Source organism: uncultured Planktomarina sp., from assembly GCA_943788425.1.
Classification (GTDB): Bacteria; Pseudomonadota; Alphaproteobacteria; order Rhodobacterales; family Rhodobacteraceae; genus Planktomarina.
On the sequence record CALSQF010000001.1, the window covers coordinates 285,366 to 343,036 of the forward strand.

Annotated in this window: 48 protein-coding genes and 2 tRNA genes (2 of these 50 cut by a window edge); 32 read left to right on the plus strand and 18 right to left on the minus strand. The window is 54.0% G+C overall.

Annotated elements, in window-relative coordinates; genetic code table 11:
- The 5 genes from ABLW18_RS01420 to grxD form a co-directional block, all read left to right on the plus strand.
- On the plus strand, window positions 1-489 hold the 3' portion of the coding sequence (locus ABLW18_RS01420; protein WP_347823101.1) for a LysR family transcriptional regulator. Its footprint begins 420 nt before the window's first position; 489 of the gene's 909 nt are visible here — the last part of the coding sequence; its start codon lies off the left edge, out of view; it ends in the stop codon at window positions 487-489.
- Between the two features lie 297 nt (window positions 490-786).
- Complete coding sequence (gene purL, locus ABLW18_RS01425) at window positions 787-2,946, plus strand: phosphoribosylformylglycinamidine synthase subunit PurL (RefSeq protein WP_347823102.1); 2,160 nt, start codon at window positions 787-789, stop codon at window positions 2,944-2,946.
- Between the two features lie 53 nt (window positions 2,947-2,999).
- Window positions 3,000-3,242, plus strand: coding sequence for a BolA/IbaG family iron-sulfur metabolism protein (locus ABLW18_RS01430; protein WP_347823103.1), 243 nt, complete (start codon window positions 3,000-3,002; stop codon window positions 3,240-3,242).
- Window position 3,243: 1 nt separating this feature from the next.
- Window positions 3,244-3,504 (plus strand): hypothetical protein, encoded by a 261-nt coding sequence (locus ABLW18_RS01435; RefSeq protein ID WP_347823104.1) that lies wholly within the window; start codon window positions 3,244-3,246, stop codon window positions 3,502-3,504.
- On the plus strand, window positions 3,494-3,859 hold the full coding sequence (gene grxD / locus ABLW18_RS01440) for a Grx4 family monothiol glutaredoxin (RefSeq protein ID WP_347823105.1): 366 nt from the start codon (window positions 3,494-3,496) through the stop codon (window positions 3,857-3,859). Before ABLW18_RS01435 ends, grxD begins: the two co-directional genes overlap by 11 nt.
- 60 nt (window positions 3,860-3,919) lie before the next feature.
- On the opposite strand, the gene zapA is transcribed toward grxD, so the two are convergent.
- Complete coding sequence (zapA, locus tag ABLW18_RS01445; RefSeq protein WP_347823106.1) at window positions 3,920-4,324, minus strand: cell division protein ZapA; 405 nt, start codon at window positions 4,322-4,324, stop codon at window positions 3,920-3,922.
- Complete coding sequence (locus tag ABLW18_RS01450) at window positions 4,317-4,700, minus strand: hypothetical protein (protein WP_347823107.1); 384 nt, start codon at window positions 4,698-4,700, stop codon at window positions 4,317-4,319. The genes zapA and ABLW18_RS01450 overlap by 8 nt, the downstream gene beginning before the upstream one ends.
- Window positions 4,701-4,899: 199 nt before the next feature.
- On the opposite strand from ABLW18_RS01450, the gene tkt reads away from it, so the two are divergent.
- From tkt to gap (ABLW18_RS01470), 4 genes are all read left to right on the plus strand, one after another.
- Window positions 4,900-6,915, plus strand: coding sequence for a transketolase (gene tkt / locus ABLW18_RS01455; RefSeq protein WP_347823108.1), 2,016 nt, complete (start codon window positions 4,900-4,902; stop codon window positions 6,913-6,915).
- A 191-nt stretch (window positions 6,916-7,106) separates the two neighbouring features.
- The gene (gene gap, locus ABLW18_RS01460; RefSeq protein WP_347823109.1) at window positions 7,107-8,108 is read left to right on the plus strand and encodes a type I glyceraldehyde-3-phosphate dehydrogenase; all 1,002 of its coding nucleotides are present in this window, start codon (window positions 7,107-7,109) and stop codon (window positions 8,106-8,108) included.
- 15 nt (window positions 8,109-8,123) lie between these two features.
- Window positions 8,124-8,267: a hypothetical protein gene (locus tag ABLW18_RS01465; protein WP_347823110.1), complete on the plus strand. Its 144-nt coding sequence runs from the start codon at window positions 8,124-8,126 to the stop codon at window positions 8,265-8,267.
- A 66-nt stretch (window positions 8,268-8,333) separates the two neighbouring features.
- Complete coding sequence (gap, locus tag ABLW18_RS01470) at window positions 8,334-9,335, plus strand: type I glyceraldehyde-3-phosphate dehydrogenase (protein WP_347823111.1); 1,002 nt, start codon at window positions 8,334-8,336, stop codon at window positions 9,333-9,335.
- A gap of 20 nt (window positions 9,336-9,355) precedes the next feature.
- Here gap (ABLW18_RS01470) and coaD read toward each other — a convergent pair whose 3' ends face one another.
- Both coaD and ABLW18_RS01480 read right to left on the minus strand, forming a co-directional pair.
- Window positions 9,356-9,853 carry a pantetheine-phosphate adenylyltransferase gene (coaD, locus tag ABLW18_RS01475; RefSeq protein ID WP_347823112.1) on the minus strand — a complete coding sequence of 166 codons (498 nt, stop codon included), beginning with the start codon at window positions 9,851-9,853 and terminating at the stop codon, window positions 9,356-9,358.
- Window positions 9,854-9,937: 84 nt separating this feature from the next.
- A complete protein-coding gene (locus ABLW18_RS01480; RefSeq protein ID WP_347823113.1) occupies window positions 9,938-10,852 on the minus strand; it encodes a LysR family transcriptional regulator in 915 nt (304 codons plus the stop codon).
- 95 nt (window positions 10,853-10,947) lie between these two features.
- Here ABLW18_RS01480 and ABLW18_RS01485 point away from each other — a divergent pair, with 95 nt between their 5' ends.
- The 5 genes from ABLW18_RS01485 (at window position 10,948) to ABLW18_RS01505 (ending at window position 16,960) form a co-directional block, all read left to right on the plus strand.
- Window positions 10,948-12,447 carry a CoA-acylating methylmalonate-semialdehyde dehydrogenase gene (locus ABLW18_RS01485; RefSeq protein WP_347823114.1) on the plus strand — a complete coding sequence of 500 codons (1,500 nt, stop codon included), beginning with the start codon at window positions 10,948-10,950 and terminating at the stop codon, window positions 12,445-12,447.
- Window positions 12,448-12,580: 133 nt separating this feature from the next.
- Entirely contained in the window at window positions 12,581-13,717 is a 1,137-nt protein-coding gene (locus ABLW18_RS01490; RefSeq protein WP_347823115.1) for an acyl-CoA dehydrogenase family protein, read from the plus strand.
- A complete protein-coding gene (locus ABLW18_RS01495; RefSeq protein ID WP_347823116.1) occupies window positions 13,714-14,751 on the plus strand; it encodes an enoyl-CoA hydratase/isomerase family protein in 1,038 nt (345 codons plus the stop codon). The genes ABLW18_RS01490 and ABLW18_RS01495 overlap by 4 nt, the downstream gene beginning before the upstream one ends.
- 1 nt (window position 14,752) lies before the next feature.
- Window positions 14,753-15,625 (plus strand): 3-hydroxyisobutyrate dehydrogenase, encoded by an 873-nt coding sequence (gene mmsB, locus ABLW18_RS01500; RefSeq protein ID WP_347823117.1) that lies wholly within the window; start codon window positions 14,753-14,755, stop codon window positions 15,623-15,625.
- A 9-nt stretch (window positions 15,626-15,634) separates the two neighbouring features.
- The gene (locus ABLW18_RS01505) at window positions 15,635-16,960 is read left to right on the plus strand and encodes an MmgE/PrpD family protein (protein WP_347823118.1); all 1,326 of its coding nucleotides are present in this window, start codon (window positions 15,635-15,637) and stop codon (window positions 16,958-16,960) included.
- Here the strand turns inward: ABLW18_RS01505 and uvrA are convergent.
- The 6 genes from uvrA to ABLW18_RS01535 form a co-directional block, all read right to left on the minus strand.
- Window positions 16,957-19,809 carry an excinuclease ABC subunit UvrA gene (uvrA, locus tag ABLW18_RS01510; protein WP_347823119.1) on the minus strand — a complete coding sequence of 951 codons (2,853 nt, stop codon included), beginning with the start codon at window positions 19,807-19,809 and terminating at the stop codon, window positions 16,957-16,959. The two genes, ABLW18_RS01505 and uvrA, sit on opposite strands and share 4 nt — an antisense overlap.
- Window positions 19,810-19,980: 171 nt before the next feature.
- Window positions 19,981-21,375, minus strand: a complete 1,395-nt coding sequence (gene lpdA, locus ABLW18_RS01515; RefSeq protein WP_347823120.1) for a dihydrolipoyl dehydrogenase — start codon at window positions 21,373-21,375, stop codon at window positions 19,981-19,983.
- A 110-nt stretch (window positions 21,376-21,485) separates the two neighbouring features.
- Complete coding sequence (locus ABLW18_RS01520; RefSeq protein WP_347823121.1) at window positions 21,486-22,064, minus strand: DUF924 family protein; 579 nt, start codon at window positions 22,062-22,064, stop codon at window positions 21,486-21,488.
- A 74-nt stretch (window positions 22,065-22,138) separates the two neighbouring features.
- Window positions 22,139-23,395, minus strand: coding sequence for an MFS transporter (locus ABLW18_RS01525; RefSeq protein WP_347823122.1), 1,257 nt, complete (start codon window positions 23,393-23,395; stop codon window positions 22,139-22,141).
- 69 nt (window positions 23,396-23,464) lie between these two features.
- The gene (gene queA, locus ABLW18_RS01530; protein WP_347823123.1) at window positions 23,465-24,514 is read right to left on the minus strand and encodes a tRNA preQ1(34) S-adenosylmethionine ribosyltransferase-isomerase QueA; all 1,050 of its coding nucleotides are present in this window, start codon (window positions 24,512-24,514) and stop codon (window positions 23,465-23,467) included.
- 70 nt (window positions 24,515-24,584) lie between these two features.
- The gene (locus tag ABLW18_RS01535; RefSeq protein WP_347823124.1) at window positions 24,585-27,866 is read right to left on the minus strand and encodes an AsmA-like C-terminal region-containing protein; all 3,282 of its coding nucleotides are present in this window, start codon (window positions 27,864-27,866) and stop codon (window positions 24,585-24,587) included.
- Window positions 27,867-27,922: 56 nt separating this feature from the next.
- Between ABLW18_RS01535 and ABLW18_RS01540 the strand changes: the two genes are divergently transcribed.
- The 4 genes from ABLW18_RS01540 to ABLW18_RS01555 all read left to right on the plus strand — a co-directional run bounded on the left by ABLW18_RS01540 (window position 27,923) and on the right by ABLW18_RS01555 (window position 31,187).
- Window positions 27,923-28,417, plus strand: coding sequence for a peroxiredoxin (locus ABLW18_RS01540; RefSeq protein ID WP_347823125.1), 495 nt, complete (start codon window positions 27,923-27,925; stop codon window positions 28,415-28,417).
- On the plus strand, window positions 28,414-29,244 hold the full coding sequence (locus ABLW18_RS01545; protein ID WP_347823126.1) for a ferritin-like domain-containing protein: 831 nt from the start codon (window positions 28,414-28,416) through the stop codon (window positions 29,242-29,244). Before ABLW18_RS01540 ends, ABLW18_RS01545 begins: the two co-directional genes overlap by 4 nt.
- A gap of 142 nt (window positions 29,245-29,386) precedes the next feature.
- The gene (locus ABLW18_RS01550; protein WP_347823127.1) at window positions 29,387-30,709 is read left to right on the plus strand and encodes a M23 family metallopeptidase; all 1,323 of its coding nucleotides are present in this window, start codon (window positions 29,387-29,389) and stop codon (window positions 30,707-30,709) included.
- On the plus strand, window positions 30,699-31,187 hold the full coding sequence (locus ABLW18_RS01555; RefSeq protein WP_347823128.1) for a polymer-forming cytoskeletal protein: 489 nt from the start codon (window positions 30,699-30,701) through the stop codon (window positions 31,185-31,187). The genes ABLW18_RS01550 and ABLW18_RS01555 overlap by 11 nt, the downstream gene beginning before the upstream one ends.
- A 62-nt stretch (window positions 31,188-31,249) precedes the next feature.
- On the opposite strand, the gene prfB is transcribed toward ABLW18_RS01555, so the two are convergent.
- The 3 genes from prfB to ABLW18_RS01570 all read right to left on the minus strand — a co-directional run bounded on the left by prfB (window position 31,250) and on the right by ABLW18_RS01570 (window position 36,338).
- The gene (gene prfB, locus ABLW18_RS01560) at window positions 31,250-32,374 is read right to left on the minus strand and encodes a peptide chain release factor 2 (RefSeq protein WP_347823129.1); all 1,125 of its coding nucleotides are present in this window, start codon (window positions 32,372-32,374) and stop codon (window positions 31,250-31,252) included.
- An 84-nt stretch (window positions 32,375-32,458) separates the two neighbouring features.
- A complete protein-coding gene (locus ABLW18_RS01565) occupies window positions 32,459-34,996 on the minus strand; it encodes a PBP1A family penicillin-binding protein (RefSeq protein ID WP_347823241.1) in 2,538 nt (845 codons plus the stop codon).
- A 193-nt stretch (window positions 34,997-35,189) separates the two neighbouring features.
- On the minus strand, window positions 35,190-36,338 hold the full coding sequence (locus tag ABLW18_RS01570; protein WP_347823130.1) for an aminotransferase class I/II-fold pyridoxal phosphate-dependent enzyme: 1,149 nt from the start codon (window positions 36,336-36,338) through the stop codon (window positions 35,190-35,192).
- Between the two features lie 48 nt (window positions 36,339-36,386).
- Between ABLW18_RS01570 and ABLW18_RS01575 the strand changes: the two genes are divergently transcribed.
- Complete coding sequence (locus tag ABLW18_RS01575; RefSeq protein WP_347823131.1) at window positions 36,387-37,700, plus strand: M48 family metalloprotease; 1,314 nt, start codon at window positions 36,387-36,389, stop codon at window positions 37,698-37,700.
- On the opposite strand, the gene ispG is transcribed toward ABLW18_RS01575, so the two are convergent.
- Entirely contained in the window at window positions 37,697-38,830 is a 1,134-nt protein-coding gene (gene ispG, locus ABLW18_RS01580) for a flavodoxin-dependent (E)-4-hydroxy-3-methylbut-2-enyl-diphosphate synthase (protein ID WP_347823132.1), read from the minus strand. The genes ABLW18_RS01575 and ispG overlap by 4 nt on opposite strands.
- A 36-nt stretch (window positions 38,831-38,866) precedes the next feature.
- Window positions 38,867-40,099, minus strand: coding sequence for a RodZ domain-containing protein (locus ABLW18_RS01585; protein ID WP_347823133.1), 1,233 nt, complete (start codon window positions 40,097-40,099; stop codon window positions 38,867-38,869).
- A 284-nt stretch (window positions 40,100-40,383) separates the two neighbouring features.
- Between ABLW18_RS01585 and ABLW18_RS01590 the strand changes: the two genes are divergently transcribed.
- Window positions 40,384-41,766 carry a M20/M25/M40 family metallo-hydrolase gene (locus ABLW18_RS01590; RefSeq protein WP_347823134.1) on the plus strand — a complete coding sequence of 461 codons (1,383 nt, stop codon included), beginning with the start codon at window positions 40,384-40,386 and terminating at the stop codon, window positions 41,764-41,766.
- 49 nt (window positions 41,767-41,815) lie between these two features.
- Here ABLW18_RS01590 and ABLW18_RS01595 read toward each other — a convergent pair.
- The 3 genes from ABLW18_RS01595 to ABLW18_RS01605 all read right to left on the minus strand — a co-directional run bounded on the left by ABLW18_RS01595 (window position 41,816) and on the right by ABLW18_RS01605 (window position 42,611).
- Window positions 41,816-41,892: transfer RNA gene (locus ABLW18_RS01595), tRNA-Asp, on the minus strand.
- A gap of 24 nt (window positions 41,893-41,916) precedes the next feature.
- Window positions 41,917-41,993: transfer RNA gene (locus ABLW18_RS01600), tRNA-Asp, on the minus strand.
- A 150-nt stretch (window positions 41,994-42,143) separates the two neighbouring features.
- Entirely contained in the window at window positions 42,144-42,611 is a 468-nt protein-coding gene (locus ABLW18_RS01605; RefSeq protein WP_347823135.1) for an Lrp/AsnC family transcriptional regulator, read from the minus strand.
- A 131-nt stretch (window positions 42,612-42,742) separates the two neighbouring features.
- On the opposite strand from ABLW18_RS01605, the gene cysG reads away from it, so the two are divergent.
- From cysG to lpdA (ABLW18_RS01665), 12 genes are all read left to right on the plus strand, one after another.
- Window positions 42,743-44,137, plus strand: a complete 1,395-nt coding sequence (gene cysG, locus ABLW18_RS01610) for a siroheme synthase CysG (RefSeq protein ID WP_347823136.1) — start codon at window positions 42,743-42,745, stop codon at window positions 44,135-44,137.
- On the plus strand, window positions 44,128-44,424 hold the full coding sequence (locus ABLW18_RS01615) for a DUF2849 domain-containing protein (protein WP_347823137.1): 297 nt from the start codon (window positions 44,128-44,130) through the stop codon (window positions 44,422-44,424). The genes cysG and ABLW18_RS01615 overlap by 10 nt, the downstream gene beginning before the upstream one ends.
- A 1-nt stretch (window position 44,425) precedes the next feature.
- Window positions 44,426-46,090 (plus strand): nitrite/sulfite reductase, encoded by a 1,665-nt coding sequence (locus ABLW18_RS01620; protein ID WP_347823138.1) that lies wholly within the window; start codon window positions 44,426-44,428, stop codon window positions 46,088-46,090.
- A gap of 172 nt (window positions 46,091-46,262) precedes the next feature.
- Complete coding sequence (locus tag ABLW18_RS01625; protein ID WP_347823139.1) at window positions 46,263-46,673, plus strand: DUF934 domain-containing protein; 411 nt, start codon at window positions 46,263-46,265, stop codon at window positions 46,671-46,673.
- A gap of 39 nt (window positions 46,674-46,712) precedes the next feature.
- Window positions 46,713-47,546, plus strand: a complete 834-nt coding sequence (locus ABLW18_RS01630) for a ferredoxin--NADP reductase (RefSeq protein ID WP_347823140.1) — start codon at window positions 46,713-46,715, stop codon at window positions 47,544-47,546.
- Window positions 47,547-47,637: 91 nt separating this feature from the next.
- Window positions 47,638-48,183 (plus strand): translation initiation factor IF-3, encoded by a 546-nt coding sequence (gene infC / locus ABLW18_RS01635; protein ID WP_347816434.1) that lies wholly within the window; start codon window positions 47,638-47,640, stop codon window positions 48,181-48,183.
- 148 nt (window positions 48,184-48,331) lie between these two features.
- Entirely contained in the window at window positions 48,332-49,531 is a 1,200-nt protein-coding gene (locus ABLW18_RS01640; RefSeq protein ID WP_347823141.1) for an acyl-CoA dehydrogenase, read from the plus strand.
- A gap of 186 nt (window positions 49,532-49,717) precedes the next feature.
- Window positions 49,718-50,914 (plus strand): ADP-forming succinate--CoA ligase subunit beta, encoded by a 1,197-nt coding sequence (gene sucC, locus ABLW18_RS01645; RefSeq protein ID WP_347823142.1) that lies wholly within the window; start codon window positions 49,718-49,720, stop codon window positions 50,912-50,914.
- A 79-nt stretch (window positions 50,915-50,993) separates the two neighbouring features.
- Window positions 50,994-51,878, plus strand: a complete 885-nt coding sequence (sucD, locus tag ABLW18_RS01650) for a succinate--CoA ligase subunit alpha (RefSeq protein WP_347823143.1) — start codon at window positions 50,994-50,996, stop codon at window positions 51,876-51,878.
- Window positions 51,879-52,034: 156 nt separating this feature from the next.
- Window positions 52,035-54,992: a 2-oxoglutarate dehydrogenase E1 component gene (locus ABLW18_RS01655; RefSeq protein WP_347823144.1), complete on the plus strand. Its 2,958-nt coding sequence runs from the start codon at window positions 52,035-52,037 to the stop codon at window positions 54,990-54,992.
- 4 nt (window positions 54,993-54,996) lie between these two features.
- Entirely contained in the window at window positions 54,997-56,508 is a 1,512-nt protein-coding gene (gene odhB, locus ABLW18_RS01660; protein ID WP_347823145.1) for a 2-oxoglutarate dehydrogenase complex dihydrolipoyllysine-residue succinyltransferase, read from the plus strand.
- Window positions 56,509-56,662: 154 nt separating this feature from the next.
- Window positions 56,663-57,671 carry the 5' portion of a dihydrolipoyl dehydrogenase gene (gene lpdA / locus ABLW18_RS01665; RefSeq protein WP_347823146.1) on the plus strand. Its footprint extends 380 nt past the window's final position, so the window shows 1,009 of its 1,389 coding nt (coding positions 1-1,009); it begins with the start codon at window positions 56,663-56,665; its stop codon lies beyond the right edge, outside the window.

Consider the following 57,671-nt stretch of genomic DNA (forward strand, 5'->3'; position numbering starts at 1 on the left):
GCCATTCGCATGAAAGAGCCGAGCCAAGCAGATTTGATTCGAAAACGCCTGATGACGGTCGAAATGGGGCTTTACGCCAGTGAAGACTACCTCAAATCGCGCGGCACGCCGCAAGCTCTCGACGATATGGCCAATCATCGGTTGATTTGCCAAAATCCGAACGCGCCTCAAGTGGCGGTCAGTGCCGCATTGGTGCAGAATTTGATGGGGTATAGCCCAAAATCCACTTTGACCGTCAACAATTACTTCGGTGTCTTGCAAGGCGTGATCAACAACCTTGGGATAGGAATTTTGCCCAATTACGTCACCCATGATTTTCCAGATCTGGTGCGTGTTTTGCCTGAGCTTGAGAACACAGCAGTCCCCGTTTTTCTTGCTTATCCAGAAGAATTGCGCCACTCGCGCCGCATCGCGGCCTTTCGTGACTTTGTCCAAGATGAGATCATCGCCCGCCGTCGGGAAGAACGCGGCCTTGAAATACAAAAATAGCTATGCCCTGAGCGCATAGCGGCTTTGCGCTTACAGGCCTTGCAGGGATGCAATGGCGCTCCCAGATACACATTATGAGATCGGTGCACATCGGCGCGTCTCATCACCTCCCTGTTGGACTTTCGCCGGGCCATGTGCCCGGCTTTTTTTTGCTTGGCCCGCATGGCGGTTGCGCTGCCAATTTGCCAATTCAGCCATGCTTTTGCGCAAAAGCGGCATTTAATAGCTATTCCAACCTTCCCTCTGCTCGTTAATTTTCGTAACAGGGTGCAAATTTGCACCGTGGGGGATGACAACTTGCAAGATCCAGTGATAACGCCCGACCTCATAGCCGCCCATGGGCTGAGCCCAGACGAGTACGATGGTATTCTGGAAATCATAGGCCGGGATCCAAGCTTTACGGAAATGGGCATTTTCTCTGCCATGTGGAATGAGCATTGCTCCTACAAATCCTCAAAAAAATGGCTTCGCACTCTGCCCACGGAAGGACCACAGGTGATTTGCGGCCCGGGTGAGAATGCGGGTGTTGTTGATATTGGCGATGGGCAGGCTGTCATTTTCAAAATGGAAAGCCACAATCACCCAAGCTATATCGAACCCTACCAGGGTGCAGCCACCGGCGTTGGCGGTATTTTGCGTGATGTCTTTACAATGGGAGCGCGCCCAATTGCGGCGATGAACTCTTTATCCTTTGGCAGTCCCGATCATCCCAAAACCAAGTCCTTGGTCTCTGGTGTGGTGGCTGGTGTTGGCGGCTATGGCAATTGCTTCGGTGTACCGACCATCGGCGGCGAAGTGCGCTTTGATGCGGCATATAATGGCAATTGCCTGGTGAACGCCTTTGCCGCCGGGCTCGCAGATACGGATAAGATCTTTTATTCGGCTGCGTCTGGCGTCGGCATGCCTGTGGTTTATCTGGGGGCCAAAACCGGGCGCGACGGGGTCGGCGGCGCGACGATGGCCAGCGCTGAATTTGACGACACCATTGAAGACAAGCGCCCAACCGTGCAGGTTGGCGACCCCTTTACCGAAAAGCGCCTTATGGAAGCCACATTAGAGCTTATGGCAACTGGCGCTGTGATTTCCATCCAAGATATGGGTGCCGCGGGCCTGACCTGCTCTGCGGTCGAAATGGGTGACAAAGGCAATCTAGGTGTGCGGTTGGATCTTGAAAAAGTGCCAACGCGCGAGCTGAACATGACGGCCTATGAGATGATGCTATCTGAATCGCAAGAACGCATGCTCATGGTGCTTAAACCAGAGCTGGAAGAGCAAGCGAAGGCTGTCTTTGAAAAATGGGATCTGGATTTCGCCATCGTCGGCGAAACAATTGCGGAAGACCGCTTTTTGATCATGATGAACGGCGAAGTGAAAGCCGATCTGCCGCTCAAAGCCCTCTCCGGCAATGCGCCAGAATATGACCGCCCATGGGTTGAGATTCCGGCAGCTGACCCTCTGGGAGATGTGCCACAGATTGATCCGATTGACGGTCTAAAAATGCTTATATCCAGTGCGAATTACGCGTCCAAACAATGGGTATATGAACAATATGACAGCCAAGTTATGGCCGACAGTCTGCGGACGCCCGGCATGGGCTCGGGCATCGTGCGGGTTCATGGCACGCAAAAGGCTCTGGCCTTTACATCGGACGTGACGCCTCGCTATGTTGCGGCCAATCCGTTCGAAGGGGGCAAGCAAGCCGTGGCCGAGGCCTATCGCAACCTCTCAGCGGTCGGCGCCCTGCCCCTGGCCACCACCGACAATTTGAACTTTGGCAATCCTGAGAAACCAGAAATCATGGGGCAATTTGTCGGAGCGCTAAAGGGCATTGGCGCCGCTGTCGCCGCTCTTGATATGCCGATCGTCTCCGGCAATGTGTCCCTGTATAATGAGACCGACGGGTCCGGCATTCTGCCGACGCCAACCATCAGTGCCGTTGGCCTCATTGCGGATGCCGATGACGCCATTACAGGATTGGCCCGCGAAGGCCATATGGCGATCTTGATTGGTGAAACCATCGGTCATCTTGGGCAATCCGCCCTTTTGGCCGAGGTCTTTAACCGCGTGGAAGGTGATGCACCGCCTGTTGATCTGGAATCTGAAAAGAAACATGGCGAATTTATCCGCGCCAATTGCGCCTGGATTACCGCCTGTAGTGATCTGTCCGATGGAGGTCTAGCGCTGGCTGCTTTTGAGATGGCTGAGGCCGCAAATATCGGCGTTAGCCTGGATGCGGAAGGAACTGCGGAGCTCTTTGGTGAGGATCAAGCGCGCTATCTGGTGGCCTGCAACTTTGATCAGGCCGAAGCGCTTCTGGCTGCGGCTGGCAATCTTGGAGTTCCGGCCACCTGTGTTGGGCGTTTTGGCGGCACGCAGGTCAGCTTTGGCGCGCAACAGGCGGAGTTGTCGGAGCTCAGCACGATTTTTCGCAACAGTTTCGCAAATGCGGTCACTTGAAAAGAACAACGCTCGGCTCTACCTTCGAGTTATAGGAAGCGAGGAACTGCCCAATGGCCATGGCCGCACAAAATATTGAAGCGCTGATCAGGGAGACATTTCCAGAGGCGCAGATCACGATCACAGATCTGGCTGGGGACGGCAATCACTACGCCGCTGAGGTGACCGATGCCAGCTTCGCAGGAAAAAATAGGGTGCAACAGCATCGCGCTGTTTACGCCGCGTTGAAAGGCAAAATGGACGGGGCGCATGGGGAGTTGCATGCGCTGGCGCTGACCACAAAGGCACCGAGCTGATATGTTTAACTGGGGTCTCATTGCATATCTTTCCCTTGCTATACTGATCCTGTTGTTTTTCAGGGCCTTTTGGGTGGTCCGGCACGAAAAAGACCAAGGCCGCGGTTCCTTGCCCGGTCAGGGAGATCACGAGGTTCGAGCGGACTATTTTTCCGGCGGTGCCGGAGGTGGACATTCGGGCAGTTTTCGGGTTCCAAAAGACCCACAGAAATACGCACAGCAATTTGTGCCCAAAGACAGAAAGCCAAAAGATGAGCGCTGAAGATCAAATCCGCGAAACAGTGACATCCAATGATGTTGTGCTGTTCATGAAAGGCACCGCCTCTATGCCGCAATGCGGCTTCTCAAGCCAGATTGCTGGTATCTTGAACTACATGGGTGTGGCATATCAGGACGTGAATGTTCTGGCCGATGATGCCATTCGCCAGGGAATCAAAGATTACTCCGATTGGCCCACTATTCCACAGCTCTACGTGAAAGGTGAGTTCATCGGCGGTTGCGATATTGTCCGCGACATGACCCTATCGGGGGAATTGGATGGGCTCTTGGCAGAAAATAATGTCAGTTACAATCAAGATGCCGCCAATGAAATTCGCAAGGCAAACGCACCTGACTAATTATACCAGGCTCGACTGAGCCTGCCACCGGGACCAAACCCGCGAGATTAGCCCATAGTGCTAATCAGCAGATTGGGCGATCCGCTCTTCCAGATCATCCGCCGCGGCTTCAGCGCGCGCGGACAGCTCCGCCAGGCTCTCCAGTAGGGCTGGCGGAACCACGGGAACTTCAACTTTTTTTTCTACTGGTTTGATTTCTTGAGAAACTTCTCGAGGGGCCTCTTGCGCCTGTTCTAGAGCTGCTTCTGTGGCCCTGAGCTGTTCTTGCAAAGCCAAGGTACGATCTGCAAGCATAAGACCCGACATTAGCAACATCTGAGCTTCTGGCACACGCCCGACTTGCGCCAGCAGAGTGCTGGCCTCTGCGTCTAACGCGTCCCGGGCCTTTTGCAGCTGCGGCTCCTCACCTTCCGGGCAGTTGACTTTATAGGGACGTTGACCGATTTTAATGGTGACTTCAGGCATCGCGCGGCTCCTCACTGGTTTGGGTCAAGGCCTTCAGCAACATTTCAAGTTGCGCTGCCTCGGCGGCCCGTTCCACGGTTAATGTGTCAATCTCTGCCTGCATCGCGGCATTGACCAGACTTGCATCCCCCAGACCTTCAGCATTGGCCGCCCGCAATGCTTGATTTGACGCGCGCAATTGCGCATTGGACTTCATCACTTGTGACAACTGCGCATCAAGAGCGGCCAGAGCATCAATACCAACATTTTCCGGCGCAGCGGTCTCGGTCGGTGCTGGCGCCACTACACCACCGTTGGGCAAAACCGCTTCTGTCGCCGATGATATGCGCTGAATTGCAGCGGTAATCCTTTGTTCAAAAACAGAAATATCACTCATTGCTCATCTCACACCCCTGCGCCGTTGCCATCAACAGCTGTCTCGAATCGCGTTAACCACCCTTAGGGTAGGTTAAATTAACCTTAACGTCCAAGAGTCAGCACTTGAAACATTTTTTAAGAAATGGATCAGGTTACTTGATATTCCCTCTTCACTTGATAGGAAGCAACAACGTTTGCCCTTACAGAAAGTTAGCTCCGTGGATCTCAAAGCACTCGCCGCCAAGAACCCTGAACATTGGAAAAAAGCCGCTGCCATTCGCGCTTTGACGTTGGATGCGGTTGCCGCCGCAAATTCAGGTCACTCAGGTATGGCGATGGGCATGGCCGATGTGGCGACTGTTCTGTTCGAAAAGCACATGAAGTTTGACGCCTCTGCCCCCAATTGGCCAGATCGCGATCGTTTCATTCTCTCTGCGGGGCATGGGTCGATGCTGCTCTACTCACTGCTGCATCTGACCGGCTACGCCGATATGACGCTCGATGAGATCAGAAATTTCCGCCAATGGGGCGCGAAAACTGCGGGCCATCCAGAGTATGGCCACGCTTCTGGCATCGAAACAACCACGGGTCCACTTGGCCAAGGGATTGCCAACTCTATCGGCTTTGCCATGGCCGAGGAAATATTACGCGCCACATACGGCAAAAAAATTCAGAACCATTACACCTATGTCATCGCCGGGGACGGTTGCTTGATGGAAGGCATCAGCCAAGAGGCCATCGGGCTTGCAGGACGCCATGAGCTGGGTCATTTGATTGTGCTTTGGGATGATAACAACATCACCATAGATGGGACGGTTGAGCTCTCTGATCGGACAGATCAGGTGCAGCGTTTCAAAGCCTCAGGCTGGCATGTGCAAGCCATTGACGGCCACGATCCGGTCGCCATTGACGCGGCTTTGACCGCGGCGCGCAAATCAAAAAAACCCTCAATGATTGCCTGTAAGACCCATATCGCGCTGGGGCACGCAGCGCAGGACACGTCAAAAGGGCATGGCGCTCTTACGGATGCGGCGCAATTGGCTGATGCGAAAGCCAGCTATGGATGGCCCTATGGAGCATTTGAAATTCCAGCCGATGTAAAGGCCACTTGGGAGACCATTGGGGCGCGCGGCAGTGCAGAACGCGCCGAGTGGGACAACCGGTTCGCCGGTCTTTCTGCCGCGCGACAGGCGCAATTCAACCGCGCCTTTGCTGGCGCAGCCCCAAAAAAACTGGCCGCTGCGATCCGCGCCATCAAGAAAGATGCCGCCGACACCAAGCCAAAATTGGCCACCCGCTCAGCCTCGGAAAAAACCTTGCAGGCGGTTAATCCTGTGATGCCTGAAACCGTGGGCGGCTCGGCTGATTTGACCGGTTCAAACAATACAAAAACAGCGGACATGGGGATTTTTGATCCCGAAAATCGCGCTGGGCGGTATATCTACTACGGCATCCGCGAACATGGCATGGCTGCGGCAATGAACGGCATGGCGCTGCACGGCGGGATTCGCCCCTATGGTGGCACCTTCATGTGTTTCACCGATTATGCCCGCGGCGCAATGCGCCTCTCGGCTTTGATGGGCGTTCCAACCGTCTATGTCATGACCCATGATTCCATCGGCCTGGGTGAAGATGGTCCGACGCACCAGCCAGTCGAACATTTGGCCATTTCCCGCGCCACGCCAAACACTTTGGTTTTCCGCCCAGCCGACATAACGGAGACGGCAGAGGCATGGGAAGTGGCGCTCACTCAGCCAAGCACACCGACCGTCATGGCGCTTTCTCGTCAAGGCGTGCCTGCGGTGCGTGATGCGTATAAATCCGCAAATCTCAGCGCGCGCGGCGCCTATGTTCTGGCCGAGGCCGAGGGCAAGCGCCAAGCAATCGTGATGGCAACCGGTACGGAGGTCTCGCTGGCACTGGAAGCCCGCGATCTGCTGCAAGCTGAAGGTATTGGTACCCGTGTCGTCTCGATGCCTTGCATGGAGCTTTTCGCTCAGCAAGATGACGCATACCGCAAACGTATGTTGCCAGGGGGCGCAGTGCGCGTTGCCGTGGAAGCGGCTGTGCGCATGGGCTGGGATCAATGGTTGCTGGGGGAACGGGGACGCGAGTCCAAGGCTGGTTTTGTTGGCATGACGGGCTTTGGCGCCTCTGCCCCTGCCGATCGGCTCTATGAAGAGTTTGGCATCACCGCAGAAGCAATTGCACAGAAAGTCAAATCTTTGCTCTAAAACGGCCAGGGCTGCGGCAGGCACCGCAGCCTTTTTGCCGGGCGCAATTTTGATTCAAATTGTGTTATCGCAAGCAGTTATCGCTAACGCAAATGTTTTCGCTAACAAGTTGAAAATCAGCCGGTTTTGAACTTTAAATACCCCTCTGACCTTGCTAGTTCACCGGCAGGAATTTGCAAAAGGTGAGAGCGGTGACAGTAAAAATTGGCATTAACGGTTTTGGTCGCATTGGTCGCTGCGTTTTGGCACATATTGTGTCCTCTGGCCGCAAAGATGTTGAAGTTGTAAAAATCAACGCAACCGGCCCGCTGGAAACCAGCGCACATTTGATGCGATATGACAGTGTACACGGACGGTTCAATGGGGAAATTACTGTCGGCGAGGGCACGCTGGATCTCGGGCTCGGACCGATCAAAATGTTCTCGAGCTATGACCCCAACACGCTCGACTGGAGCGGCGTTGATGTTGTTTTGGAATGCACCGGAAACTTCAACGACGGTGAAAAAGCCAAGATCCACCTGGCGCGAGGTGCCAAAAAGGTCTTGATCTCAGCCCCGGCTGTCAATGTAGATCGCACCATTGTTTTGGGCGCCAATGAGGCCGCACTCTTGCCCAGCGATGTGATGATCTCGAACGGATCTTGCACGACAAATTGCCTCGCCCCGCTCGCCAAGGTGCTCAACGACGCCATTGGCATAGAGCGCGGAATCATGACCACTATCCACAGCTATACGGGCGACCAACCGACCCTAGACCGTCGCCACAGCGATCTTTATCGCGCTCGGGCCGCAGCCATGGCGTTGATCCCAACCTCCACCGGGGCGGCCAAGGCCCTTGGCGAGGTTTTGCCAGAAATGGCCGGGCGGCTTGACGGGACGGCTATTCGCGTCCCGACCCCAAATGTTTCATGCGTCGATCTAACCTTTGAGGCCGCGCGCGAGGTTACAAAAGAGGAGGTCAACGCCGCGGTGGAACGCGCAGCAAAGTGTGACCTGGCAGGTATTTTGGGATATGATCCTGCGCCAAAAGTCTCCATTGATTTCAATCACACACCAGAATCTTCAATTTTTGCGCCCGATCAAACCAAAGTGGTTGGCAGGACCACTGTCCGCGTATTATCATGGTATGACAATGAATGGGGCTTTTCTGTGCGCATGGCTGATTTGGCAGCAAAAATGGGGCAGCTTCAATAGTTCTTTGGAGTGACCATGACCCCGGGCCTGGCTCTATATGTTGCACTCGCCGCAATTGCTGCCATTGCAGCGGATTGGTTGTTGGCGCAAGTCAGTGCAATTTTATACCTGGCGCGCGCGTTTCTTGACCTAATCGACACAATTGCCTTCTGGCGATAACCGCGCCGGTTGACTTTTGCTGCGACCTATGATGTTAGCGCTATCAATGGAAAATGGGACACAGAAATGACATTAAAAGTTGCAATCAACGGATTTGGCCGTATTGGCCGCAATGTGCTGCGTGCGATTGTTGAATCGGGCCGAACAGATCTACAGGTCATCGCAATCAATGACCTGGGGCCAGTGCAAACCAATGCACATATGTTTAAGTATGACTCCGTGCACGGGCGATTTACAGGCTCAGTAACCCATGGGGATGACTTTATTGATGTCGGGCAAGGGCCCATTCGCGTCACAGCCATACGCAATCCAGCGGATCTGCCTTGGTCAGATGTGGATGTGGTTATGGAATGTACGGGTATCTTCACCTCAAAAGCCGATTGCCAAGCCTATCTCGACAACGGCTCCTCCCGCGTACTGATCTCAGCACCTGGAAAAGATGCAGATAAAACCATTGTTTACGGGGTCAATCACCATGCATTGACCTCAGATGACTTAATTGTTTCAAACGCATCTTGCACCACCAACTGCTTGGCGCCCATTGCCAAGGTTTTGCACGAATCCATCGGAATCAAGCGCGGGCTGATGACGACGATTCACAGCTATACCGGCGACCAGCCAACTTTAGATCGCACCCATAAAGACCTATACCGCGGCCGCGCTGCTGCTCTGTCGATGATCCCAACAACCACCGGCGCCGCCAAAGCCGTTGGCCTGGTGCTTCCAGAGCTGAACGGCAAATTGGACGGTGTAGCCATCCGGGTGCCAACTCCGAATGTCTCAGCTGTCGATCTAACCTTCGAAGCTGGACGCAGCACGGATGCCGCCGAAATTTTAGCGCTGATGCAGGCCGCGGCCGAGGGGCCACTCAAGGGCGTGCTCGATGTCGTGGATGCGCCTTTGGTTTCATCTGATTTCAACCACGACCAGCATTCCTCGATCTTTCATGCCGACCAAACCCTGATTATGGGCGGAGATATGGTGCGCGTGCTGTCTTGGTATGACAATGAATGGGCATTTTCCAATCGCATGGCCGATACAGCTGTCGCCATGGGCAAATTAATCTAGGATCCAATAAACGCGATACGTTATGACTGGCGCAGGCGGCGCTTCAAAGCCGCCTCGACAGCCGGGGTTACGAAGTTTGACACATCCCCATTCAAGCGGCAAATCTCTTTGACCAGTTTTGAGGCAATCGCCTGATGCTGCGCTTCGGCCATCAAAAAAACAGTTTCAATCGAAGAGTCCAACTGCCTATTCATACCAACCATCTGATATTCGTATTCAAAGTCTGAAACCGCACGCAATCCGCGCAAAATGATTCCGGCACCGACGTCGCGGGCGCAGTCAATCAAAAGGTTTTCGAATGCGTGCACCTGAATTTCGGTGCCGGTCTGTTCCGCGAGACGCGCTGCCTCAACTTCAATCATTGATACGCGCTCATCAAGATCAAACAGCGGCCCTTTATCGCGATTGATCGCAACACCTATGACCAAGCGGTCCACCAATGCGCAGCCACGACGGATAATATCAACATGTCCCAGCGTTATCGGATCAAAGGTTCCGGGGTAAAGGCCTATGCGCATTGTGACTTCTCCGACTTGATATAGCTACCAAGCCATAAATTGAGCGAATTGCAAGCCAACACGGGTTAAAAACACTGCATCAGATTAAATTTTAACACCCGGCGTTTCGGCCCAAGCCTCAAGTCTTTGAATTTCCGATCGCAAGCCGCTGACCAAAACCTGCGCGAATTGGTTGAGACGGCGGTTATGGCGATCATCTGCGGAGCGGACTAAAAAGAAACTGCGTATCAGGCTCAGTTGATCCACTAAAATTCGACGCAATTCCGGGGCAAAAGGCAGGGCAAAATCGTGCACAATGCCGAGCCCAGCACCTTGCCGCAACAGATTCATTTGGACAGAAATGGAATTGGATGCCAGCTGCACCCGCCGCAGGCCGAGCGGTTCAAGGTAATCCAGCTCTTTGTCAAAGATCATGTCCTGAACATAACCAACAAAGGGCAGCTCTTTGAGATCGCCCAGGCGTTCTGGCCTTTTGTGGCTCTGCCAAAGCTCCGTTGAGGCCGCGAGATGCAGCCGATAGTCAGCAATTTTTTGTACCATAAGCCGCCCAGCCGTGGGTTGGCTCACCCCAATCGCCATATCAGCCTCGCGCCGGGTCAGGTTAAAAACCCGCGGCAGAGCCACGATTTGAATGTCCAGATCTGGATAAGTTTTCGTAATGTCGCCACAGACCTGTGGCAGCAGGAAATTGGCACATCCATCCGGCGCACCGATACGAATTTGACCCCGAAGCCCCGCCCCGTCACCGCGCAAAGCTCCAAGTCCCGCATTCAAAGAGGCTTGCGCAGCGTCCACATGCGCCACCAACCCGTGCCCCGCTTCCGTTAACTCATAGCCCTTTGGAGATTTTGAAAAAAGCGGCGTTGCATGGGTTTGCTCCAACCTGGCAATTCTGCGACTGACTGTTGCCGGGTCAATTTTTAAAACCTGCGCCGCAACCGTCAGGCTGCCCGATTGTGCCACAGTCAGAAAAATGCGGAGATCATCCCAGTTTTCCATTACAAACCTACAATTTCGCAAAATGATTTTGGATTATTTTCGCTTTTAATTACATTATTGCAAGATTAAAAGCAAAACAAACAAGGAGACCCCCTATGCAAAAGTTAACCCACTATATCAATGGCGCCCATGTCGAAGGCACCTCTGGTCGTTTTGCCGATGTCTACAACCCAGCCACGGGCGAGGTTCAAGCCAAAGTGCCACTGGCCAATGGCGCAGAGCTGGATCAAGCCGTGGCCCATGCCGCCGCCGCCCAACCCGCATGGGCCGCCGTCAATCCCCAGCGCCGAGCGCGGGTTTTGATGAAATTCGTGGATCTTTTGAACCGCGATATGGACAAATTGGCCGAGGCTCTGAGCCGCGAACACGGCAAAACTTTGCCAGATGCCCAAGGCGATGTAATCCGCGGTTTGGAAGTTGTGGAATATTGCATCGGTGCGCCGCAATTGCTGAAAGGTGAATTTACCGACAGCGCCGGCCCCGGTATTGACATGTACTCTATGCGTCAGGCTTTGGGCGTCACAGCCGGCATCACACCGTTTAACTTTCCAGCCATGATTCCAATGTGGATGTTCGCGCCGGCCATTGCCTGCGGCAACGCATTTATCCTTAAACCCTCTGAGCGCGACCCATCTGTGCCGTTGATGTTGGCAGAATTGCTCGAAGAAGCTGGCCTGCCCAAGGGCATTTTGCAGGTTGTGAATGGCGATAAGGAAGCGGTAGACGCGATCCTGCATCATGATGTTATTCAATCTGTAGGCTTCGTCGGCTCGACCCCTATCGCGGAATATATCTATGCGACCGGTTGCGCCAATGGTAAACGGGTGCAGTGTTTTGGTGGTGCGAAAAACCATATGATTATCATGCCCGATGCGGATATGGACCAGGCGGCCGATGCGCTCATGGGCGCGGGCTATGGCGCCGCCGGTGAACGCTGCATGGCTATTTCCGTCGCTGTTCCCGTGGGAGAAGACACAGCAGATCGCCTGATGGAGAAATTGATCCCGCGGGTTGAGGCACTGAAAGTGGGCCCCTACACGGCCGGCAATGATGTAGACTACGGCCCGGTTGTCACCGCAGCTGCCAAGGCAAATATCGAACGTTTGGTGCAAACCGGCATCGATCAAGGTGCAAACCTCGTGGTGGATGGGCGTGATTTCAACCTCCAAGGCTACGAAGACGGCTTTTTTGTCGGTGCGCATTTGTTCGACAATGTGACCAAGGACATGGATATCTATAAATATGAAATTTTTGGCCCCGTACTGTCCACCGTTCGCGCCGAAACCTATGAAGAAGCGCTCGGGCTGGCAATGGATCATGAATATGGCAATGGAACTGCGATCTTTACCCGTGATGGCGATACCGCCCGCGATTTTGCCAACCGGGTCAATGTCGGCATGGTGGGCATCAATGTGCCGATCCCTGTGCCTTTGGCCTATCACACCTTTGGGGGTTGGAAAAAATCAGTCTTCGGCGATTTGAACCAGCACGGTCCGGATGCGTTCAAATTCTACACACGCACCAAAACCGTGACCTCGCGCTGGCCTTCGGGCACCAAGGAAGGCGGCGAGTTCTCTATTCCCGTCATGGAATAGGTCATGCTGCGTGCCGGTGGCCAGCACGCCCCGGCGCGCGCAACAGGCAGCAGACTATGCCTTCAAAATAGAAGCTGGATTCCTGGCTTGGGATTTGCTTCACTTGCCGCAACGCAATTACAGGAGCTGTCTCATGGATTTTGCCCTTTCCGAAGAACAATCCGCGATTTTTGATATGGCCCGCGATTTTGGAGCCAGCCATATTGCGCCTTTTGCACGGGACTGGGAGGCGGCCGGCGAAATTCCAAAGAGCCTTTGGCCACAATTGGCTGAATTGGGCTTTGGCGGGCTATACGTCCGCGAAGAAAATGGCGGATCGGGTTTAAGCCGTCTGGATGCCACTTTGGTGTTTGAGGCGCTTTCAATGGCCTGCCCGACGGTGGCCTCCTTTCTGTCCATACACAATATGTGCGCCGCGATGATCGACAAATTTGGCTCTGAGGCGCTGCGCGACAAATATCTTCCCCAAGCTTTGACTATGGAGACCTTCTTTTCCTATTGCCTGACCGAGCCGGGCTCGGGGTCTGATGCGGCAGCGTTGAAAACAAGGGCGGACAAAAGCAACACCGATTACTCCCTCACCGGCACCAAGGCCTTTATCTCGGGAGGAGGCTATTCGGATGCCTATATAATCATGGCCCGTACCGGTGACGACAGTCCCAAAGGCATCTCTGCCTTGATCGTGGAAGATGGTGCAGAAGGGCTATCCTTTGGCGGGCTTGAAGATAAAATGGGCTGGCGGGCGCAACCCACCCGGCAGGTACAGCTGGATGAATGCAAAACACCGATCGAAAATCTTTTGGGCGACGAAGGGCTTGGGTTTTCCTACGCCATGGCTGGGCTGGACGGCGGACGGCTCAATATTGCCGCGTGTTCTCTGGGCGCCGCGCAACAGGCCTTTAACGCAACCCGCGCCTATATGGCCGAGCGCAAAGCATTTGGGAGATCCATTGATCAGTTTCAAGCCCTGCAATTTCGTCTGGCCGATATGGAAATTGAGCTGCAGTCAGGGCGTATATTTCTGCGGCAAGCCGCTTGGAAACTGGACAATGGCGCACCAGACGCGACGCATTTCTGCGCCATGGCCAAAAAGCTGGTGACAGATCTGGGCAGCAAAGTAGCCAATGACTGTCTGCAACTGCACGGCGGCTATGGTTATTTGGCCGATTACGGCGTTGAGAAAACCGTGCGCGATCTCAGAGTGCATCAAATCTTAGAAGGCACCAATGAAATCATGCGGATGATCGTTGCAAGGGGATTGCGCCCGTGAGTGATCTCATCGCGCGCAAAGACGGAAAAGCGGGGCGATTTACGCTCAATCGCCCCGGCGCTTTGAACGCTTTGACCTATGAGATGTGCCTGCAAATCGAGAGTTACCTTGGCAAGTGGGAAGCAGATCCTGACATTGAATTGATCCTTTTTGAAGGCGCGGGGGAGCGGGCATTTTGCGCCGGAGGCGACATAACCGCCATGTATAAGACCGCCTTGGCCGGGGACTATGATTATGGCCGACAATTTTGGACCGATGAGTACCGCCTCAACGCAAAACTTGCCACCAGCCACAAACCAATCGTCAGTTTTCTGCACGGTTTTACAATGGGTGGCGGCGTGGGGCTGGGCTGTCATCTGCCACATCGCATTGTTTGCGAATCCAGTCAAATTGCCATGCCAGAATGCGGCATTGGCCTTGTGCCAGATGTCGGCGGCTCCTTACTTTTGGCCCGAGCACCCGGGCGCTACGGTGAATATCTCGGCACAACAGCCAGTCGTATGGGGTCAGCTGACGCTATTTTTGCAGGCTTTGCAGACCATTTTATCCCGCAAGACCATTGGCCCAGGGTGATCCGCGCCCTTTGCGACACGGGCGATGTTTCGGCCATTGCCGAGGCAGCCGGCCCGGTGGGCCCGGCCCCGCTATTGCAGATTGAAAAGCAAGTGAATGAGTTTTTCCGCGGCGAATATTTTGGCGATATCGTCAACAATCTCAATCACACGGGCGGCGATTTTGCCGAAGATTGCATCAAGAAACTGGCCCGCTCCAGCCCGCTGGCCATGGCAGCGACCATCGAACTGATCCATCGCGTGCGCGGGCTGGATGATATCGTTTTGGCTTTGGGCATGGAATATCGCTTCACCTACCGAGCCGCCGAACACGGCGATTTCATCGAGGGCATCCGAGCTATGGTGATCGACAAAGACAAATCCCCAAAATGGCGACACGCGATGACGGAACCGCTCCTGCCAGCGGCCAGTGCCATGTTGCGCCCTTTGGGAGCCCATTCCCTTGATCTCACGGAGACTTGATATGAATATCGGATTTATCGGACTTGGAAATATGGGCGCGCCTATGGCCAAAAACCTGGCCGCTGCGGGCCACGTGGTCTTGGGATACGACCCAGCAGGTATCACAACGGAAGGTGTGACCGCAGCTGCCAGCGCCGAAGCGGCGGCAACCGGCGCCAATGTGGTCATAACCATGCTGCCCAATGGGAAAATCGCCCAGACAGTGGCCGATCAAGTCCTGCCGGTTATGGGAAAAGGCACAGTCCTGTTGGATTGTTCAACCATCGACGTGGCGACAGCCCGCAGAATTGACAGCCGCGCCGAAGACCATGGGATTGGCTTCCTCGACGCCCCGGTTTCTGGCGGCGTCGGCGGAGCGGAGGCTGGTACGTTGACCTTCATGGTCGGCGGGTCGGCCGAGAGCTTTGCGGAAGCAACCCCCCTGTTTGACATCATGGGACGTACAGCCGTTCATTGCGGCGGCGCTGGCAATGGACAATCGGCAAAAATATGCAACAATATGATTCTTGGCATCACGATGATTGGCACCTGTGAGGCCTTCGCACTGGCCGATAAACTTGGCTTGGACAGGCAAGCCATGTTTGACGTGGTCAGCACCTCCTCGGGCTACAGCTGGACGATGAATGCCTATTGCCCGGCGCCCGGCATAGGGCCGCAAAGCCCCGCGGATAATGGCTACGCGCCTGGCTTTGCCGCAGATCTCATGCTCAAAGATCTACGCCTATCACAACAGGCTGCACAAGATGTGGATGCCGACACCCCCATGGGAGCGGCGGCGACTGAACTTTACAAAATATTTGTCGAACAAGAGGATGGTAGCGGTCGAGATTTCTCTGCGATGCTGCCACGATTCGAGGGCCGCACACGATCCTAGGAGCCACAAATGTTGATGCAAGACTTTGCCGCAAGCCTGTCTTATCAGGACCTGCCTGAGGATGTTCTCAAAGTTTTGAGGCGCTCTCTGCTCGACAGCCTTGGAGTTGCGGCCATTGGCTCGCAAACCGAAATGGCAAAGATAGGAACAAAAACCGCAAGAATGCTGTTCGGCGCCACTTCGGCCTCCGCTGCACGCTGTCTTTTTGATGGGCATTTGGCCAGCTTGGCCGGCGCTGCGATGGCCGGAGCGATCTCGATTGACAGCATCGATGCCCACGATGGCACCTCCCCTTGCAAAGGTCATGCGGGATCTGCGATCTTTCCAGCACTTTTGGCTCTGGCCGATGAACGCCCGATGACAGGGCAGGATTTTGCAACCTATTTGGCATTGGCCTATGAGATCTCCTACCGAGCCGGGCTGACACAGCATGACACCTGCGCCGATTACCACACATCAGGAGCCTGGACTGCGGTTGGGGTTGCAGCAATGACCGCGAGGGTTATTGGCTGCAATCCCATGCAGATCCATGAGGCCGCAGGAATTGGCGAATATCATGGTCCACGCAGCCAAATGATGCGCTGCATTGATCACCCTACGATGGTGCGCGACGGGGTTGGCTGGGGTGCGCCCACCGGGCTCACGGCGGGATTTTTGGCCCTCAACGGATTCACCGGCGCACCGGCGCTCACCTGTGAGGGGCCGCATTGGCACGGCTTGGGCGAGACCTGGAATTTGGTGAGCGACACCCATTACAAGCCCTACCCGTGTTGTCGTTGGGCCCACCCAAGCATCGATGCTGCTGCCGACCTTATGGCCAAGCACCAAATCACCCATCAAGAGATCAGCTCTGTGGAGATCAAAACCTTCCACAATGCCACCCGCCTGGCCGGGCATCGCCCTTCAACAGCCGATGAATTTGCCTATTCGATTGCCTTTCCTGTGGCCTGTATGATTGTGCGCGGCCAAATCGGCCCAGAGGAATTGATGGCCGAGACGCTCAAAGATCCCGAAATCTTGCGCATAAGCACCGCGACTGAATTGATTGACGACCCACATTTAACGCAGATCAGCGAGGGAAAACGCTGGGCGCAGGTGAGCCTGCGCCTGCGCGATGGGCGCAGCTACGACAGCGCGCCACGCAGCCCACGCGGCGATGTCGATATGCCCCTGGAAGATGCAGAAATTTCCCAGAAATTCCACCTGTTCGCGGATCCCATCTTAGGGTGGCACAATTCGAAAATTCTCGAAAATCTTTGCGCAAATTTTGACCAACTGGATCCGCCCGGACTGCAGTCTTTGCTGGAATTGGTCCTAAAGAAACCCGAGATTTAAAGCGCTGTTTGCGCCGCGAGCATTTGCTTAAGATAGCGTCCAGTATGGCTTTGCGGAACTTTTGCGACGGCCTCGGGCGTTCCGTTGGCCACCACCTGCCCTCCGCCGTCGCCCCCCTCGGGGCCAATGTCAATAATGTGATCGGCGGTTTTCACCACATCCAAGTTGTGTTCGATCACGATGACAGAATTTCCCTGATCAACCAGCTCATGCAGCACTTCGAGCAATTTACGCACATCGTCAAAATGCAGGCCTGTGGTCGGTTCATCTAGTATATATAAGGTACGGCCCGTGCTGCGCTTGGACAGCTCTTTCGATAGCTTCACCCGTTGCGCCTCGCCCCCTGACAGGGTTGTGGCTTGCTGACCCACTTTAATATAGCCCAGCCCTACCCGCATGAGCGCATCCATCTTCTCACGGATAGAGGGCACAGCCTTGAAAAAATCCTGCGCCATCTCAACGGTCATATCCAGCACGTCCGCAATGGATTGCCCTTTAAACTTTACCTCAAGAGTTTCACGGTTGTAGCGCGCGCCCTTGCATGTCTCACATTCTACATAGACATCCGGCAGAAAGTGCATTTCAATTTTGATCACCCCATCGCCCTGACAAGCCTCGCAACGCCCACCTTTGACGTTAAAGGAGAACCGCCCTGGTTTATATCCGCGTGCCTTCGCCTCAGGTAGGCCCGCGAACCAATCGCGGATCGGTGTGAATGCACCCGTATAGGTGGCCGGATTGGAGCGCGGCGTGCGGCCAATTGGACGTTGATCAATATCGATAACCTTGTCGAGATGCTCCAGACCTTTGACTGTCTCACATGGGGCCGGTGTTTGCCGCGCACCATTCAGGTTCATTGAGGCTGTTTTGAACAGTGTCTCGATGGTCAAGGTCGACTTGCCCCCCCCCGAAACGCCCGTCACGCAGACAAACTGTCCCAGCGGAAAATCTACCGTAATATTTTGCAGATTATTTCCCGTCGCCTTGCGCACGGTGACTTTCTTTTTGTTGCCCACACGGCGTGTGCTTGGAATTTCAATGCGCCGGCGTCCCGACAGATAATCCCCGGTGACAGAGGCCGCATTGGCAACGATCTGCTCAGGTGTGCCTTTGGCTACGACCTGCCCGCCATGCACGCCAGCGCCAGGTCCGATGTCGAACACATAATCGGCCTCCCGAATGGCCTCTTCATCATGTTCAACTACGATAACCGTATTGCCTTGATCTCGAAGGTTTTTGAGCGTGGTTAAAAGGCGGTCATTGTCCCGCTGATGCAGGCCGATGCTCGGCTCATCAAGCACATAGAGCACGCCCTGCAGCCCAGAGCCAATTTGGCTGGCGAGGCGAATCCGTTGGCTTTCACCACCAGACAGCGTGCCAGAACTGCGCGCCAAAGTGAGATATTCGAGCCCAACGTTGTTCAAAAACCCGAGTCTTTCGCGAATCTCCTTCAAAATTGGCCCGGCAATGGCCAGCTTTTGTCTACTCAACTGTTCTGGCACGGATTTGCACCATTCAAAGGCCTCCTTAATAGACATTTGCACCACTTGCCCGGCGTGCAACGCGGCAATTTTGACCGCCAAAGCCTCTGGGCGCAGACGATACCCGCCGCAGGTGCCGCAGGAGCGATTGTTTTGATACCGCTCAAACTCTTCGCGGATCCAATTGCTGTCGGTCTCGCGGTAACGGCGCTCCATATTGGGAATGACACCTTCAAAGCTGCGGGTCACCTGATACACCCGCCCTGCCTCGTCATAGCGAAATAAGATTTCTTCCTTACCAGAGCCATACAGAAAAACCTTCTGCACGTGTTCCGGCAGGTCTTTCCACTTGGCAGAAGGCTTGAAATCGTAGTGTTTGGCAATTGATTCAATTGTTTGAATGAAGTAAGGCGAATTGCCTTTGCGCCAGGGGGCCAAGGCACCATCGGAAATTTTTAGGGTTTGATCAGGCACCACGAGACGTTCGTCAAAGAACAATTCAACCCCCAAGCCGTCACATTGCGGACAGGCGCCGAAGGGCGCATTGAAGGAGAACAGACGCGGTTCAATTTCAGGGATGGTAAATCCGGATACAGGACAGGCGAATTTTTCGCTGAACGTATGGCGCTCGGGGTCGCCCTCATTGGGTGCAGTTTCAAGTATGGTAATGCCATCAGCCAGATCTAAAGCCGTACGAAAACTATCGGCCAAACGGGTTTCGATCCCTCCACGCACCACGATCCGGTCAACGACCACATCAATGTCATGGCGAAATTTTTTGTTGAGCGCAGGTGGTTCGTCCAAATCATAAAACTCACTATCAACTTTGACACGTTGAAAGCCTTGTTTGCGCAGCTCGGCGAATTCTTTGCGGTACTCGCCCTTCCGGTCGCGCACAATGGGTGCCAGTAAATAGCCGCGCGTGCCCTCCTCCATAGCCATGACCCGATCAACCATGTCTTGAACCTGTTGCGCTTCTATCGGCAATCCAGTTTCCGGAGAAAACGGCGTGCCAACCCGCGCGAACAACAGCCGCATGTAGTCATAAATTTCCGTCACCGTACCGACAGTGGAACGGGGGTTTTTTGAGGTGGTTTTTTGCTCAATGGAGATCGCGGGGCTCAAACCGCTGATGTGATCAACATCAGGTTTTTCCATCATATCAAGAAATTGTCGCGCATAGGCAGACAGGCTTTCCACATATCGCCTTTGCCCTTCCGCATAGATTGTATCAAAGGCCAAAGAGGATTTGCCCGAACCCGACAGCCCGGTTATGACCACCAATTGATCGCGGGGTATATCTACATTTATGTTCTTTAAATTGTGCTCGCGTGCACCGCGTACTTCAATGTTTTTTAGCTCAGCCATTTTGGACCCCAAATCTTTGAACATAACATAGTGTTAACTCGCAGCGGGGCCACTTAAAAAATGAGATCATTTAGGAAACATAGAGTTTTATTACACCAAAAGATCGGATTGAGAAACACCAGCGCAAAGGACATCGCTTTGCGCTGGTGCCTTGCTAAATGTTCCCAGATTTCAAATGTGGATGGCGCGATCCCAAGCGTCTAAAACACTCTCATGCATCATTTCCGATAAGGTGGGATGTGGGAAGACAGTTTGCATCAAATCTTCTTCCGTAGTTTCCAGCTGCCGCCCAACCACATAGCCTTGAATCAGCTCTGTGACTTCCGCGCCAATCATATGCGCCCCCAGGAGCTGACCTGTTTTGGCATCGAAAACGGTTTTGACCATACCTTCCGACTCGCCCAAAGCAATCGCCTTGCCATTGCCTATGAAAGGGAAGCGCCCAATGCGCACCTCATGACCTGCCTCCTTTGCCTGTGCTTCGGTATATCCGACGCTGGCCACCTGCGGCGTGCAATAGGTGCAACCGGCAATACTTTCGGGCTTGACCGGATGAGGTGTGCCGCCGGCGATCATTTCAGCCACCATGACCCCCTCATGACTGGCCTTGTGCGCCAGCCACGGTGCTCCAGCCACATCGCCAATGGCATAGACACCGGCCACCGCAGTGCGGCAATAAGCATCGGTTTTAATATGGGTCCGATCCACTTCGACGCCAAGCGCCTCAAGCCCTAGATCCTCCACATTGCCCACGATCCCAACAGCAGAGATCACCGTGTCAAACACCTCAGTTGTGACTTTGCCGTTCTGTTCGATATGCGCTGTGACAGAGCCTTGACCGCGATCAAGTTGTTTCACAACGGTTTTTATGCGAATTTTCATTCCCTGCTCTTCAAAAGCCTTTTGAGCGAAGGCGGAAATTTCTGCGTCCTCCACGGGCATCACCCGGTCCATCACCTCAACCACCGTGGTATCAACACCGAGCGTGTTATAGAAATTGGCAAATTCGATACCAATTGCGCCGGAGCCAATCACCAAGAGCTTTTTCGGCATGCGCGGCGGGGTCAGAGCGGTTTTATAGGTCCAAACCAGATCCCCATCCCCCTCAACACCGGGCAATTCGCGCGCCCGCGCCCCGGTGGCAATGATGATATGCTTGGCCGATAAGCTCTCCTCACCTTTGGCCGTTTTAACCGAGACCTGGCCGGGGGCCATGAGGGTCGCCGCACCCATCAGGGCGGTCACTTTATTCTTTTTCAGCAAATGGGCGACGCCGCCATTCAGTTGTTTTGCGATGGCTCGAGACCGCGCCACAACAGCATCGAGATCATAGTCAATTCCCTGAGCCGACAAACCAAATTCCTTGGCACGCTGCATCAAATTATACACCTCAGAGGAACGCAGCATCGCTTTCGTAGGAATACAGCCCCAGTTGAGACATATGCCTCCCATATGCTCGCGTTCCACCACGATAGTTTTTAAACCCAATTGCGCCGCACGAATTGCCGAAACGTAGCCCCCTGGCCCCGCTCCAATCACGATCACATCATATGCATTCTCAGCCATCACAGGACTCCGTTTTGAAACTAGTTTAATATTAAACTATAATTCAAGCCAGTACAAATCGAAATTTTGCAAGTACCGATGCTGGCGCCCATAGCAGCCATGCCGAGTCCTTACGGGTTTGCAGAAAGACTCTTAAGCGTAAAATCATATCCGCCCGCTTGGGTATAAGTCACCTCCGGCGCTGTTGCGCGCCGGTTCAACGCAGCATTGCGCGCTGGAAAGCGGCCAAATTTGCGGATGATATCCCGATGCGCCTGAGCATGGGGCAATTGCACGGCCTTGCCCTGTGGCAGGCGAGATGTAATCAACCGCACAGCACGATCTTGATCTGTAAGGCTCTCAGAATGCATCAAGGGCATATAGAAAAACTGTCGCGCCGGCTCGTCAATCTTCAAATCCCATCCATTGTGCAACGCAGCTTTGGAAGCCGCTCGGGCATGGCGATCTGATCCAAATGATCGCGCAGTTCCCCGAAACATATTACGGGGCACTTGATCCATCAAAATCAAATACGCAAGCGTGCCAGTCGCATAGGTCAACCAAAGCCCGTTGGCCCCATTGAGCGTATTCCACCAAAGCTGTTCGAACCGCCTGCGCACCTCATTATCGAGCGCCTCATCGGCATCATACCATCTCTCTGGTCCAACTTCGTCCAGCCAAAAATCAACAACTTCGTTAACAGTTGTCATATGTCCGCTCCGGTTCGTCTGACTTTCATTAATTTCTACCCATCTAATTCAGAAGTGCAAAGAAAAAGGTAACTCTATGTTTCATTTGTTTCATCTTCCAAGGCTGTTTCGATGTAATATTCCGAAGCGACCTCGACCGCGACCGGGCTGGCCGAGGGCAGAACCGGCGCATATGCACCATCGTCGATGCCCGCACGCGACCGCTGAGTCATCCGGTAAATCGCGTAACTCGCGAGGACGAGCATCAAAAGGGCAATCATACCAAAGAATGCCTGGGCACCAAAACTGTCCATCATCCAGCCCGTCACCAAAGGCCCGGTTATCGCGCCCATGCCATTAATAAATATCAACCCTCCTGAGGCCGCGGCCATATCGTCTGGATCGAGATAGTCATTGGTATAGGCGATTAGAAGTGAATAGAGCGGATTGGATGTGCCCCCGATCACGAAAGCGGCCACTAGAAGTGCGCCAAAATAATAATCGAAAAACATCGCCAGAAGCGAGAAAATCCCGCCCGCTGCAGCGACGAGCATGATCACAAGCCGACGGTCCATACGATCCGAAAACCAGCCAATCGGGTATTGCATCAGCAAGGCGCCGACATAAATGCTTGAAACAAAAATCGATATTTGTGCAATCGTCAGACCAGCAGCAACGCCATAGACCGCAGACATGCCAAATTGTGCCGAGAAAACGCCGCCCAGAAGAAACATGCCAAAACAACCCAATGGAGATGTCTCCAGCAATGTCCTGAGCGGCATAGGTTTTGCGGTTTCAAAGGCTGGCGTTGGAGAAATGGACAGCAAGATCGGCGCGAAAGAAATTGAAACTAAAACGGATGACAAAATAAACAAGGCGTAGCCACTTGCATCCCCCATAGCCAAAAGCGCTTGTGCGCTGACAATTCCAAACATCTGTACGATCATATAGATCGAGAGCGCCTTGCCCCGATTGGCGTTGTCGGAAGAATTATTGAGCCAGCTTTCCGCAGTGACATATACACCTGAGAAACAAAACCCGATCACAACGCGCCCAAAAGCCCAAGCCACCGGATGAGCAAAGGCTGGATAGAGGATCAAAATAGCCGAGATAAATGACGCGAGGGCCGCGAAGACCCGCACGTGTCCCACGCGGCGGATCATTTCCGGGGCCAGGCGTGAACCGCCCAAAAAACCCGCGAAATAGGCTGCCATCACAATGGACATCTCGAAGGTGGAAAATCCTTCGATCCCGCCTCGCACGCCGAGCAAGGTGCCTTGCAACCCATTGCCCACCATCAACAACATCATGCCGATCAGCAGCGCCCAAGAGCGCGACAAAACCTGAAACATTACACTTCCTCAAATTAAAACAGGGACAAAGCAACCGTTAGGCACGCGCTCTTCTTTATCCAAACGACATTATGACGCAAGAAGCAATGATGCATCGCCGTAACTGAAAAAGCGATAATTTTTCGCCACTGCATGAGCGTAGATCGCATCCAAATGTGGTTTGCCCATCAAAGCGGCCACCAACATTAGGAGGGTCGACTTCGGCAGGTGGAAATTGGTCATCAGCCCATCCGTAATCTGAAACTCAAACCCCGGATAAATGAAAATATCAGTATCCCCTTCGAAAGGCCGAAGGCTCCCACCGCGCGCGGCCGTCTCTATCAGGCGCAAAGCGGTCGTACCCACCGGAATAATCCGACCACCCGCCGCGCGGGTTTGCTCAATTTCTGCGACGGCCTGCGGCGTCACATGGCCCCATTCGGCGTGCATTTTATGGGCTGTAACCTCTTCCACCTTGACCGGAAAAAATGTCCCTGCCCCGACATGCAAGGTGACATAGCTTATTGTCACCCCATGACCCTGCAAAGCGGCCAAGGCTGCTGCATCCAGATGCAAAGAGGCCGTTGGCGCCGCCACCGCACCGCGATGCTTGGCCCAAACGGTTTGATAATCGCTGTGATCTTGCGCATCGGCGGCCCGTTTTGACGCGATATAGGGTGGCAGAGGCATTTGCCCGCTGACATCCAATGCCGCATCCAGCTCTGCCCCTTGAGCGGAGAAATTCAGCACAGCTTCACCATCGGTTTTGACAACACAGCGAGCCGATAGGCCGGCTGCAAATATGATCTCTTCACCGACCGCCAATTTGCGCAGAGGCTTTATGAGGGCTTTCCAGCGCCCGCTGGCCTGCGGTTCCAACAGGGTGACTTCAATCTTCGCCTCAACTCTTCCCTGTGCCGATTGCCGCGCCCGTATCCCCGAGAGGCGTGCCGGGATCACTTTGGTATCGTTCAGCACCAAGCGATCCCCTGGCCGTAAATAGCTGCAAAGATCACGAACAAGCGCATCTTCGATCTGCCCAGCTTGGCTCACCAAGAGTTTGGCGTCACCGCGCGGAGACATTGGGCGAATCGCGATCCGGTCCTCTGGCAAGTCAAAATTAAAGTCTGAGAGTTTCATAGCGCACCACTTGAGAAGCGCTCCCATTAGCGGCAATCAAATCATTTGGCAAACCCGAAACCGGCGCCGCTTACTCTTGTTGCGGCGGTCGACGGCGAAAAATTTCGCGAAACATTCCAGGTGTCAACAAGGACAAAGGATTGACCGCCGCTTGCGGAGTTTCCAATGCGCCGCGGAGGGTGAAATTAAAGCCAATCAACCCCTCCCCACGCCGGGTGAGAACTGATCCCAAGCCATTGAGCAGGTAAAAGGGTGACAAGACACCTTGCATGTCGAGCTGTTTGCGTTTGGTATCGACATAGCCGTCCATGGACATGCCAAGAGAAGGTCCGACCGCACTGGAGCGGAAGATCGTGAACAGCTCTTTGTTAATATTGAATTCACCCTCAATGGTCGCAAAGAAAATGCCTTTTCCATCCAATTGATCAGGCAAGCCGATAATTGACGCAGCGCTGAGCAATTGTGCAATCGCCGGAGCATCATTGACGCGAACCGAGGTGATATTCATGACGCCGTTCCAGCCATCGGCATGCGGTGCGAGATCCAGTATCATCTCGCCGCCGCTGGCCTGTCGCAACAATCCTGCATCGCGCAAAACGCCGCCTGCGTCCTGCGATGTGACGGACAGGCGCAGTCCCGCACCCTGGCCGGACATTTGACCTGTGATGCCCAAACCGCCATTGACGCGACCGCTAAAGGCCCCGCCAGCCGCGAGACCGCCGTCAAAATCGGCCTTTACGTCACTGAGAAACAGACTGTTCGACAGCTGCAGCCGGCCCAAATTGAAGGACAAAGGCATTGGCCTCGTCGCGCCCGTAGGCGCAGGATCACCGCCCTTCAATTTTCCGAAGCTGCGCAGATCCATATCTCCAGACAATAGCATGCGCATGGGAGCGCCAGCTCCCCGGTGAATAATGGTTGCGGCCCCATCGAGCCAATCCCCAACATCCAAGCGCGACAGCAAGATACGGTCGAGACCATCGTCATCGAATTGAACCGCGCCCTCAAGAGACAAGCCCTGCGCCTCAAGCGACAAAAGATCCACCTGCAATGGCTTGCCAAAAACCCCTTGCACCCGCAATTGCGCCAATTGCGCCGTCGGCTTTGACCAGTTCAATGCGGCAGATTGCAACTCTGTGCCCATCAGATCGGACGTCAGCTCAAAGCCCACTGGCTTATTTTTCGCGATATTCAAAAGCAAAGCGCCCTCTGCGCGCCCTTTTAAACTGCCCTCTGGCAGACCGATATTGAGCGCTTTGAGGCTCTTCGGGGTCAGCTCAAATTTTGCAGTCACTTGGCTGGACAAATTTGGTGCACCCAGTGGTTGCGACCAACGGCCCTCAAATGGAATATCAAAGACTCGCCCGGCTCCTGAAATTTCGATCAAATCTGGCGCCCCTGTCAATTGCAACAGCTCAGCCGTGAAGATGCGCCCCGGCACCAAAACCTCACTGCGCAGATCGTGCAACGTACCGGTTAAATCATAGGCCACTTCACTCGGTTTGACCCCCGATTTCAGACGGGTTTCAATTTCAATGGCCAGCTGCGCCTGCCCTGAAACATCATCAATGCCGCGTTTGGTCTTTGTGGGTATCTCAAAGGGTTTGTTGTCCATGAGAGACATCACGGTTGGAACGGATCCCGTGCCTCTCAGATCAAATATCACCGGCGGATCAGGCACGCGCACATTGGGCACACGCATGATCGAGCCATCCATATGCAAGCGCCCGCCCTCAGCGGCTTGGACATAGCCACTCTCCAAGGCCAAAATAAATTCATCACGCTCGAAAACGCCGTAGCCGATACCCTCCGAAATCACCGGCATATGCCGCATGAATTTCACGTCCGCCTTTTCAAACTGAAAGCTACTGGCCAAGATCGCCGCTGTACCCGCTGTTTGACGCAGATCCACGGTCAGATTTTTGAGTGTTCCGTTGCGCACGTTTCGCCCAAACCAGCGCCGGCTTTTGGTATTTAACATCTCCGGCCACAGGGTCATGACGGTTTCGGTGCCTACCGAAGGCACCCGCCCCTGCCCGTCATATGACCAACCTAAGGGCGTTAGCGCAGCTTGGCCAGAAAGACTCAGATTGGTCCCATTCACCTCAGCCTGCAACAAGCCCAAATCAAGCGTAAGCGGATCATAATTCAGCTTCACCTGCCCACTGGCAGCTGTCACGCGTAATGGCTCCGGCCACCAGGGTGTTTTGTCAAATATTGCGCTGTCCACATCAAGATTCAAGACCATCCCGCTAGAGCTGCGCTGCGACGACCCGCCCAGCTGCAACAATGCATAGCCCTCTGCCGAGATCGCGCCCCAATCACTCTTGATCAAGGCACGCGAGACATCGAGGCGCGCGCGTTTGGGATCATATGTGAAATAGGTTTTCGCTTCACTGTAGGAGACCGGAGAACTTTCTGGACCGGCGCTCAACGTGCCTGCGCCAAAATCGAGCAAGGCGTTCAATGTGCCAACTTTGCCTTGGGCGCGCGCGCTGCGAAAACTTCCCGACAGGGTGCCCCCCACGAAATTGAGCCAGGTCAGCGCTTTAGATTGGACTGCAAGATCCTGCGCCGGCAGATTGTCGAACTCAGCCCCCAAAGTACCAGCGCCCGGCCCTGTGGCATTGTAAAACAATCCCAAAGTGGCCAATTCGCCCCCTCCAGCTAAAAGCGCTAAATCCCCCCGCAGAGCCATCAGTCCATTTTCACGCAGCGCAGATAAGCGGCCGCCGTCTAAGGTCCAGGCGCGCTTGGTCACTCGGTCAGTATAATTAACGACCAATTGATCCAAGCGCGCTTCAGTCAGGCGGCTAAAATACTCACGTTCGAAGAACGCCTCTGTGGCACTCAATATCTCATCCAAAGAGCCTATGTCGGTCGCATTTTCTGAGATAACAAAGCCAGCGTCAAAGCTTCCATCAAGCCTACGCTGCAGATCGACAATGGCATCCGTCAGCGTCAGAGATCGGGGCGAGATCTCCCCGAATAGCAGCGCCGGCCCATGGATCACCACATCCAAGGCACCAAACTGTACCCCAGCGCCGGTTTGCCCATCCGAAAGGTGCACCCCATGCAGCACCAACTGAGGATGAAACAATTCGGTAAGTCCCAACTCGGCATGGCTAAATTCCACGATTGGCAATGTACGATTAGCGTTCAAAACTTGCGATAACTTCACCCGTAAGAGCTCAGGCACGGGGAGCGTGCGATCTTGCATAATCGCCACCAACAACCCGAAACACAGCAAGACCGACCAGCACAGCGTATAGACCGCCACAGCTAGCCGGGACACTGGCCGGCGGCGCGGGGGCGCTTTGGTGTCTTGATCTTGCTGAGCAGATTGCGCCATTGTGCAAAGGGCCCCTTTCAATTTCTGCATTCTGGCCTAAAAGATAGTTCGTAACAATGGCTCTCAGATACCCCGAGGATATGATGATCTCAATCGGCGATAATGCACCGCAATTCACCCTGTCAACCAACGGAGGCGGCCAGTTTTCTTTTGCGGAGGCTGCCGGCAAATATTTGGTCTTATATTTCTACCCAAAAGACGACACCCCGGGCTGCACCAAGGAAGCCATTGGATTTTCCGAAGAACGCGCGGCCTTCAAAGCGCAAAATGCGTTGGTGGTTGGTGTGTCGCGCGATACAGTCCAAAAACATGATAAATTCATCAGCAAACACGATTTGCACATCCCTTTGATTTCCGACGAGGAAGGACGCCTCTGCGAAGCATTTGGCACATGGGTTGAGAAGAACATGTATGGCAAAACCTATATGGGCATAGAGCGCGCCACGTTTTTGATTTCTCCCGAAGGGAAATTGCTAGAAATTTGGCGCAAGGTCAAAGTGTCTGGCCATGTCGAAGAGGTTTTATCCCGGTTGCAATCGCTAAATTCATGATGGCTTTGGCACAAATGGCCTGCGCGGTGCTGAACACTGCGGAAGGGCGAGCCAAATCTGCCCTGTCCAGGGAATTTGCCGCGCAATGGAACGCCGCGCGCGCCGCCGAAGACGATGTCGAAATTGGCAGCTGCACGCCGCCGGACACGCCCGCTCGCCCGAAAGCGCCCGAATTACGCGCGCCGCGGGATGTACCGAGACGCAAAACCGGCTCCAGAGAAGGCCGCAACGCTCTCTTGCATGCGGTGGCCCATATTGAATTGAATGCAGTGGATCTTCATTGGGATCTGATCGCCCGGTTTTCGCATATCCCAATGCCTTTGGGATTTTATGATGATTGGGTAAAGGCGGCAGATGAGGAAAGTAAACATTTTAATCTGATGTGCGACTGTCTTGAAGCCCATGACAGTTTTTATGGTGCTATGCCCGCCCACGCCGGCATGTGGCGCGCAGCCCAGGACACTCAGACGGATTTTCACGGTCGGTTGGCGGTGGTGCCTATGGTACTTGAGGCGCGCGGGCTGGACGTCACCCCCGGCATGATCCGCATTTTCGAAAATGCAAAAGACACGCAGGTCGTTGAGGCGCTCAATGTGATCTATGCTGAGGAAGTCGCCCATGTGGCCTATGGCTCGAAATGGTTCCATTTTTTATGCGGGCGGGACGATTTAGACCCCAAACCTTTGTTTCACGACCTCGTGCGCCGATATTTTCATGGGCCTCTCAAGCCACCTTTTAACGAGGAAAAGCGTGCCGAAGCTGGGATCGCACCCGATTTTTACTGGCCCCTTGCAGATGAAATGCCGCCGCCACCGGCGATGCGTTAGAGGCTGTGAGCAGGAACAAGCCGATTAAATCAATTTTAAAGAACTTGCCTGTATCAAATTCGTTGCGACAGATTGACCATTTGGGTATTCAGTTCTCGACTGATACCGCGCGCGTCGGCCCCTTGTAGATTGGAATTGAGATTTGTTCAGTGCACTTCGGCTAAAGTCGCCACAATTCCTGGAACGGCTCATGCCTGAGAAACGGCTGTTTTTGCGCAGCGGAACCGGCACGCGTTTTATTCGCCTCTCACCGCTGTCACAAATTTTCGCCATTACCATATCAACCGCATTCATCGGTTGGGCAATTGTCGCAACAGCCATCGTTTTGCTCGATACCATCGGCACAGGCAATTTCCGTGATCAAGCCCGGCGCGATCAGGCCATATATGAAGAGCGATTAAATGCCCTCGCCGATGAGCGCGACACCCGGGCACAAGAAGCTTTGACAGCGCAGGAACGTTTTAACACGGCCCTTGCGCAGGTCTCCCAAATGCAATCGGAGCTTCTAGCATCAGAAGATCAACGGCGCGAATTGGACCGCGCGATGGAAGTGATGCAGGCCACGCTGCGCCGGGTCATGGGTCAGCGCGAGCTTTTGCAGCGCGACCTTGATCAACTGGCCGCGCAACTCGACAATGACGCGCGCAAACCTGTTGATGATAGCTCTTCGGAATCTGTGGCCAGCACGATGGATTACGTTACCGATACGCTAGAAGACGTGGCTTTAGAGCGCGATCACGCCCGCCGGCGCGCGTTCCAAGCACATGAAGAAATGGCCAATTTGGAATTGGAAATTCAATTCCTAGAAGAAAAAAGCGACCAAATTTTTCGCCAGCTGGAAGAAGCTATGAGCATTTCGGTTAAACCGCTCGACAAAATGTTCCGCAACGCCGGGCTGAATACCGACCGTTTGCTCGAACAGGTGCGACGTGGCTATTCGGGAAAGGGGGGCGCCCTCGCCCCGATCACCTACGCCCCCGATACGCTCAACACGGTTGATCCAACGGTTGACCGTGCCAATAATATTTTGGCTCAACTTGACAAGCTCAATATCTATCGCATTGCCGCAGAAAAGGCGCCCTTTGATATGCCGGTGAAATCTGCCCATCGTTACACCAGCGGCTTCGGTCCGCGCTGGGGGCAGATGCACCGTGGCTCTGATTTTGCTGCAACCCGCGGAACCCCCATTTATGCCACCGCCGACGGTGTGGTCACACGCGCGGAATGGGGGAGCGGTTACGGCCGCGTTGTCTATATCAAACATGCGTTTGGCATCGAAACTCGCTATGCCCATTTGGCAAAAATTCGCGTAAAAACTGGCCAGCGCGTTTCCCGTGGACAAAGGATCGGTGATATGGGAAACTCAGGCAGATCAAGCGGCACCCATCTTCACTATGAAGTCCGCGTGAATGGTAAAGCCGTAAACCCAATGACATTTATCAAGGCAGGAAGAGATGTTTTCTAAAAGCAAAATCAACGACCCATCCGCGAAACCTGACGCCGCTGCAGCCGAAACACCCGCTGCGCCGATCAACAAACCGGCGGCAGAATTCAAGCCCGCAGCACCAAAGGCAAAACCGCCCGCATCGGTCCTGTCATCTGATCTTCACGTCACGGGCAATCTGAAAACCACTGGCGACATCCAAGTTGAAGGCCGGGTAAACGGCGACATTCGCGCCCATCTCTTGACCATTGGGGAAGGTGCAACCGTTAAAGGCGAAATCATTGCTGATGATGTTGTCGTCAATGGCCATGTAATTGGTCGCGTGCGTGGTCTTAAAGTGCGGCTAACCTCAACGGCCCAGGTTGAGGGTGACATCATTCACAAAACCATCGCAATTGAAAGCGGCGCACATTTTGAAGGCTCCGTGCAACGCCAAGATGATCCTCTGAACCCAGGGACGGCCAAGAAATCGGCGCCAGCCCCGGCAGAAAAACAATAGATCAATTCCGTTTCGGGATCAAAAGGTGTGGCTTTGGCCGCGCCTTTTTTATTGGTGATCTCCTAGTCGCCCTGAGCCTCAGCCCGCGATTTTCCGGAGGCGTTCATCGCCAAAGTCGCCGCCATTAAGGCATCGAGGTCCCCATCCAATACCCCTTTGGTGTCTGAGGTCTCATAAGAAGTGCGCAAGTCTTTGACCATCTGATAGGGCTGCAGCACATAACTGCGGATCTGATTGCCCCAGCCGGCGTCTCCTTTATTATCATGCGCCTCGTTGATCGCCGCATTGCGCCGATCCAGCTCCATTTGATAGAGGCGGGATTTCAACGCCTTCATCGCGATATCGCGGTTTTGATGTTGTGATTTTTCCGAACTGGTCACGACGATCCCTGTTGGATGGTGGGTAATGCGCACGGCAGAATCTGTGGTGTTCACATGCTGACCACCGGCCCCAGAACTGCGATAAGTGTCGACGCGAATATCGGATGGGTTAACTTCGATCTCGATACTGTCATCCACCACGGGATAGACCCACACCGAGCAAAAAGACGTGTGCCGCTTCGCCGCGGCGTCAAATGGGCTGATCCTGACCAAGCGATGCACGCCCGACTCTGACTTCAACCAGCCATAGGCATTATGCCCCGATATCTTATAGGAAGCCGACTTTATGCCCGCCTCTTCACCAGCCGTCTCTGATTGCAGCTCGACCGTATAACCTTTTTTCTCAGCCCATCGCACATACATGCGCGATAGCATCAAGGCCCAATCACAACTCTCGGTCCCACCAGCGCCAGAATTGATCTCAAGGAAAGTGTCGTTGCTGTCCGCCTCCCCATCCAACAGCGCGTCAAGCTCTTTTTCCGCAGCCGTATTTCGCAGAGTCTTCAGAGCCTCTTCGGCATCGTTGACGACCTCTTCATCGGCCTCCTCAGCCCCCAACTCAATCATTTCCAAATTGTCCGACAGATCTTGGCGAATTCCCTCATAAGTCGCGATCGCATCGACGAGGATCTGACGATCCCGCATCAGCTTTTGAGCCCGGTCTTGATCATCCCAAAGACTGGGATCTTCAATCATGGCGTTGTACTCTTCCAAACGATAAGGTGCGGTGTCGTAGTCCAAACGCTTGGCCAAAAGCCCAAGAGACTTTTCGATGGCTGCCACAACATTGACCATTTCCGCGCGCATATCAGACCTACCAGATTATGAAGTTCACTTGAGATTGGTCTACCCAAGCCAGGAGCGCTTGCCAAGCGCTACAACTGATTTTCGTCAGTAAAGCCCACCGGACGACAAAGACCCAAAGGAGGCCTGGGGCGCCACAGTAATTGTCTTGCCAGTGGAGGTGATCACCTGTTGCATCTCTTCCGTCTCCCCTTCCTCAAACATCGGCATATTGCCGCTGACCTGAAACCCCCCGTCAAAAGCAACACCAAATATTGGTTCGGTTCCATCGCGGAAAAATTCAGCAACCACGTGATCGCCCTCAGAGTCCTCTTGCAAACGTGCGCCGGTAAAACGGTTTATGTTAATAAAGGTGCCATTGTCAGGCACGGTAAATTCACCCGCACCATAGCGCTCAATCGCAACTTCCATGAAGCGGTTGAAAACTGGCCCACACATGCCACCACCCCCGGCACCGCGGCCCAAGGGCTGCGGCTGGTCTATGCCCATATAACAGCCAGCCACAATATTACTGGTGAAGCCAACAAACCAAACATCCTTTGCCTCATTGGTGGTTCCAGTCTTTCCAGCAACCGGCACGGGAAGATTGACGGTCCGGCTGGCGGTGCCACGCTCAACCACACCTTCCATCATCGCGGTCAACTGATAGGCGGTGACCGGATCCATGACCCGCTCGCGGTTCGATGTAATCTTGGGCAGGAAACCCGCAATCAAATCGGGGTGGCGGCAATCGTCACAGCTGCGCTCATCATGCAAAAATACTGTTTTGCCGTTCCGATCTTGCACCCGGTCCACCAAGGTGGGCTGCACCCGCTCGCCGCCATTGGCAAACATGGCATAGGCAGACACCATTTTATATAGCGTCGTCTCTTCCGAGCCCAATGAGGCCGAGAGATAGGGACGCATATCGTCGTAAACACCGAATTTTTCCGCATAAATCGCAATCGTCGGCATGCCCAATTCCTGAGCCAAACGTACGGTCATGAGGTTTCGAGACTGCTCAATTCCCGTACGCACGGGAGTCGGACCGTAGAATTTATCTGAGTAATTCTTGGGGCGCCACAAGCCTTGTGGCGTGTCGACCTCAATCGGCGCGTCAATCACGATGGTCGCCGGGCTATAGCCGCTGTCGAGAGCAGCGGCATAGACAAAGGGCTTGAAAGAAGAGCCCGGTTGGCGTTTGGCCTGCGTGGCTCGATTGAACACTGAGTGCTGATAGGAAAATCCACCCTGCATGGCCAATACCCGGCCTGTCTGCACATCCATGGCAACGAAACCGCCTTGAATTTTTGGCACCTGACGCAGCGACCAATTTTCAAACACCCCATCTTGAGGGCTAGCAACCGGTGCAACCAAAACCACATCACCAACGGCGAGCAAGTCTTTGACACGTTTGGCCGCCGATTTGCTGATGCGCCCATCGTTATTTTGCTTTTTTGCCCAGGTCACATCGCTGGCCGGTAGGATATGAGCGTCGCCATCGATCCCTTCAATACCCAAGCGGGCATCGTTTTTCATCAATTCCAACACAACCGCCGGACGCCAAAGCTGATTGATCACAATATCACGCGGCACCACGATTTTGCGCAGCGCAGCGCGCCAATCGTCCAGCAGCTCAGCAGCGATCACCTGACCTGTGCCATGATAAACCCCCTGCGCCCGATCATAATCTTCGAGCCCCAGCCGCAAGCTTTGCGCCGCCACCTGTTGTAATGTGGGATCAATCGTTGCCCTTACGGAATACCCACCCGTGAAGAATTCCGCCGTGCCAAAGTCTCGAGTCAATTGCCGCCGTATTTCATCAGTGGGATAATCTCGCCCCGGCAGGCTGCTGCGAAAGCTGGCAAAATCGCCACTTTGAACAGTTTTGAGAGGTTTTTTGCGCGCAATCTCATACTCAATGTCAGACAAAAAGCCATTTTCATTCATCTCACGCAACACAAAATTGCGCCGGGCTATAGCCCGATCACGTTGGCGCACCGGATGGTACTTCGATGGTGCCTTGGGCAAACTCGCCAGATAAGCGACTTCCTCAGGCAAAAGATCTTCAAGAGATTTGTTGAAATAGGTCTGTGCTGCCGCCGCGACACCAAAGGAGTTTTGCCCCAAAAATATCTCATTTAGATAGAGCTCGAGAATACCTTCTTTATCCAAAGTGCCTTCAATTCGCGTGGCCAATATCAGCTCTTTAATCTTGCGCTCGGCAGAGCGCGACCCATCTAGCAGGAAATTTTTCATCACCTGTTGTGTGATGGTCGATGCGCCGCGCAAATTGGCACCGCGCGAGACAATCGCATCGCGCAGGGCTGCGGCCATCCCCGCTGGATCATAGCCCGCATGGCTATAAAAATTCTTATCCTCGGCAGAAATAAACGCGGCCTTCACCAAATCCGGTATCTCATCGGCCGATGCAAACAGACGCCGTTCAGTCGCGAATTCGTCGATTATATGCCCTTCGCCCGAGTAAATCCGACTGATCGTTTTCGGCTGATAGCGGTCCAATTCATCATGACTGGGTAAGCCTTGCCCGTAGATCAAAAAAATTGCGCCCAAAACTGCCGCACCAAATACCGCAGCCAAAGTGAATGACGAAAAAATTGCGCCCAAGATGCGCAGGCACAGCATCGAAAGGCGCGCGCAGGATCTGGTGACAAATTTTCCGAGGGCGCTTAGCCTGGACATAATGTTTTTGACTCCAAGTTTTGCGTCTCTATAGGCGGTGCGCCGGCTCAGGTCAAAACACGATTGCCCCAAATGTAAGCACAGAGCGGCTCAAATAGCGAACCAGCTTTTGTGCTGCCCGAATTTTGCTGAATTTTTACAGATATCGGTCGTGCATAAAGCGCTTCAACCGCCGCAGGCCCTCAATGATTTCTCCGGTCGCTTGCGCATAGGAGAGCCGAATTGTGTGGTGACCCCTTGTGGGGTCGAAATCCAGCCCAGGCGTCAGAGCGACCCCCGCCTCTTGCAAGACTTCCGCCGCGAAGCTCCGACTATCGACGCCAAACTCAGAAATATCAGCATAGATATAAAAAGCGCCATCGGGCGGCGCGATTTGCGTCAACCCAGCCTCAGGCAGCCCGTTCAGCATCAGGCAGCGGTTCTGCCTGTACACGGCCAAGTTTTCTTGCATTTCATCATGGCTTTGCAAGGCTGCCAAAGCCGCCAGCTGGCTGACATGCGGCGGGCAGATAAACATATTTTGCGCCAAGCGCTCAATACTGCGAAGATGGTCTTGCGGCACCACCAGCCACCCAATCCGCCAACCGGTCATCGAGAAATACTTAGAAAATGAATTGATCACATAGGCCCGATCCGTGACCTCAAGCGCAGTGACGGCTTTCTTGTCATACTCAATACCGTGGTAAATCTCATCTGAAATAAAGCCAATGTCTCGCGATTGCGCAAAATCTGCAAAAGCTGCCAAGCTTGGCTTGTCTATCATCGTGCCCGTGGGATTGCCTGGCGAGGCGACCAATAGCCCATCGAGCTGCCTATTTTGCAAATCAGCAACCTGTAATTGATGGCCTTGGCCGGCATGGGTGGGAATATCGACAGGGGTGAGCGCAAGGGCCTTCAAAATCTGCCGATAGGAGGGATAGCCAGGCGCAGCCACCCCCACGCCTGCGCCGGGATCGAACAATGCAGTAAATGCCAAGAGAAAACCTGCCGATGAGCCGGAGGTCACAACAACTCGTCCCGGATCCAAATCCACATCATACCAACGTTTATAAAGCGCGGCGATTTCGGCGCGCAGCTCTGGCAACCCAAGGGCCACCGTATAGCCCATCGCATCACGCGGCAGCGCAGCAGCAACGGCCTGTCGGGCTTTAAGGGGCGCCGATGTGCTCGGTTGCCCCACCTCCATATGCACAATTCGGCCACCTTTCGCCTCAGCGCTACGGGCCGCTTCCATTACGTCCATAACAATGAAAGGATCAACTTGACTTCGTTTCGACAACGGCATGCCTTTTCCTTTCGCAAACGCATTATTAGATGGCCCAAGGACCGATACATGTTCAAGAACTATTTGAAAGCAATTTTTCTCGCTATTTTTTGCGCGCTCAACGCCTCTGCGGCCCAAAGTATCAGCCTACTGCGCGATCCAGATATCGAACATGGGTTGCAACAACTGGCCGACCCGATATTGCGCGCGGCCAGCCTCAATAGTGAAAGCGTGAAGGTTTGGATCATTAATGACATGAGCTTGAATGCCTTTGTCATTGATCACAAGCATATATTTTTACATGCTGGACTTGTGCTTCAACTAAAAAGTGCCGCCCAGTTGCAATCGGTGATTGCTCATGAGGCGGCGCATATTAGCAATGGACATATTTCGCGGCGCCTCGCCAATGCCAGACGGGCCAAAATGGCCACATCCTTCGGGGTATTGGTTGGCGCTGCCGCGGTTGCTGCGGGCCATACTGACGCAGGTCTCGGGCTGGCCCTTGGCGCAACAGGATCGGTAAATCGTGTCTTGCTGGCCCATAACCGCATAGAAGAATCCGCCGCAGATCAATCGGCGGTGCGTTTCATGGAGTTGGCCAAGGTCGATCCCACCGCCATGGCTGAAGTCTTCAAACTCTTCATCGGTCAGTCCACTCTAAGCGAAGACTATCAAGATCCCTATACGCGCAGCCACCCCCTCAACCAGGACCGCATTCGCACCATCCACGCCTATGCCGCAAACGCGACACCGCATCGGCCAGATGCCAAGCAGGCCTATTGGTTTTCGCGCATTCAAGGTAAATTATCAGGTTTTCTGCGGGCGCCTCAATGGACCATTCGCCGCGCAACAGGTAGTTCAGATGTGAATCGGATGCGCAGAGCGATAGCCGAGCACCGCAGCGGTCGCAGCAGCACCGCGCAACAGACTATCGCCCAACTGGTTACAGACCATCCCAACGATGCATTTTACCGAGAGCTACAGGGACAAATCCTATTGGAAAGCCTGGAATTTTCAGCGGCCACAAAAGCCTATGCCAGCGCCGCCAAACTGGCGCCCAGCAATGCACTTATCTTAGGGGGCTATGGTCGATCTCTCCTGGCGCAAAACACCAAAAGTTCAAATGCGCAAGCTCTGAAAATATTGCAAAAGGCCCGCAACCTCGACAGTCGAGACGCAAGAATTTTACGCGATATAGGCACGGCCTACGCGCGCAATGGTCAGCAGGGACGGGCTTTTCTGGCCATTGCAGAGCGTTACGCATTGCAAGGAGATATGCAAAATGCCGCAATTCAGGCCAAACGGGCCGAAGACCTCTTGCCACGCGGTTCAGCGGCTCGGCAAAAGGCGCAGGATATTTTAGACACGGCTAAAACACCTTAACCGGCCGCTGTCTCCTCCGCAGCTGTTTCAAGTTCCAGCTGTGCCGCGCGGATCTCCACTTGGCTGACAATATGCTCAACCATTTCGTCATTTGATAATTTATGGCTTTGCTGCCCAGCCAAATAAACCATGCCCGCTCCATTCCCTCCGCCGGTGAAGCCGACATCGGTCATCAACGCCTCTCCGGGACCATTGACCACGCATCCAATGATCGAAAGGGACATCGGAGTTTTGATATGCTCAAGCCGGCGCTCCAACGCCTCAACAGTTTTGATCACATCAAATCCCTGTCGCGCGCAGCTTGGGCAGGAAATGATATTCACCCCTCGATGGCGCAGACCAAGTGATTTTAGGATGTCATAACCGACCTTCACCTCTTCGACGGGATCGGCCGAAAGGCTGACGCGGATTGTATCGCCAATGCCCATCCAAAGCAGATTTCCTAAACCGATCGCGGATTTGATCGTGCCGGACATCAAACCGCCCGCCTCGGTGATCCCAAGGTGAATTGGCGCGTCGGTGGCCTCCGCTAATGCTTGATAGGCCGCAGCAGCCATGAAGACATCACTGGCTTTGACGCTTATTTTAAACTCATGGAAATCATTGTCTTGTAGAATTTTTATGTGCTCCAGACCGCTTTCCACCATCGCATCGGGGCAAGGCTCGCCGTATTTCTCGAGCAAATGTTTTTCAAGCGATCCGGCATTCACGCCGATCCGAATGGAGCAGCCATTATCGCGCGCAGCTTTGATCACCTCGCGCACCCGCTCTTGGCTGCCGATATTGCCTGGATTGATCCGCAGGCAGGCCGCCCCAGCTTCAGCGGCCTCTATGCCGCGCTTAAAGTGAAAATGGATGTCTGCGACAATCGGAACCGGGCTTTCACGGACAATCTCCTTGAGCGCTTTGGAGGAGGCCTCATCCGGTACTGAGACCCGCAAAATATCGGCGCCGGCATCCGCGCAGGCCTTGATCTGCGCGATGGTCGCAGCGACATCAGTGGTCAGCGTATTGGTCATAGTTTGAACCGTAATGGGCGCTTCCCCACCCACCGGAACAGAGCCAACCATGATCTGCCGACTTTTGCGGCGGTAAATGTTACGCCACGGGCGAATATGATTGAGAGACATGCGACACTTTCACGAGTTACGTTTGTGGCCCTATGATTAGGGTTTGACGGGATCAGTTTCAAGCTCAAGCAAGAAACTATAAAGCGGCGACTGATCCTGCGGCGTGTAACGCTCATAACTTTGAGACAAGTTTTCCGCAGAGAGCTCAATATTTTTCGCCACACGCCCGCTGCCCCCGGCCGGACCATAGAGCGCGCCATTCACCAAAAAGAACAATGCGCTCGCGTTGCCCGCCCGCTCAATGACAGCGGGAGCATCGTTGAGTGGCACCTCATAGGGCGTGCGCGCATCCATGATGCGCTCAAAAATAACTGAACCTTCGGAATCTTTGACCCGTAACCAAACCCCTTGGGATGACACAAGCTGCACCGCCGCGGGAAAACTCTCGACCACTTGCAGCGGAGCTACAGGCTCAGGCTCGAATGCGGCCCCAACAATATCGGACAAAATATCTTCGACGCTCTCATCAACAGCGGCTGTCACCATTGGCGGCTCCTGGGCCGCGAAAGCGCCGCGTTGGTCTGGATCAATATTTGCGATTGGCCCATCGCGCGGCACTACAACCGGAAGGTCTAAGGCCTGTGGCTGATAAATACGACTATAGATTTCATCGCTTTGCGCATTTCGCAAAGACGACTCGACAGAGGCCGTCTCTCGTGGCCGCAGAGGATCCAGATCAGAGGCCACCAATGGGGCCTGTTCCACCGGGACCATCTGCACGCGCTGGATTTCTTGCACCACAGAATAAGCCCCATACCCAAGCCCACCCAGCAACAGCATCAGTACCAGTGATGATACAAACGCCCGCACATCAACCCGATTGAAAAAACTTTCCTTGGGCGGCAAAAATGGGGTTGTGCTGGTAATGGCACCAGCGGGCCGACGCGTGATTAAAGCGGCCAGGCGCTCTTCACGGCTCAGTCGCGTCGGCAGCGCACGCTCTGACATGCCGTGTATAGATTCAAAACCGCTTTCTTTACAAAACATGTCAAAAGAAGCGTCCGGGTCCATACCGAGATATTTGGCGTAGGAGCGCACATATCCAGCGATAAACCCCGGCGTGTCGAACACCGAAGGGTCGCAATCTTCCACTCCTGCGATATATGCAGCCTTGATTCTAAGGTCGTGCTGCACGTCCATGAGAGACTTGCCGCGCGTCGCACGCTCCCCACGCATCACATCGCCAAGAGTCACCTCAAAATCGTCAAAGCCCTTCAGCTTTAACGGTTTTTTAATGTCCTTGAGGCGTAATGACTTGCGGCCAATCATGGAGCTGCCCTGTGCGTTTTACCCCCGGGCGCCCCCAATGGCCTCCGGACGAGTGAAACATTAATAACACAGTGGCAAAAAAAACATAGAGCTTGGACTTATAATTTGGTTCATTAAGCGAGGTTTAGCCAACCTTTTTGCCCTTGAGCGCAGATTTTCATTCGGTAACACCTTTGATAGGCCCATAAATAGTTCCGAAATGCCCCGTGTTTTCGTTTGACTAACGGTGGTAATAGCCAACCAATGGGGAGGAGATTCGCGTTCTAATCCTGTTTGGAGATCCCATGTCCGCAGCTGTGCTCGACCCCGTTTTAGCTCACATTGACGCTCACATCGACCAAACAACCGAACATCTGTTCAACTTGCTTCGCATTCCGAGCATCTCAACGGATCCGGCTTATCGTCAAGACTGCGACAAAGCCGCCGATTGGTTGGTTGAGGATTTAAAGTCCATTGGCTTTGACGCCAGCAAACGCGCCACGCCAGGTCACCCGATGGTGATTGCCCATGCCGGCTCTGAAGGGCCGCATGTGTTGTTTTATGGCCATTACGACGTACAGCCGGTGGATCCGCTTGACCTATGGGACCGTTCTCCCTTTGAACCGGTTCTGGAGCAAGGTGATCTCGGGCCAGTGATCCGCGCGCGCGGCGCGTCAGATGATAAGGGCCAGCTGATGACCTTCATCGAAGCCTGCCGCGCCTGGAAAGCGGTCCATGGCTCCCTGCCCGGCAAAATCAGCCTATTTTTTGAAGGCGAAGAGGAGTCGGGCTCGCCCTCATTGGTGCCCTTCATGCGTGACAACGCAGAGGAATTAAACGCCGATGTTGCGATGATCTGTGACACGGGGCTGTTCGGCGATGACACCCCAGGTATTGTCACCCGCCTGCGGGGACTTTTGGGCGAGGAATTGACCATCACAGGCCCGTCTAAGGATCTCCACTCCGGCATGTATGGCGGAGCAGCTATGAACCCTGCGCGCGTGCTAGCCAAGATCATCGCGGCACTACATGACGACCAAGGCCGCATTACGGTCCCAGGATTTTATGACGGTGTGCCTGAGCTGCCACCTGAGATTGCCGCGCAATGGGAAGGCCTCAACTTCGATCATGACGGGTTTTTAGGACAGGTGGATCTGTCTGAGCTGGCCGGTGAGCACGGGCGTAGTGCCCTAGAAATGATCTGGTCGCGCCCCACCTGCGAGGTCAATGGCATTTGGAGCGGCTACACAGGTGCAGGATTTAAAACTGTTTTACCGAGCCAAGCACATGCGAAAATCTCATTTCGCTTGGTTGGGCAGCAAGACCCCCATGCGATCCGCGAAAACTTTCGTGCGATGGTGCGTTCTCTCCTGCCTGCCGATTGCAGCGTCACCTTCAAACCGCATGGCGCCTCCGCCGGGTCCGGAATGTCGATAAAAAACCCGGCCTTTGACGCTGCTCGCGCTGCGCTCTCCGATGAATGGCCCAATCCGGCCGCATTTGTGGGATGCGGCGGATCGATCCCAATCGCTGGACATTTCAAATCGATTCTCGGGATGGATGCGATGTTGATTGGCTTTGCCCGCGACAATGATGCGATTCACAGTCCTAATGAAAAATACGACCTGCGGAGCTTTCACAAAGGCATTCGCAGCTGGGCGCGGATCCTGCACAGGCTGTATTGGTAAGGCTACCCGGCCTTGTACCTGCGTTACATCTTTGAATTATGGTGAAAAATGGCGCGGTTGACGGGGCTCGAACCCGCGACCCCCGGCGTGACAGGCCGGTACTCTAACCAGCTGAGCTACAACCGCGCATCTGTCTTTACAACGTCACAGTGGCGCGGTTGACGGGGCTCGAACCCGCGACCCCCGGCGTGACAGGCCGGTACTCTAACCAACTGAGCTACAACCGCCAACTGTGTGTCTTGTCAGACTGAGAGTTCTCTAAGCAAGCCACCCGGCAGCGTCAAGCGGCACGACGAGCTTTTGGCCATTATTTTGCATTTCTTTCATGGCCCACCGAATTTGGCAAAACACGCGCCGGATCAGCAATGCGACAATCCCTACGAATCAAGGCTCAATCCGCCGCCAGATTTGAGCTCCTCCATACTTAAAAGCGCTGTGACGTTAAACACCCGCACCTCCGAGATAAGTGCTTGGTAAAAACTGTCATATGCCCGAGCATTGGGCACGATGACTTTCAAAATATAGTCAATCTCCCCTGCCAAACGATGTGCTTCGAGCACCTCGGGACGGTTTTGCAACGCGGTCAGAAAGCTATCTTGCCAATCGGCCTCATGTTCAGAGGTGCGGATCAACACAAAAAAACAGGCTTCAAAGCCGAGCGCCTCAGCATCTAGCTCAACCGTAGTGCGCTTGATCACCCCCGCTTCGCGCAGTTTCTTGATTCTATTCCAAACCGGGGTTTTCGATGCCCCGATTGTCTTGGCAATTTCATCCAAGGACCGGCTGGCATCCTTTTGCAGCTCCGATAAAATTTTGCGATCCACCACATCCAGACGAACAGTCATCCGATTTTCCCTTTCCAATGAGAACAGGCGCGTGCATCCCACAGCCTTCCGAAGATTTCATCCTTATTATCGCAGATGTCTAGGCAAATACCAGAATAATTTTCTATTATAACCACCATGGAGGCGAAATAATGAAATATTTTCCCATTTTTTTGGATGTGGCGCAGCAGCCGATTGCCTTGGTTGGTAGGGGCGAAGCGGCGGTCGCCAAACTGCGGCTTTTGCTCAAAACCAAAGCCAAAATTACAGTTTATGACCCCGCCCCATCGGCGCAAATACAAAGCTGGGAACAAGATGGGCTGTTGAAAACTTCGAAGGGGGGCCTCACCCTTGACCAAGCACGCCAAGCGCAACTGATCTATGCAGCAAGCGAAGATGACAGTTGCGATTTACAGACCCAAAAGGTCGCACAATCCGCCGGAACATTGTTCAATTGGGTTGATAACCTACAGCAGTCACAATTTATTACTCCCGCCATCGTTGACCGCGATCCCGTGACCGTGGCCATCGGAACCGAGGGCACCGCGCCAGTGGTTGCGAGAGCCATTAAACGCCACATTGAGGAGCGTTTGCCACAAAACCTTGGCGCATTGGCTCGTATTGGCCAAACCTTCCGATCATTGGCCCAGGCGCTGCCTTTGGGACGCACACGCCGAGATTTTTGGAGCAGCTATTATTTTTCCAAGGGCCCCGGCGCCTATGCAGCTCGGGGGGGTCAGGGGGCCAGGCAGGCTTTGCATGAATTGCTTGCGGAATATCAAGATGCGCGCCCCAAGCAAGGTCATGTGGATTTTGTCGGTGCCGGCCCAGGTGATCCCACCCTTCTGACCCACAAGGCCCGCGTAATATTACATGAGGCCGATGTGATCTTGCACGATCGGCTGGTGGATCGGCGCATCTTAGAGCTGGCCCGTCGCGAGGCCACCATTATCGACGTTGGCAAAACTGGGTTTGGCCCGGCTATGGCGCAGGAAGATATCAATCAATTGATTACCCACCACGCTGCGCAGGGCGCACAGGTCGTTCGCTTAAAGTCTGGCGATCCAGCGGTTTTTGGTCGTTTGGATGAGGAATTAGAGGCGATTGCCGTCCATGATATCTCCTACAGCATTGTGCCGGGCATCACCGCGGCCTCGGCCGCCGCCGCTGCATTGGGACGCAGCTTGACCCGCCGCGGGCGCAATTCCCAGCTCAGGCTGATCACGGGTCACGATATGGCCGGTTATGCAGAGCAAGATTGGCGCGGCTTGGCCAAACCGGGCGCAGTCGCGGCAATTTATATGGGTAAGACAGCCGCAAGATTTATTCAAACGCGCTTGCTGATGCATGGTGCTGATCCGCTCACGCCTGTGAGCATTATTGAAAACAGCTCAAGCGCCGACGAAGTCATTCGGGCCGCCCCGCTTAATGCCCTAACGGAGGCGCTTTACGCCATGGCAGGACCGGTGGTGCTGCTTTACGGAATTTCGCCCCGGACGGCCGCGGCGCAAATTTTTCAAAACCAGGAGGCGGATCTATGTCTTTAACAGCAAGCTCGAAAGTCGTCACCGCCAATGATTTAAGATCAGGAGAAGTCTTGTACCTGCGCTTCCCACACAGCTGGACCCCAGAATTGGCGAAGGCGTCAGTGATCAAAGACAGTGATTTGGCCAAAGCAAGCCTTGCCTTCGCCCAAGGGCAACCCAATGCCGTTGTCGGCGCCTATCTGAGCGACGTGATCGACGAGATCGATGGTCCGAAGGCCAGCCATTTTCGAGAGACGTTTCGCAGCACCGGCCCATCCAATTATCGTCACGGAAAACAGGAAGTTTAGGATGTATGAATATTCTAGTTTTGACCATGAATTCATAGCAGAGCGCGTGACGCAGTTTCGCGCGCAGGTCGCCCGCCGTCTGGACGGTAGCCTCACTGAAGACGAGTTCAAACCGCTCCGCCTGATGAATGGGTTATATTTGCAGTTGCATGCTTACATGCTTCGCGTCGCCATTCCCTATGGTACCCTCAACAGCCGCCAAATGCGCCAACTTGCTATGATCGCCGAGCGATGGGACAAAGGCTATGGCCATTTCACCACACGGCAAAACATTCAATTTAACTGGCCAAAACTCGAAGATGTGCCCAGTATATTGCAGGCTTTGGCTGACGTCGAGATGCACGCTATCCAAACCAGTGGCAACACCGTCCGCAATGTCACAGCAGATCATTTCGCCGGGGCCGCGGCCGATGAGCTTGCCGACCCCCGCCCCATCGCCGAGCTGATCCGACAATGGTCAACCGATCACCCCGAGTTTCAATTTTTGCCCCGAAAATTCAAGATTGCGGTCACGGGCAGCCCCAATGATCGCGCCGTAACGCGGGCGCATGACATCGGGTTGCGCATGATAGTGCAAGATGGCCTGCGCGGGTTTGAAGTGATTGTGGGCGGGGGCTTGGGACGCACACCCATGATTGGCAAAACCCTCTCACCCTTTGTACCGCTGGACGATCTGTTGCCTTATTTGGAGGCCGTAGTCAGCACCTATAACCTGCTGGGTCGGCGGGACAATAAATATAAAGCCCGAATAAAAATGACCACCCATGAGCATGGAATAGAGGAAATCAAACAGCGGGTCGAGGCGCAGTTTGCCAAGATTAAACCTCGGTTTGCAGGTGCGGATTTGCAGCTTTTAAAAGATATTGAACAGCATTTCGCTCCGCCAAAATTCAAACCTTTAATCGCACAAGTTGAGGCAGATAGCGCCCCGGCGCAAACCCCTGTGTTCCGCGCTTGGTTGGACACGAACATCACCGCTCATAAGGCGCCCGGCTATGCGATCGTCTCTGTGAGTTTGAAAAAACCCGGCGCAACACCTGGGGACGCAAGCGCAGCTCAAATGCGCGCCTTGGCAAAAATCGCGCGCAATTTTGGCCATGACGAATTGCGCATTTCCCACGAGCAAAATGTAATTTTGCCTCATGTGCATCGTGCTGATTTACCCCAAGTGTTCCAAGCGCTGCGCCAAGCGGATTTGGCAGCTGCCAATATCGGGTTGGTTTCAGACATCATCGCCTGCCCCGGCATGGATTACTGCGCCTTGGCAACAGCCCGCTCCATTCCGGTGGCCCAGCAGATCGCGACACGCTTTCAAGCGCTCAAACTGGAACATGACATTGGGCCGTTGAAACTCAAGATTTCAGGCTGCATCAACGCCTGCGGCCATCACCATGTCGGGCACATCGGGATTTTAGGTCTCGAGAAAGCCGGTGTTGAAAGCTATCAAATCACACTTGGCGGCGATGCGACTACTGAGGCAGAGATTGGAACCCGTGCGGGCCCTGGCTTCGGCGCCGATGAGATTCTCCCCGCGATCGAGCGATTGCTGCTTGGCTATCTAAAGCTGCGCCTAGACCGACACGAGAGCTTTCTGGAGGCCTATCGTCGTCTGGGATTGGTGCCCTTCAAAGCCCTTTTATACCCGCAAACAAGAAAGGCAGCATGATGTCAATGGCAATTTTGAGACCCATGACCGACCCAGACATGCCTTGATGGAAAATGACGACCCCTCTATTGGGCATGCTGCGTCGCTCTGTCGCCCACCTACAGCACGGCAAATCAAAAAAACCGAATCCGGCATTTATTTGTCATCAAACCCATAAACCTATGAGGATTCCATGATTGTTATCGTGAATGACCACGGCTTTTCGCTGCAAAATGACCTGACAATCGCGGCAGATTTATCATCTGACTTTGACCCAGAGGAAATCACATCTGAGCTGCTACAGCGCAGTTGCATTCGTATCACTCTCGACAGCTTTGCCGATGGGCGCGGCTTTACCCTTGCCGCAAGGTTGCGGCAATGTGGTTACCAGGGCCATCTCAGGCTGGCCGGTTATGTGCTGGCCGATCAATACGCTATGGCACGGCGTTCTGGCTTTGATGACGTCGAAATATCGCAAGAGTTTGCCACACGCCAGCCAGAGCCCCAATGGCTGGCCCGCGCAGACTGGCGCGCCCATGACTACCAATCGCGCCTGCGCCGCCCTGCGGGCCCATCGCAACAAAATGTCGAAAGCCGCAATTGAACTTCCGACTTCGACAGAATACAGCTTCAAGGATCCTTAATGACCGAGCAAAGCACCGTGACACTTAGTAAAACAGAACCCGCAAGCCTGCCTGACGCCCAAACCGTCACAGAGGTTGAACATTATACTGATCGCCTGTTTCGCTTCCGCGTCACCCGGCCCGCCTCATTGCGGTTCCGCTCAGGCGAATTTGTCATGATTGGTTTGATGAGCGATCCTGATCCTGTAACGGGCAAAGAAAAACCGTTGCTGCGCGCCTATTCCATTGCCTCGCCGGCCTGGGATGAAACCTTGCAGTTTTATTCCATCAAGGTCAAAGACGGTCCGCTGACCAGAAAATTGCAGTACATCAAGCCGGGCGATCAAGTGATACTGCGCCCCAAACCGGTCGGCACTTTGGTGCATGACGCCCTAACCCCAGCCAAACGCATTTGGTTTTTCTCAACCGGCACGGGGATTGCCCCCTTTGCCTCGCTTCTGCGCGAGCCGGAGACCTATGAACGGTTCGAAAAGGTCATTTTGACCCACAGCTGCCGCGATCTGGCTGAACTCAAATTTGGTCAAGAGCTGATCGAAGAAACGAAAAATGATGTTTTGGTGGGTGAAGAGGCCCAATCCAAGCTGATCTATTATCCCACCACCACCCGCGAGACCTCGGCCACAGTGGGCCGTATCACCACATTGTTAGAAAATGGCGCGCTCTTTGCCGATCTGGGGATTTTAGATTTCAACGCAGAAAATGACCGCGCAATGGTCTGCGGCTCTATGGGATTGAACACGGATATGAAACGCATTCTTGAGGCCTATGGCCTTCGCGAGGGCGCCAATTCCGATCCTGGCGACTATGTGATCGAGAAAGCCTTCGTCGGCTAGACGCAAGCCCGCCTATAAAGATATGCCTTGAAACTACTCGGCCACGCCGCTAGGTAGGCGGCGTTAATTTATCCACAAAAGGACGATAGCTATAGCCCGCAGACCTCACAACGCGCCTCCGCAGCGCGAAACCGGCCCTCGTATCAACGACCGCATCCGTGGGAGCGAACTTCGCTTGATTGACGAAGATGGCGAAAACATTGGCGTGGTCACGCCAGAACGCGCTTTAATCATGGCAGAAGATGCCGGGTTGGACTTGGTTGAAATTTCACCAAATGCAAATCCACCTGTTTGCAAGATTATGGATTTTGGGAAATTTAAGTACGAATCTCAAAAGAAAGAAGCCGAAGCGCGCAAAAAGCAAAAGATCATTGAAATTAAAGAGGTCAAATTCCGACCGAACACAGATAAGCATGACTATGAAGTTAAAATGCGCAATGTGTTCAAGTTTTTGGAAAATGGCGATAAGGTAAAAATTACCCTGCGCTTTAAAGGGCGCGAGATGGCACACCAGGAATTGGGCCGCGATTTGCTGCTGCGCGTTGCCGAAGATACCAAAGAAACTGGCCGGGTTGAAAATATGCCAAAAATGGAAGGTCGCCAGATGATCATGCTGGTTGGCCCGCTGCCAAAATAGTCTCAAACACAAAGTATGTTGAAAACCCGGAGTGCAAGCTTCGGATTTTTTTGTTTCTACCATTTGCCGCAGATCCTTCGCCATGCGAGGGGTTGTACTCCGGTTGCGCTTAGATCAAATTCGCGGCAACTGATTAGGAGCAATCACCATGGTGGACCTCAAACCACAATTGGCCAATTTTAATTGGCCCGACCCTTTCTTGCTGGACAACCAGTTGAACGAAGATGACCGCATGCTACGCGACGCGGCGGCCCAATTTGCCCAAAATGAATTGCAACCCTTGATTATTGATGCCTACCGAGAAGCTACGGTCAATCCTAGCCTATTCCTCAAAATGGGTGAAGCGGGCCTTTTGGGGGCCACGATTCCCGAGGAATACGGCGGGCTTGGTGCCTCTTACACGGCCTATGGTTTGATCGCGCGAGAAGTTGAGCGGGTTGACAGCGGCTATCGCTCGATGATGTCGGTGCAGTCTTCTTTGGTCATTTACCCCATCCATGCCTATGGAAGTGAGGCCCAACGGCAAAAATTCTTGCCGGGGCTCTGCTCTGGCGCCTTGATTGGTTGCTTCGGTCTGACCGAGCCAGATGCTGGATCTGACCCCGCAGGAATGAAGACCCGCGCTGAAAAAACCACAACGGGATATAAGCTTACCGGATCTAAGATGTGGATTTCCAACGCGCCGATCGCGGATGTCTTTGTCGTTTGGGCCAAATCTGAAGACCACGGCGGGAAGATCCGCGGGTTTATCTTGGAAAAAGGCATGATCGGGTTATCGGCGCCGAAAATCGGTGGCAAGCTCTCCCTACGGGCCTCGGTCACTGGGGAAATCGTAATGGATGGCGTCGAAGTGGGTGAAGACGCGCTGTTGCCGAATGTCGAAGGTCTCAAAGGGCCCTTCGGCTGTCTCAACCGAGCCCGCTATGGCATTGCTTGGGGCGTTATGGGCGCAGCTGAGTTTTGTTGGCACGCGGCATTGCAATATGGTCTGGACCGAAAACAATTCAACAAGCCTCTGGCGCAAACCCAGCTGTTCCAGAAAAAACTTGCCGATATGCAAACTGAAATTTCCCTGGGTTCACAGTCGGCGTTCCGATTGGGTCAGATGATGGACGATGGCACGGCTAGTCCAGAGCTCATCAGCCTGATGAAACGCAACAATTGTGGCAAGGCTTTGGACATCGCGCGCGTGAGCCGAGACATGCATGGGGGCAATGGAATCGCAGAGGGGTTCCAGATCATGCGCCATGCGGCCAATCTTGAGACGGTCAACACATATGAGGGGACACATGACGTACATGCTTTGATCCTTGGGCGGGCACAAACAGGTTTGCAGGCGTTTTTTTAGATGTCAAAAAACTGTGCCACTCGGTTGATTTACCCCAGGTCCAGGTGAAATTTGTTTTTTGTGATCACAAATTTTTTTTCTGTGATCACAAATGTACGAAAAACAGCTTTTCTGCAATAAATTTACTATATCGCCACAATTAATGTGTTTTACATGCGATAAGTAATAAATTGCAGGATCAGCTCTATGAATATTCATGAATATCAAGCCAAAGCCCTATTGCGCAGCTACGGCGCACCTGTCAGCGACGGGCGCATTGTACTCAGCGCCGATGCCGCCAAAGCGGCAGCCTCGGAAATGGATGGTCCCCTATGGGTTGTGAAAGCTCAAATCCACGCCGGTGGGCGCGGGAAAGGCAGCTTTATTGAAGCCGACGCCGGCACAGCAGGTGGCGTGCGCCTGGCGCGATCGGTCAATGAAGCTGAAAAAGAAGCCAAGGCGATGCTGGGCCGCACACTTGTGACCAAACAAACCGGTCCTACCGGGAAATTGGTCAACCGGATCTATATCGAAGATGGCTCCGGTATTGAGAAAGAAATTTATCTCGCTATCCTGGTCGACCGCCAAACAAGCCGCATTTCTTTTGTGGCCTCCACTGAAGGCGGGATGGATATCGAAGAGGTGGCAGAAGCAACACCAGAAAAAATCCTCTCCTTCTCGGTGGATCCCGCCACTGGATATCAAGGCTTTCATGGCCGCCGCATCGCTTTTTCCCTTGGGCTCCAAGGCGCACAGGTCAAGCAATGTGTTAAATTGATGGGCCAGCTCTACAAAGCCTTCGTTGAAAAAGACATGGAGATGTTGGAGATCAACCCTTTGATCATCACCGATGGTGGAGATTTGAAAGTTCTAGATGCTAAAATTGGCTTCGATGGCAATGCGGTGTACCGCCATGCAGATATCGCCGAACTGCGCGACACCACCGAAGAGGACGCCCGTGAATTGGAAGCGTCCAAATATGATCTGAACTATATCGCCTTGGATGGCGAAATCGGGTGTATGGTCAACGGCGCTGGTCTGGCCATGGCCACCATGGACATCATCAAACTCTATGGCGCTGAGCCGGCGAACTTCCTCGATGTCGGCGGCGGCGCCACGAAAGAAAAAGTGACAGAAGCCTTCAAAATCATCACCTCTGATCCACAAGTGAAAGGTATTTTGGTCAATATCTTTGGTGGGATCATGCGCTGTGACGTGATTGCTGATGGCGTGGTCTCCGCGGTCAAAGAAGTGGGGCTTACGGTGCCTTTGGTCGTTCGCTTAGAGGGCACTAATGTGGATGAAGGCAAGCGGATCATCACCGAGAGCGGGCTGAATGTGATCGCAGCCGACAACCTCCGCGATGGGGCCAAAAAAATCGTTGCTGCTGTAAAGGCGCTGTAACGCGGCCCTGCGACCGCTGAATTGGAATTTTGCAGCCGGCCGAAACTGCCGCTGCTAACATACGAACGAGGAGCGCCGAATGGCTGTACTTATCGACGAGAACACCAAAGTCATCTGCCAGGGATTCACCGGCAGCCAGGGCACATTTCACTCAGAGCAAGCCATTGCCTATGGCACTAAAATGGTCGGTGGGGTCACCCCTGGCAAGGGCGGGCAAACCCATTTAAATCTGCCAGTTTTCAATTCTGTGCATGAGGCCAAATCTGTCACACAGGCCAATTCCACAGTCATCTATGTGCCGCCTCCCTTCGCAGCAGACTCCATTCTCGAAGCCATTGACGCGCAGATGGAAGTTATCGTCTGCATCACTGAAGGCATTCCCGTTTTGGACATGATGCGCGTTAAGCGGGTGCTTGAAGGCTCCTCGAGCCGGTTGATCGGGCCCAACTGCCCTGGGGTGATTACACCTGACGCCTGCAAAATTGGTATTATGCCAGGCCATATTCACCGCCGCGGCTCTGTCGGCGTGGTATCCCGCTCGGGCACTTTGACCTATGAGGCTGTAAAGCAAACCACCGATGTGGGATTGGGCCAATCCACCTGCGTCGGAATCGGCGGCGATCCGATCAAAGGCACAGAGCATATTGACGTGCTTGAATGGTTCCTTGCCGATGAAGAAACCCAATCAATAATAATGATCGGTGAAATTGGCGGCTCAGCCGAAGAGGAAGCCGCCCAATTTCTCGCCGATGAAAAGAAAAAAGGCCGCTGGAAACCAGTGGCAGGCTTCATTGCTGGCCGCACAGCTCCCGCGGGGCGCAGAATGGGGCACGCAGGCGCGATTGTCGCTGGCGGCAAAGGTGGCGCAGAAGATAAGATCGAAGCTATGAAAATGGCCGGAATTGTTGTCGCGGAGAGCCCTGCGAGCCTTGGCGAAGCGGTTTTGGCCGCGATCGACGCGTAATATGGGAGCGGTGGACATGACGCGTAGAGTCAAAGTAGATAATAGACGATCGCGCCCCGCATCAAAGCGCGCCCAAGGCGGCAAGGTTGCTTCTGTGAGCTCCCTTGCCGTGACACGTTCAACCCCTCTTTTTGTTCCTTACCAAGGTGTCATCCGATGACAGATCAGTCTGCAAACGATCAGTTCCATGCCTCAAGCTTTATGCAAGGCCACAACGCGGAATATCTAGAACAAATGCATGCCCGCTTCAGCGCCGACCCTGTGTCAGTCGACGCACAATGGGCAGAATTTTTTGCAGCAATGGGCGATGAGGACTGCGATGTTCGTGCCAAAGCCTCTGGCCCCTCATGGGCGCGCAGCGATTGGCCGCCCATGCCGATGGATGATCTCACATCTGCTTTTACCGGCGAATACCCAGCTGCGGCCGAGGCGCGCGACGCGGGTAAGAAAATCAGTAATAAGGCGGCTGAAACTGGGGCGTCCCTAAATGAGGATCAACTCAAACGCGCAGTGCTTGACGGTCTGCGGGCTTTGATGCTGATCCGTGCCTACCGCATCCGCGGCCACCTGGCGGCGGATCTGGATCCTTTGGGCATACGCGAGGATGATCCGCGCCCCGAGCTGGATCCAGCCAGCTACGGCTTCACCGAGGCCGATATGGACCGGCCGATTTTTCTCGATAATGTTTTGGGGCTGCAATTCGCCTCCATGCGTGAAATTTTGGAAATTGTTCGCCGCACCTATTGTGGCACTTTCGCTCTGCAATATATGCATATTTCCAATCCTGAAGAATCCTCTTGGCTCAAAGAGCGCATTGAAGGTTACGGCAAAGAAATCAGCTTCACCCGCGAGGGCCGCAAAGCCATTCTCAACAAATTGGTCGAGGCTGAAGGCTTCGAAAAATTTCTCCATGTCAAATATATGGGCACCAAACGCTTTGGGCTTGATGGCGGCGAAAGCTTGATCCCAGCGATGGAGCAGATCATCAAACGTGGCGGCGCCCTGGGCGTTAAAGACATCATCATCGGTATGCCCCACCGGGGCCGCCTGTCGGTGCTGGCCAATGTGATGGCCAAACCCTACCGCGCGATCTTTAACGAATTCCAAGGCGGCTCGTTCAAGCCCGAGGATGTCGATGGATCTGGCGATGTGAAATATCACCTCGGCGCCTCCTCCGATCGCGAATTTGATGGCAATTCCGTACATTTGTCGCTCACCGCCAACCCAAGCCATCTGGAGGCCGTCAATCCGGTCGTTTTGGGTAAAGCGCGCGCCAAACAGGATCAAAATCACGATACCGAGCGCACGGGTGTTCTTCCCATCTTGCTGCATGGAGATGCGGCCTTTGCAGGTCAAGGTGTCGTGGCAGAAGGGTTTGGACTATCGGGCCTTAAAGGGCATAAGACCGGTGGCACCATGCACATCGTGGTGAACAACCAAATCGGGTTCACCACCGCGCCGCACTTCAGCCGCTCCTCCCCCTATCCCACTGATATTGCTTTGATGGTTGAAGCACCAATTTTCCATGTCAACGGCGATGATCCAGAGGCCGTGGTCCATGCTGCCCGCGTCGCCACAGAATTCCGTCAAAAGTTCAAAAAAGACGTGGTTGTCGATATCATCTGCTATCGCCGCTTTGGTCACAACGAAGGCGATGAGCCGATGTTTACCAATCCGTTGATGTACAAAAAGATCAAAATACAAAAAACCACCCTCACACTTTATACAGAGCGCCTGGTGCGTGATGGCCTGATCCCCGAGGGCGAAATCGAAGATTTGAAGGCCAGTTTTCAGTCGCTTTTGAATGCGGAATTTGAAGCCGGTAAAGACTACAAGCCCAATAAAGCCGATTGGCTGGATGGGCGTTGGTCGAAAATGAATCGCCGCGGCGAAGAGTATCAACGCGGCGCCACTGCCATGGCCGAAGAGACATTTGATGAGGTCGCTCAAACCCTCTGCCGCGTGCCACAGGGCTTTACAATCCACAAAACCGTCCAGCGCATGTTGGATGCCAAATCAAAAGCACTGAGCAGCGGCGAAGGCATTGATTGGGCCACAGGCGAGGCTTTGGCCTTTGGTTCTTTGCTCACAGAGGGCCACCCGGTTCGACTGTCCGGGCAAGACAGCACACGCGGCACCTTTAGCCACCGCCACTCTGGGCTGGTCAATCAAGATACCGAAGAGCGCTATTACCCGCTCAACAATATCCGAGAAGGACAGGGCCAGTATGAAGTCATCGATTCCATGCTCTCCGAATATGCAGTCTTGGGCTTTGAATATGGCTACAGCTTAGCCGAGCCCAATGCTTTGGTCATGTGGGAGGCGCAATTTGGAGATTTTGCCAATGGCGCGCAGATCATGTTTGATCAATTCATCTCCAGCGGGGAGAGCAAATGGCTCCGCATGTCCGGTCTGACGATGCTGCTGCCCCATGGGTTTGAAGGCCAAGGGCCAGAACACAGCTCAGCCCGCCTTGAGCGCTTTTTGCAAATGTGCGGCCACGACAATTGGATTGTCGCCAATTGCACCACCCCGGCCAATTATTTCCATATTCTGCGCCGGCAAATTCACCGCACCTTCCGCAAGCCTTTGGTTCTCATGACGCCAAAATCTCTTTTGCGTCACAAGATGGCGGTGTCGAAGCGTGCAGAATTTACCACCGGATCCAGCTTTCACCGGGTGCTGTGGGATGATGCACAATATGGCAATTCTGAGACAAAATTGGTGGCGGACAAAAAGATCAAACGCGTGGTGATCTGTTCCGGCAAAGTCTATTACGATTTACTCGAAGACCGGGATGCCCGCGGCATTAATGATATCTATCTACTGCGGGTCGAGCAATTCTATCCTTTCCCCGCCATCTCGATGGTCAATGAATTGGAACGCTTCAAACAGGCTGAAATCGTCTGGTGCCAAGAAGAGCCGAAAAATCAGGGCGCTTGGAATTTTATCGAGCCAAATATTGAATGGGTTCTGACACGCATTGGCGCCAAATACAGCCGTCCGGCCTATGTCGGACGCGCGACCTCGGCCTCCCCCGCAACCGGGCTTGCTTCTATACACAAATCACAACAAGCCGCGCTCGTCGATGAAGCGCTTACGTTGAAAGGATAAAATCATGGCCACCGAAGTTCGTGTTCCCGCCCTGGGCGAATCTGTGACCGAGGCCACTGTCGCGACGTGGTTCAAAAAAGCCGGCGATCAAGTTGCTGTGGATGACATGCTCTGCGAGCTGGAGACAGATAAGGTCACAGTTGAAGTGCCAAGCCCCGTAGCTGGCACTTTGGCAGAAATCGTCGCTGCCGAAGGCGCAACCGTCAATGCGGAAGCGCTGTTGGCACAGATCAATGAGGGAGCCTCTGCCGCTGCCTCTGCCCCCGCGCCCACGGCCGCCACTCCCGCCGACAACTCAGCCGCTCCGGCGGCGCAAACCATCGCGGTAATGGTGCCGGTCTTGGGCGAATCAGTCAACGAAGCCACAGTCTCCACATGGTATAAAGCACCCGGCGATACGGTGGCACAGGACGAAATGCTCTGTGAACTGGAAACCGATAAGGTGAGTGTCGAAGTGCCTGCTCCGGCCGCTGGTGTTTTGGGTCAAATTCTGGCTGCTGAAGGCAGCACCGTACAAGCGGGCGGCCAATTGGCTGTAATTGGAGGGGAAATTTCCAGCGAAGCCACCCCGGCACAGGCAAGCGTCTCAGCCGCTGCTGCGAAAAGCCATGATGTGGAAGATGCCCCATCAGCGAAAAAACTCATGTCCGAGGCCGGCCTCACCCGCGATGCGGTCACCGCATCAGGCAAGGACAACCGCGTGATGAAGCAAGACGTTCAAAAAATCCTAGCCGCAACCCAGGCCGCAGCCGCGCCCCAGGCCGCTCCGATCCCGCCAGCCACTCCCATTCGAGCGGCGGTTTCTACAGATGACGCCACGCGCGAAGAGCGTGTGAAGATGACTCGCCTGCGCCAAACCATCGCCCGGCGGCTCAAGGATAGCCAGAACACTGCCGCTATGTTGACCACATACAATGAGGTCGACATGACCGAGGTAATGGCCCTGCGCAATGAATATAAAGATCTGTTTTTAAAGAAACATGGCGTGAAATTAGGCTTTATGTCTTTCTTCACGGTCGCTTGCTGCCATGCGCTGCGCGAGGTGCCAGAGGTCAACTCGGAAATTGATGGCGCTGATATTGTGTTCAAAAACTTCGTCCATATGGGCATCGCCACAGGCACGCCGACCGGCTTGGTGGTCCCCGTCATCCGCGACGCAGATTCCATGTCTTTTGCTGAGATCGAAAAAGCCATTGCCGAAAAAGGTGCCCGCGCCCGAGATGGCAAATTGTCCATGGCGGAAATGCAAGGTGGCACCTTTACCATTTCCAATGGTGGCGTCTACGGCTCGCTTATGTCTTCCCCAATTCTCAACCCGCCGCAATCGGGCATATTGGGTATGCATAAAATCCAAGATCGTCCGATCGCCATCAACGGCAAGGTGGTTATCCGCCCCATGATGTATCTGGCTTTGAGCTATGATCACCGGGTCGTCGACGGCAAAGGTGCGGTCACTTTCCTTGTGCGTGTCAAAGAGGCCTTGGAAGATCCACGCCGCCTGTTAATCGATCTTTGATCCGGCCGCGGTCAAACGCCACTGGCAACGGCCATAGTGTTCATTTTGGACAATTGTCCGTTATGATCTTTTTATGGCCTCACATAGTCTGAGTTCGGAACAGAAGTTCAACCATGGGCCCAGGGGCCCAACCTGAAAATAAAGGACCTTCGTTATGGCTTCTTATGATGTAATTGTGATTGGCTCCGGACCGGGCGGCTATGTCAGCGCTATTCGATGCGCTCAGCTGGGTCTGAAAACCGCCTGTGTCGAGGGGCGTGATACGCTGGGGGGAACCTGCCTGAATGTCGGCTGTATACCTTCCAAAGCCCTGCTGCATGCCAGCCACCAATTACATGAAGCACAACATAATTTTGCCAAAATGGGTTTGATTGCCGAAGATCCAAAGGTCGATTGGGCGAAGATGCAGGGCTACAAAACCGATGTGATTGATGGCAACACCAAGGGTATTGAGTTTCTATTCAAGAAAAACAAAATTGACTGGCTGAAAGGCTGGGGCAGCATTCCTGCGGCGGGTCAGGTCAAAGTTGGCGATGACATCCACCAGGCCAAACACATCATCATCGCGTCGGGCTCCGAGCCCTCGAGCCTGCCTGGAATTGAAATCGACGAAAAAACAGTCGTAACCTCCACAGGCGCTCTGGCATTGGAGAAAATTCCGAGCAAACTGGTGGTGATCGGCGCGGGTGTCATTGGTTTGGAATTGGGATCTGTTTACGCGCGGCTGGGCGCTGAGGTTGAGGTCATTGAATTTTTGGACGATGTCACCCCCGGTATGGATGGCGAGATCCAAAAAACCTTCCTCAGAATTCTCAAAAAACAGGGCCTCAAGTTCACCATGGGCGCCGCAGTGCGATCGGTTGCGGTCAAAAAAGGCAAAGCAACTGTTTCTTATGTCAAGCGGAAAAAGGACAGCGAGCATGAGGTCGAGGCCGATGTGGTGCTTGTCGCCACGGGACGACGCCCCTATGTCGACGGCCTCAGATTGGACGCGCTTGGCGTCACTCTCACTGAACGCGGTCAAATCCAAACTGATGCACATTATGCCACCTCTGTTCCAGGTATTTACGCTATTGGCGACGCAATTTCTGGCCCCATGCTGGCCCATAAGGCCGAGGATGAAGGCATGGCCGTGGCAGAAATTTTGGCCGGGCAAGCCGGTC

Bases quoted from the DNA above. Each gene is read 5' to 3' on its own strand.
- ABLW18_RS01430 (WP_347823103.1), top strand. From the start codon at position 3,000: ATGGCCATGGCCGCACAAAATATTGAAGCGCTGATCAGGGAGACATTT.
- ABLW18_RS01435 (WP_347823104.1), top strand. From the start codon at position 3,244: ATGTTTAACTGGGGTCTCATTGCATATCTTTCCCTTGCTATACTGATC.
- grxD (WP_347823105.1), top strand. From the start codon at position 3,494: ATGAGCGCTGAAGATCAAATCCGCGAAACAGTGACATCCAATGATGTT.
- zapA (WP_347823106.1), bottom strand. From the start codon at position 4,324: ATGCCTGAAGTCACCATTAAAATCGGTCAACGTCCCTATAAAGTCAAC.
- ABLW18_RS01450 (WP_347823107.1), bottom strand. From the start codon at position 4,700: ATGAGTGATATTTCTGTTTTTGAACAAAGGATTACCGCTGCAATTCAG.
- ABLW18_RS01465 (WP_347823110.1), top strand. From the start codon at position 8,124: ATGACCCCGGGCCTGGCTCTATATGTTGCACTCGCCGCAATTGCTGCC.
- gap (WP_347823111.1), top strand. From the start codon at position 8,334: ATGACATTAAAAGTTGCAATCAACGGATTTGGCCGTATTGGCCGCAAT.
- coaD (WP_347823112.1), bottom strand. From the start codon at position 9,853: ATGCGCATAGGCCTTTACCCCGGAACCTTTGATCCGATAACGCTGGGA.
- ABLW18_RS01480 (WP_347823113.1), bottom strand. From the start codon at position 10,852: ATGGAAAACTGGGATGATCTCCGCATTTTTCTGACTGTGGCACAATCG.
- ABLW18_RS01485 (WP_347823114.1), top strand. From the start codon at position 10,948: ATGCAAAAGTTAACCCACTATATCAATGGCGCCCATGTCGAAGGCACC.
- ABLW18_RS01490 (WP_347823115.1), top strand. From the start codon at position 12,581: ATGGATTTTGCCCTTTCCGAAGAACAATCCGCGATTTTTGATATGGCC.
- mmsB (WP_347823117.1), top strand. From the start codon at position 14,753: ATGAATATCGGATTTATCGGACTTGGAAATATGGGCGCGCCTATGGCC.
- ABLW18_RS01505 (WP_347823118.1), top strand. From the start codon at position 15,635: ATGTTGATGCAAGACTTTGCCGCAAGCCTGTCTTATCAGGACCTGCCT.
- uvrA (WP_347823119.1), bottom strand. From the start codon at position 19,809: ATGGCTGAGCTAAAAAACATTGAAGTACGCGGTGCACGCGAGCACAAT.
- lpdA (WP_347823120.1), bottom strand. From the start codon at position 21,375: ATGGCTGAGAATGCATATGATGTGATCGTGATTGGAGCGGGGCCAGGG.
- ABLW18_RS01520 (WP_347823121.1), bottom strand. From the start codon at position 22,064: ATGACAACTGTTAACGAAGTTGTTGATTTTTGGCTGGACGAAGTTGGA.
- ABLW18_RS01525 (WP_347823122.1), bottom strand. From the start codon at position 23,395: ATGTTTCAGGTTTTGTCGCGCTCTTGGGCGCTGCTGATCGGCATGATG.
- queA (WP_347823123.1), bottom strand. From the start codon at position 24,514: ATGAAACTCTCAGACTTTAATTTTGACTTGCCAGAGGACCGGATCGCG.
- ABLW18_RS01535 (WP_347823124.1), bottom strand. From the start codon at position 27,866: ATGGCGCAATCTGCTCAGCAAGATCAAGACACCAAAGCGCCCCCGCGC.
- ABLW18_RS01540 (WP_347823125.1), top strand. From the start codon at position 27,923: ATGGCTCTCAGATACCCCGAGGATATGATGATCTCAATCGGCGATAAT.
- ABLW18_RS01545 (WP_347823126.1), top strand. From the start codon at position 28,414: ATGATGGCTTTGGCACAAATGGCCTGCGCGGTGCTGAACACTGCGGAA.
- ABLW18_RS01555 (WP_347823128.1), top strand. From the start codon at position 30,699: ATGTTTTCTAAAAGCAAAATCAACGACCCATCCGCGAAACCTGACGCC.
- prfB (WP_347823129.1), bottom strand. From the start codon at position 32,374: ATGCGCGCGGAAATGGTCAATGTTGTGGCAGCCATCGAAAAGTCTCTT.
- ABLW18_RS01565 (WP_347823241.1), bottom strand. From the start codon at position 34,996: ATGCTGTGCCTGCGCATCTTGGGCGCAATTTTTTCGTCATTCACTTTG.
- ABLW18_RS01570 (WP_347823130.1), bottom strand. From the start codon at position 36,338: ATGCCGTTGTCGAAACGAAGTCAAGTTGATCCTTTCATTGTTATGGAC.
- ABLW18_RS01575 (WP_347823131.1), top strand. From the start codon at position 36,387: ATGTTCAAGAACTATTTGAAAGCAATTTTTCTCGCTATTTTTTGCGCG.
- ispG (WP_347823132.1), bottom strand. From the start codon at position 38,830: ATGTCTCTCAATCATATTCGCCCGTGGCGTAACATTTACCGCCGCAAA.
- ABLW18_RS01585 (WP_347823133.1), bottom strand. From the start codon at position 40,099: ATGATTGGCCGCAAGTCATTACGCCTCAAGGACATTAAAAAACCGTTA.
- ABLW18_RS01590 (WP_347823134.1), top strand. From the start codon at position 40,384: ATGTCCGCAGCTGTGCTCGACCCCGTTTTAGCTCACATTGACGCTCAC.
- ABLW18_RS01605 (WP_347823135.1), bottom strand. From the start codon at position 42,611: ATGACTGTTCGTCTGGATGTGGTGGATCGCAAAATTTTATCGGAGCTG.
- cysG (WP_347823136.1), top strand. From the start codon at position 42,743: ATGAAATATTTTCCCATTTTTTTGGATGTGGCGCAGCAGCCGATTGCC.
- ABLW18_RS01615 (WP_347823137.1), top strand. From the start codon at position 44,128: ATGTCTTTAACAGCAAGCTCGAAAGTCGTCACCGCCAATGATTTAAGA.
- ABLW18_RS01620 (WP_347823138.1), top strand. From the start codon at position 44,426: ATGTATGAATATTCTAGTTTTGACCATGAATTCATAGCAGAGCGCGTG.
- ABLW18_RS01625 (WP_347823139.1), top strand. From the start codon at position 46,263: ATGATTGTTATCGTGAATGACCACGGCTTTTCGCTGCAAAATGACCTG.
- ABLW18_RS01630 (WP_347823140.1), top strand. From the start codon at position 46,713: ATGACCGAGCAAAGCACCGTGACACTTAGTAAAACAGAACCCGCAAGC.
- ABLW18_RS01640 (WP_347823141.1), top strand. From the start codon at position 48,332: ATGGTGGACCTCAAACCACAATTGGCCAATTTTAATTGGCCCGACCCT.
- sucC (WP_347823142.1), top strand. From the start codon at position 49,718: ATGAATATTCATGAATATCAAGCCAAAGCCCTATTGCGCAGCTACGGC.
- sucD (WP_347823143.1), top strand. From the start codon at position 50,994: ATGGCTGTACTTATCGACGAGAACACCAAAGTCATCTGCCAGGGATTC.
- ABLW18_RS01655 (WP_347823144.1), top strand. From the start codon at position 52,035: ATGACAGATCAGTCTGCAAACGATCAGTTCCATGCCTCAAGCTTTATG.
- odhB (WP_347823145.1), top strand. From the start codon at position 54,997: ATGGCCACCGAAGTTCGTGTTCCCGCCCTGGGCGAATCTGTGACCGAG.